This window comes from Vibrio sp. M60_M70, from assembly GCF_037162085.1.
Classification (GTDB): Bacteria; Pseudomonadota; Gammaproteobacteria; order Enterobacterales; family Vibrionaceae; genus Vibrio; species Vibrio diabolicus.
The window spans coordinates 807,401-865,071 of the sequence record NZ_JARLUL010000001.1; the positions used below are offsets into that span (position 1 = coordinate 807,401).

Consider the following 57,671-nt stretch of genomic DNA (forward strand, 5'->3'; position numbering starts at 1 on the left):
ATGGATGTTCTGTTTTGAAAATAATGAGGAGTAAGTTACGAGGAGAAGATAAGCGGAGAGACCCTTCAGAATTACCGATTCTTGCCCAACAAATCAACTGTTTTGTCGAGGCCTAGAATGAATTAGATAGTGTTGAAGTTTATAAGGTATGTAATAATCTGATTAAACCGAGTTAATAGAGAAATACGTTTTGGCAAAACCTGCTGTTTTTATCGATCGTGATGGCGTGATAAACGTTGACCACGGCTACGTTCATGACGAACATGATTTTGAGTACATTGATGGTGTATTTGAAGCGACGAAAGCGCTGAAAGATCAAGGTTACCTCTTAGTGCTAGTGACGAATCAATCGGGCATCGCACGTGGTAAATTCAGTGAAGACCGTTTCTTGTCTCTGACTCAATGGATGGACTGGAACTTTGTTGATCATGGTGTTGAGTTTGATGGTATCTACTACTGTCCACATCACCCTGAACATGGCATTGGCGATTACAAGCAGGATTGTGATTGCCGCAAGCCTAAACCTGGTATGTTTATCTCTGCTCGCGACTTCTTGAAAATCGACATGGAAAAATCTGTGATGATTGGTGATAAAGCCGAAGACATGATGGCAGCAGAAGCCGCGGGCGTTGGCACCAAGATTTTGGTGCGCACAGGTAAGCCTGTTACTGAGCAAGGTGAAGCATTAGCAACGGTTGTGCTTGATAGTGTTGCTGACGTGCCTGCATATTTAAAAAAATAATCTGCACAATTCACATATTTAAGGGAAGCGTTTGCTTCCCTTTTCTCTTATTACTGTTAAAGTTCAGTCACCTAAGCATTCATCCATTCTAGTTTGATCACTTATGAGCAAAAAACTCACCATTCTTGATATCGCGAAATTGGCAGGCGTTGGCAAATCAACAGTAAGCCGTGTGCTTACCAACGATCCAAAAGTGAAACCTCAAACGCGAGAGAAAGTAGAGCAAATCATTCGTGAATCTGGCTATGTACCGTCCAAATCTGCGCAATCAATGCGTGGCGGTAGCCAAAAAGTCATCGGTGTTATCATCTCCCGTCTGGACTCACCATCCGAAAATCGTGCTGTTGGTACAATGCTCAATGCATTGTATTCCGCTGGCTATGACGCAGTGATCATGGAGAGTCAATTTGATCGCGACAAAACCAACGAGCATCTAAACGTGCTTAAGCGTCGCAATGTGGATGGGGTGATTGTGTTTGGCTTTACTGGGTGCGATGAGCAAGCCTTAGCCGAGTGGGGCAATCGCATTGTGGTGATTGCGATGGATACCAATAACGTCTCTTCCATCAATTATGATGACCAAGGCGTGATAGACATGGCTTTGTCTCATCTTGAGCAGCAATCTCTCTCTCGCATTGCTTATATTGGTGTTGATCCTGAAGACAAAACCACAGGCTTGGCGCGTTTAAATGCTTACAAAGCTTGGTGTCAACGCAAGCAACTTACGCCTTGCTTCCAAACCGGTAAGCTTAGCCATGAAAGTGCTTATCAGCTGGTGGACCACGTTCTCAATGCAGACACGCAAGCCATTGTGTGTGCCAGCGATACCATTGCATTGGGCGTAATCAAGCGTCTTCAAGAGTTAGGTCGTGAAGACGTGGTCGTGACAGGCGTGGGTGGTAACGAGTTGCTTTCTTTCCTTTTCCCTAAAGTATTTAGTGTCGATCCTGGTTATACCCTTGCGGGTGAAAAGTCCGCTAAAATGCTGATTAATCAATTAAATGGCGATGAAGAAGTCGTTCACTTCACTCAACAACCTATTTGCCGCTAATCCACACTACAACGATTTGCTCTAAAATTATACTGTGATCATTCTCAATTAATGGGACTGTTCCCATTTTGTTTTTTGTCTTTGAGTGGCAATATTAAAATCAAGAAATGGGAATGTTCCCATTTATAAAAAATAAAATGATGAATCGAATGTATCCAATACAGGGTGGACAAAGTTATGAGTAAGATTGCGCGTAAAGACGTGGAGCGTCTTATTGAGCTGGTCGGGGGGCCGGACAATATTGCCAGTGTAAGCCACTGTTTAACTCGCTTGCGTTTTGTTCTAAACGATACGGACAAAGCAGACACAAAACAGTTAGAAGCATTACCGATGGTGAAGGGCTGCTTTACCAACGCAGGTCAATTCCAAGTCGTCATCGGCACTGAAGTTGATGAGGTTTACAAAGTACTGATCGAGCTAAGCGGTAAAAGTGAAGCGAGCAAAGACGAATCCAAGAATGCTGCTCGCCAAAACATGAATATCGTTGAGCGTGGTATTTCCCACCTTGCAGAAATCTTTGTACCACTGTTGCCTGCGATCATTACTGGTGGTTTGATTCTTGGTTTCCGTAATGTGATTGGCGACATCAAGATGTTTGATGGTCAAACCCTAACGGAAATCAGTCAGTTTTGGGCGACTGTTCATTCATTCCTATGGTTAATTGGTGAAGCAATTTTCTTCTTCCTACCCGTTGGTGTGTGTTGGTCGACCGTGAAAAAGCTCGGCGGTACACCGATTCTGGGTATCACGCTTGGTGTGACATTGGTTTCGCCGCAGTTAATGAACGCCTACCTGATTGGTAAGCAAGTACCTGAAGTGTGGGACTTTGGGTTGTTTGCGATTGAGAAAGTCGGTTACCAAGCGCAGGTGATTCCCGCGATGTTAGCAGGTATCGCACTAGCGTTTATCGAAACACGCTTAAAACGCATCATTCCGTCTTACCTTTACCTAGTAGTAGTACCGTTTGTTTCCATCATTGTGTCTGTGATTCTTGCGCACTCTATCATTGGCCCATTCGGTCGTATGTTGGGTGACGGCGTTGCTTTCGCAGCAAAAGCAGCCATGACGGGTGACTTCGCGATGATTGGTTCAACCATCTTCGGCTTCTTATACGCGCCACTTGTGATCACAGGCATCCACCACACAACCAACGCCGTTGACTTGCAGTTGATGCAAGAATTGGGTGGCACGCCGATTTGGCCTTTGATTGCACTATCGAACATTGCTCAAGCATCGGCAGTGGTTGGCATCATTATCATCAGTAAAAAGCAGGATGAGCGTGAAATCTCAGTGCCAGCAGCGATTTCTGCCTACCTTGGCGTAACAGAGCCGGCGATGTACGGCATCAATTTGAAATACAAGTTCCCAATGTTGAGTGCGATGATCGGTAGTGCATGTGCTGCTGCTATCTGTGGTAGTGCAGGCGTCATGGCGAACGGCATCGGTGTGGGCGGCTTGCCGGGTATCTTATCTATCCAGCCGCAGTTCTGGGGCATCTTTGCTCTGGCGATGTTGGTCGCGATGGTGGTACCTGCCGCATTAACATTAATTCTTTATAAGCGTGCACAAGCCAAAGGTGAGCTTGAGGCGGCAAACGCGTAATTCAATTTGAGGCAGTGACTTGGCTGCCTCCTCCTATTTTTCTTTTCAAATTTTAAGTTTCCGATTACTGGTAAGTGAGTGTTAGAAATGGCTATGACCAAGCATGATGAGAGCTGGTGGAAAACCGCAACCATCTATCAAATTTACCCAAAAAGCTTTTGTGACAGCGGCAGTAAAGGCACGGGCGATATTAAAGGGATCATTTCTAAACTGGATTATCTAAAACACCTCGGTGTGGATGCGATTTGGCTGACGCCGGTTTACCAATCGCCAATGATCGACAACGGTTATGACATCTCCGATTACTACTCGATCAACCCCGAGTTCGGCACGATGCAAGATTTCGATACCCTGTTGTCAGAGGCTCATCAGTTGGGCATTCGAATCATCATGGACATCGTGGTCAACCATACTTCGACAGAACACAAGTGGTTCCAATCTGCGTTAGGTGATAAAAACAGCCCTTACCGTGATTACTACATCTGGAAAGATCCGGTTGATGGCGTAGAGCCCAACAACTGGCAATCGAAGTTTGGAGGCAATGCTTGGGAATTGGATGAAGCGACAGGGCAGTACTACTTGCACCTTTTTGCTAAAGAGCAGGCGGATTTGAACTGGGAAAACCCAGTGGTGCGCGAAGAAGTCAAAGAAGTCATCAGCTTCTGGGCAGACAAAGGCGTGGATGGTTTCCGTCTTGATGTCATCAACCTGATTTCTAAACAACAAGATTTCCCAAGCGATGATATTGGCGATGGCCGTCGTTTCTATACTGATGGTCCTCGCGTGCACGAATATCTGCAAGAAATCAGCGAAGCCGTGTTCCAAAAGTACGGCAGCGTGACGGTGGGTGAAATGTCTTCCACCACGCTAGAGCACTGCCAGCAATACTCTTCGCTAGACGGCAAAGAGCTATCCATGGTGTTCAACTTCCACCACCTGAAAGTGGATTATCCGAATGGTGAAAAATGGACTAAAGCGCCTTTTGATTTCATTCAGTTAAAGCAGATCTTCAACCATTGGCAAACGGGCTTAAATGGCAAAGGGTGGGGCGCGCTGTTCTGGTGTAACCACGATCAACCTCGTGTGGTAAGCCGCTTAGGCGATGATAAACAATACCGCGTCGAATCAGCCAAAATGTTGGCGGCGTCTGTACACATGATGCAAGGCACACCTTATGTTTACCAAGGTGAAGAGATTGGTATGACCAACCCAGGTTACACTGAGATCAGCCAGTACCGCGACGTAGAAAGCACCAACATGTACGATATCATGGTCAACCGTGATGGCGTATTACACGAGGAGATGATGGCGATTTTGGCGCAGAAGTCGCGTGATAACTCACGTACGCCAATGCACTGGAATAGCCAAAAGCACGCTGGTTTTACCGAAGGCACACCGTGGCTTGAAGTGGCGCAGAACTACTCTGAAATCAACGCAGAAGCAGCGGTTGCTGATTTGAACTCGGTGTTCTACTTTTACAAACGTTTGATTGAGCTACGTAAACAGGTTCCGGTGATCACCGATGGCCGTTATGAAGATTTATTGCCAGAGCATCAACGCATTTTTGCTTACGCTCGCCAGAACGACAAACAAACGCTGCTGTGTATCAACAACTACTACGCTGAAGAGGTGGAATGCGTTCTGCCAGAGCGTTTTGATATGAATAAAGCGAAAAACTTGCTATCCAACTATCAAAACTCAGCGAGTGCAGTCGCGTCAAACCATCAAGTATTACGACCTTACGAAACTCGTATTTTATTGATAGAAGAATAAACTCGGGTGTCACCCCCTAAGATTGATGTTCGAGATAAAGGCTTTGGTGTGCTCCCCAAAGCCTTTTTTATTGAGATGCGAGATACTTGTGGAGTACAGGCTTATTTTGTTTCAATTGCTGTTAGCAGCACTTTCTCTTCATTGATTTGTACTTGTTGTACTTTTAGCAGCTCGATTTGCTCAATCATACCTAAGCTCGGGTTAAACCAACGTTCTGCCGAAGTGGCGAACTCCATTGAGTCCATATCATCGCAGTTTAGGTTGTAAGTATTTTCTTCCGTCAGGTACGCCGCTTCAATTTTCTTGCTTGAAATCGAGAACGTTTTACGTACGCCAGTCTCTCGGATTTGCTGCTGCCAAACCACTTGGCAAGATACTGTCATTGGCAGGTTTTGCACCCACTCATGATCTTCAAAACTGTCTAGTAGGTTGTGAACTGCGTAGCCTGTTAGAGTGGTTTGCAGAGATATGGTCTCTTCACCGATATCAATGTTCGGGCTTTTCTCTTTTACGTCGTCACCGTTGAGACGGAAAATAGGGCTGCTGTGCATCAGCATGGCAACAAACTGCTGGTTAATGGAATAAGCGTCGGTGACTTCATGAAGTGCGCCATCAGAGCCTGCAAAATAAAGCGTACTGCCCTCTTCATCGTCGTTGTACTGTTCGTCAGAATAGTAGAACTGTTCGGCGCCGTAGTTCACCAAGTCATTAACCAACTGGACCATTGCTTCGCTGTTTGGGATTTGTGCCAACGCTGCCAACAATTGCTCGTTATCCATCGCTTGGAAGCTCAGTTTCATCTCGCCTTCAGGTTGGCCATCCAGGCTAAACGCGTAGTTTAGTTGTGTGCTTGGCGTGGGAGCGAAGATTGAGTTTTGAATCGCGATGTCGAAACTTTCTTGAGGCACTTTGTTTGGATTAGCACTGCCAGAAGATGAACCGCCGCCACAGCCGTAAAGAGCCAGAGTTGCTGCTGCGATAAGCGTCATTTTGTTTAGCATGGTTTACATTCCTGATTGATTAGGCCGCTTCATGTTGGGCCGTTGCTTGAATGCGAGCATGCTAAGTTTAGTGAGCTAAAAAGGGCAAAAAACAAAAGCTAATAGGGCTTAACGAAAGCTTAATTTTATATTTAGGTATTTGTTTTATTTGGGCTTATTTCGTTAGCTACGTTGGTGCAATACTCGTTGATGAGCGCTTTCCATCGGCTGATAATTTCTTGATCGGTCAAACTGACATGCAACGTTTTCCATGGTTGAAGGCAAGTCTCTTTCGATTCAGATTGAGAAAGACGTTCAAACAATGTCTCGGACGGTAAAACGCGCAGCAGTGCCACCAGTGATTCCATGTAGTTGAGACGGAACTGTTCGAGTTTGTTTTGTTTATAAGCGATGTGAGACACAAACGTATAAATCAGCGCGTTTTGAATACGTGAGTCGCCATCTGGAGTGGTCAGCAGAACTTTTGCTCGGTCTAGGTTACCTAGTTTGAAATGCAATACGCCCAACCAGAGGCTTAGCTCATCTGGCAAAACATCGAACGACGACTGCACTTGCGTCAAATACGCTTCCAGCTTTTGAGGTTCTTGCTCGTACAAAGCGAGATGCCTTGCGGTTGTGATCGCTGCAAACTCATCAGCTTGTTGGAGAGGTTGGTTAGAAAAGACATTCTCAAACAGCATTTTTTGGTGAACGTCTGACAGCTGCCATGTGCTTGCCGAAGGTGCAGGCAAGTTGAAGTATTGCGCGACATCTGAGTGAATTTGGAAGATATCCGATTGTAGGTCGGATAAGCGCAGTGTGTATTCGTTGCGAAACGCCAGTTTCCCTGTCGCAGGATAAATAAGGTTCATCTGAGCTTTCAAGGTGCCTTGCTCTGCGCCGTCTTTTAACTCTATGTTGAGTTCGTAATCACTGGTCTGCATGTTTCGCGCGCCAGGGAAATACGGCGTATGACCGATAGGATCAAGAAAGTAACTGGGAGCGTCTTGGTTGGCGATGTCGGTGTATGGATATTCGACTTGTTGTTGCAGTAAGACGGCTTTGACCAGTATGCGGTATTTTCGCGCCTGAGAGCCGATTGCATCGACACGGTTGAGCAGCAACTCGACTTTGGGGATAAGTAACTGATGACGTGTTTGTTGTGTTGAAATCTCTTGGCGTTGCCATAACAAGCTTGCGAGCGTCACGCTACAAACCGTAAGTACGGCACATAAGCTATAAGCAAAAATCAGCTTGATGTTCTTACGGTTCGTAACTTGAGCTGTAATAGCACGTCGATGGTTTTTCGCTGGTGGCACTAAACGGATATTCGCAGGGTTTAGAAAGTAACCTTTGCGAGGGTAGGTGACCAAGAGCTTAGTCGCATCGTACTCGGGGAGATGCTGTTGTAGCAGCGCACGTAAGGTGCTAATGCGGTTAGTGAGTACATTCTTAGAGATGAATTTGCTCTGCCAAATGGTTTCGATAATGGTATCGGCAGAGAGCGGATGTCCCACGCTTGTTAGCAGCAGCTCTAATAACTCAATGGTACGAGGTTCGAGATCAATCGCGACAGTGTCTTGATGAAGAGTTTGTGTCTTCGGATTATAGACCAACTCGCCAATCGCAATACAACTGTGAGTTTGTTTGGCTTGTTGCAAAAAATCGCGCATACCGCACCGCGTTATTTGGAAATGGCGAAATATTATATAGCGATTGGAGCGCGAAATCTTATAAATTGCGCTCCAATTATCATCAAAAGTTTATGAACCGTAGGTCACGGAATAGCGATGAGGCTTATGGTTCATCGCTAACACGACATTCAGTGCAAATGCGCCCAAAATCGAAAGACCAATTACTTCTGGAGTGACAAAGAAGAATGACGCAAACAGGATGCACGCATCGATTGCCATTTGGCTTTTGCCAACTGAAATGCCAAATTTGTCCTGAATAAATAAACACAGCACGTTAAAGCCACCTAAGCTGGAGCGATGTCGGAACAAGATCAGCATACCGAGCCCCATTAAAAGCCCACCTGCGACGGCACAATAAACTTCATTTACCGATTCGAGCGAGATTAGCAAATAAAGATGATCGGCAAAGATAGAAACCAAAGCGCCAGAAATGGCACTATTAATGGCGAAATGACGGCCGAAGCGTTTCCATGCTAGCAAGTAAAAAGGACTGTTTGCTAAAAAGTACAGCACACCAAACGTAAAAGGTGTAAATTGGCTAATAAGCAGAGCCAATCCTGTCGTCCCCCCTGTTAGGAGGTTTGCGGATTGGAGAAAGAAAACGCCTTGAGCTACCAAAAAGGTACCCGTGAGAATCGCTATCCAGTCTTCTTTTAATGAGTGTTTTTCCATCAATATTGCAGTCATTAGTGATAAATAAGGCGTGCATAGTAGTAAAAAGATGATCTTTTCGGTAGCTAGAGGGTAAAATTTACGGTAAACCTATGTAATTGCTGTTTTACAGGGTGTAAAGCACAAAATTGACAGGCAATAGAGCGTCGTTATGCAATTGCAATGCGGGCGTGATACAGATTGCTTGCCATCATGAAAAAACTGCATGAGAAAAATTGTAAATTTCTCTTTATGACCCAGATCAAATTATGTAGAATGCGCGCCATTAGGGTGACGAAAACGTTTGCGTAGGGTCATTCAACAGTTTTTTTGCAACTTTCAGTACTAATCTGAGTCAGGAGATACAGATGCTTAAGCGTGATATGAACATCGCAGATTACGATGCGGAACTGTTCGCAGCTATCCAGGAAGAAACTCTTCGCCAGGAAGAGCACATTGAACTTATCGCTTCTGAAAACTACACAAGCCCACGTGTAATGGAAGCGCAAGGTTCTCAGCTAACGAACAAATACGCTGAAGGCTACCCAGGCAAGCGTTACTACGGCGGTTGTGAGTACGTAGATAAAGCGGAACAACTTGCTATCGACCGTGCATGCAAACTGTTCGGTTGTGAATACGCGAACGTACAGCCTCACTCAGGTTCTCAAGCAAACAGCGCGGTTTACATGGCGCTTCTTAACCCAGGCGATACAGTTCTAGGCATGAGCCTAGCGCACGGTGGTCACCTGACTCACGGTTCTCCAGTAAACTTCTCTGGTAAGCACTACAACGTTATCCCTTACGGTATCGATGAAGCGGGTCAAATCAACTACGACGAGATGGAACAGCTAGCGCTTGAGCACAAGCCTAAGATGATCATCGGTGGTTTCTCTGCTTACTCGCAAATCGTTGATTGGAAGCGCATGCGTGAAATCGCTGACAAAGTAGATGCTTACCTTTTCGTTGATATGGCGCACGTAGCGGGTCTTATCGCAGCAGGCGAATACCCAACACCTGTTCCACACGCTCACGTGGTAACAACAACGACGCACAAAACACTAGCAGGTCCTCGCGGTGGTCTTATCTTGTCAAATGCTGGCGAAGATATGTACAAGAAATTGAACTCAGCAGTGTTCCCTGGTGGTCAAGGTGGCCCTCTAATGCACGTTATCGCTGGTAAAGCAGTAGCGTTCAAAGAAGCGATGGAGCCAGAGTTCAAAGCTTACCAAGCTCGCGTAGTGAAAAACGCAAAAGCAATGGTTGGTCAATTCCAAGAGCGTGGCTACAAAATCGTATCTAACGGCACAGAAAACCACTTGTTCCTTGTGGACCTGATCGACAAAGACATCACTGGTAAAGATGCAGACGCGGCACTAGGTGCAGCAAACATCACAGTGAACAAAAACTCGGTACCAAATGACCCACGCAGCCCATTCGTAACGTCTGGTATCCGTGTAGGTACGCCAGCGATCACTCGCCGTGGCTTCACTGAAGAAGATGCAAAAGAGCTAGCAAACTGGATGTGTGACGTTCTAGATAACATCGGCAACGAAGAAGTTATCGAAGCGACTAAACAGAAAGTGCTCGAAATTTGTAAGCGTCTACCGGTTTACGCCTAACTGTTCTTCATAGAATGAGTCGATTTCGGTGTCGAACATACTCATTTGCTCGCGCAAACTCCGTGTGTTCTCCTAGAACTCGACTCGTCTATTTTGAACATTGATATACTAAAGGTCCTCAATTGAGGGCCTTTTTGTTTGTCTGGCGTTTGGAATGAGATATAGCGAAGAGTGTGTGATAAGGAGATGGCTACCAACACTTGTCCCTTTCAATATATCCAAACCGCGTCATTCCGACGAGCCTAGGCGAGATCAGGAATCTTGTTGAGGCACACTCTTTTACTCAGCGTTTCCCAAAAAATCATCAGTACGTTGGAAACTGATTCTCAATCACGCTCGTTCCTCGCTGTTCAGAATGACGGAGGTAGAATGGCTTTTTATCACCATTTGACTGATACAAAAAAGGTTGGCACTGAGCCAACCTTTTCTCTTCAAAATAAGCGAGTGCTTATTTAATCTCGATGCCTTGAGCCTGCATATCAGCATGGTAAGAAGAGCGAACAAATGGACCACACGCTGCGTGCGTGAAGCCAAGCTCTAGTGCAACTTCTTTTAGCTCGTCAAACTCTGATGGCGGAACGTAACGCTCTACTGGCAAGTGGTGACGGCTTGGCGCTAAGTACTGACCTAGAGTCAGCATCGTTACGCCGTGTGCGCGTAGATCTTTCAGTACTTCGATGATTTCTTCTTTGGTTTCACCAAGACCCATCATCAAACCAGATTTGGTCGGTACATTTGGATGCTGCTCTTTGAACTTCTTAAGAAGCTCCAGCGACCACTTGTAGTTTGCACCTGGGCGAGCTTTACGGTAAAGACGTGGCGCTGTTTCTAGGTTGTGGTTGAAGACATCTGGCGGGTTATCTTTCATTAGATCAAGCGCTACGTCCATACGACCACGGAAGTCAGGAACCAGAGTTTCAATCTTAATATGCGGGTTCAACGCACGGATCTCGCGGTTACAGTCGGCAAAGTGCTGTGCACCACCATCACGCAGATCGTCACGGTCTACAGAAGTGATTACTACGTATTTCAGCTTCATATCGGCGATGGTTTTCGCCAGTTTTTGAGGCTCTTCTGCTTCCGGTGGTAATGGGCGGCCATGAGCAACGTCACAGAAAGGACAACGACGAGTACAAATGGCACCTAGGATCATGAAGGTAGCTGTACCGTGGTTAAAACATTCCGCTAGGTTAGGGCAAGAAGCTTCTTCACATACGGAGTGAAGTTTATTCTTGCGCATCGCCGCCTTGATGTCTTGAATTCGTTGGCTGTCGGCTGGTAGCTTGATCTTCATCCAATCAGGCTTACGTAGCACTTCTTTCTGCTCTGTAGGCATGTTCTTTACGGGAATCAATGCCATTTTATCGGCGTCACGATATTTAACGCCTTTTTCCATCTGGATTGGTTTGCTCATGCTTTATTACCTTGAGAAGGTGCTTCTGTGCTGAATTCTACTTGCTCATAGTCGAGCAAAGTAACGAGTTCTTCTATTAATTGTTTTTCTACGGCTTCTACATTGTCTGGGCCGCCGAATTGGCTGACCTGAACCATTTCCATACCTTCATAACCACAAGGGTTAATACGCAGAAACGGTGTTAAATCCATATTTACGTTCAAGGCTAAGCCATGAAACGAGCATCCTTTACGAATGCGTAAACCGAGAGAGCATATTTTTTTACCGTCAACGTAAACGCCTGGTGCGTCAGGTCGCGCGGCCGAATCGATATTGTATGCTTTTAGTGTGTTGATCACGAGGTTCTCGATAGTGGTAACGAGATCTCGTACACCTAATTTTTTGCGGCGTAAGTTGATCAAGAAATAGGCGACCAACTGACCAGGGCCATGATACGTAACCTGGCCTCCGCGATCACTTTGTACAACAGGAATGTCACCAGTGTTAATAAGGTGCTCAGCTTTACCTGCCTGACCTTGCGTAAATACTGGGTTATGTTCTACCAACCAGACTTCATCAGGGGTTTCTTCTGTGCGTTGGTCGGTGAACTCATGCATCGCCTTCCATACAGGCTCATAGTCTTGGCGGCCAAGTCGTTTTACAACAAGTTGGTGTTGCATGGGAATTCCTGTTGCTAATATATAAAGTTTTTGGATTATAAACCGGATAACCCTGATGCTCTACCGCTGAGTAACAGATTTTTAACTGAAAGCGATGTAAAGTTTTGTTATCTGATTGATAAATAAAAAGAAAGCAGCCGAAGCTGCTTTCAAAAAAATTTAATCTATCAAAAAATTATAGAACCATGCGTACGATGTCAATTTCACCTAACTCTTTGTATAGCGTCTCAACTTGCTCGATAGACGTTGCAGTGATGTTGATTGATACCGAGTGGTAGTTGCCCTTAGCACTTGGTTTAACGGTCGGGCTGTAGTCACCTGGAGCATGGCGCTGAATAACTTCAAGAACAAGCTCTGGAAGTTCAGGCTTTGCATGACCCATTACCTTGTAAGTAAATGAACAAGGGAACTCAAGCAGGTCTTTTAATTTTGCATCAGAGTTGATGGTTAGCATATCGATAACTCCAGTAGATATTCGTTGCGGTGCGAAATAGTACAGTCAAATTAGGGGGAACTCAAGACGAGGATCTCAAACTTAAAAAGCCGCCCTTTCAGGCGGCTTTGCGAATAAGTTTGCTACTCTAACGTTCTTCTTAGAAGAAGCTCTTGAATAACAATACGATGTAATCCCACATGCGGCTAAATAGACTACCTTGCTCTACGGTTTCTAGTGCCATTAGTGGGTATTCGGCAATATCTTCACCATCGATCTGATAGTATAGCTTACCAACTACATCACCTTTATTAATTGGGGCTTCTAGCTCTTTTTCAAGGACGAAGCTGGCTTTTAGGTTTTTCGCTTCACCACGTGGTAGTGTTACGTAAGTATCTTGGTCAAGGCCCAACGCTACAGTGTCTTTGTTACCCATCCACACTTTTTCTTCAACGAACGTTTCACCTGCTTTGTGCGGTGCTACTGTTTCGAAGAAACGGAAGCCGTAGCTTAGTAGCTTTTTGCTTTCTGACTTACGAGCATTGGCATCTTTCGTGCCCATAACGACCGCAACCAAACGCATTTGGCCTTCAGTTGCTGAACTTACTAGGCTGTAACCCGCATTGCTTGTGTGACCCGTTTTGATGCCGTCAACGTTCATGCTCTTATCCCAAAGTAGACCGTTACGGTTGTATTGGGTGATGCCGTTGTAAGTAAATTTCTTCTCTGAGTACACGCGGTACTCATTTGGTACGTCACGGATCAGGGCTTTACCTAGCAATGCCATGTCGTATGGTGTCGAGTACAGCTCGGCGTTATCTAGACCATGAACGTTGGCAAAGTGCGAGTTCGTCATACCTAGTGTGTTGGCCCAAGCGTTCATTAGGTCAACAAACGCATCTTCTGAGCCTGCAATGTGTTCAGCCATTGCTACACAGGCATCGTTACCAGACTGGACGATGATACCGCGGTTTAGGTCACGTACTTTTACAGTTGTGCCCACTTCAATGAACATTTTTGATGATTCAGGGAAGTTTTTCGCCCATGCATTTTTACTGATGGTGACATCGTCATCTTCTGAGATATTACCACGCGCTAGTTCTTGGCCGATTACGTAGCTGGTCATCATCTTAGTCAGACTGGCTGGAGACAACTTTGTGTTCATCTCTTTCTCTGCCAGTACTTTACCTGAATGGTAATCCATCAGAACGTAGCCCTTCGCAGCGATTTGAGGGGCATCTGGAACAACGATAGGTGATGCAAGAGCAGATTGAGCGAAAGTTGCAGAAAGGGCAACCGAAGAAACGAGAATAGATTTCACAAACTTATTTTTATTCATGGTAATTCAAATTTTTGGGTTAACTGCGGACATCTTATCAGAATCCCCAGCTATGTAAGAGGGGATCGAGGAGAAATTCATGACACTAGGTCATTTGGCAGTGTTGTGTTTTTTAATAAATGCAGACGAATAGCCGAGCAACTTTACTTTATCTAGAGTGGCTTGCGTCAGGGAATAGTCAGTAAATGGCCCTAACAACAAGCGATAAGACTCTTTCGCATTTTCTAGGAAAGTTTCTGTATCCAGTTTTTGACCAAGCTCTGTCCCTAAAGTTCGTGCGCGTTCTTCATTTTTTGATGATGCCACCTGAATAACGTACTTAGGGTGCGCTTCTAAAGATTTTTTATCCGTGGGCTGATTGATACTGATTACTTCAATTTCCACGTTAGCTGTACCTGTTTTTATCACATCTAACTTATGTGCTGCGGCATAGCTTAAATCGATAATACGGCCATCGTGAAACGGACCTCGGTCATTAACTCGTACTACGGTAGTTTTGCCGTTGTCAGTGTTGGTGACTTTTACGTAACTCGGTAACGGTAGCGTTTTATGAGCCGCTGTCATTGAGTACATGTCATAGATTTCGCCATTAGAAGTCAAATGACCTTGGAACTTCTTCCCATACCAAGATGCGCGGCCTTTTTCTTTAAAGCCTTTGGCATCGCGAACTATTTTGTAGTCTTTGCCACGCAAGTGGTAATCTTTGTTCCCACCTAGGCTGTACGGTTCATATTTAGGGTGCGCATCCTCGATGTGTTCGACTGAAAGCGGTGTATCCGGTGCAACATCGGATTCGAGTTCGTAACGGCCTTCTTGTTCTTTTTGGCTAGTTGATGAACAGCCTGCCAAAATAAGAGCAGAGAAAACCAAGGAATATAAAGCGCGTTTTTGCATGTCTAGGTCGCCTTAGAGAATGCTTTTCGGTGCGTATGAATTGACATCAGAATACCAAAGCCAGCCATCAAGGTTACCATTGATGTGCCGCCATAACTAATGAGTGGCAACGGTACACCTACTACAGGTAGGATGCCACTTACCATGCCAATATTTACAAAAATATACACGAAGAAGCTGAGTACAATACTGCCTGCCATCATTCGTCCAAATGCAGTTTGCGCTTGGCTGGCGAGGTATAAACCTCGTCCAATAATAAATAGATAGATGGCTAAAAGGCAAAGGAAGCCAATCATACCCCATTCTTCAGCAATTACTGCAAAGATAAAGTCAGTGTGTCGTTCAGGAAGAAATTCCAGTTGTGATTGAGTGCCTTGCAACCAACCTTTGCCTGAAATACCACCAGAGCCAATCGCGATTTTACTCTGAATAATGTGGTAGCCCGCACCAAGCGGATCTGACTCTGGGTTAAACAGAGTACGTACGCGAACTTTTTGGTATTCGCGCATCAAGAAGAACCACAAAATCGGAATGAAACCACCGAGTGCGATGGCGGCACCAGCGATGATTTTCCAACTAATGCCCGCGAGGAAGATAACAAAAATACCGGAAGCGGCGATTAGAATAGAGGTCCCTAAGTCAGGCTGTTTTGCAATGAGGATGGTTGGCAAGCAGACCATAATCAGTGCAACGATGAGTGTTTTTAGCGTTGGCGGAAGGGGTTGTCGACCTACATAGCGTGCCACCATTAATGGCACCGCGAGCTTCAATAACTCGGAAGGTTGAAAGCGCACAAAACCGAGGTTAAGCCAACGCTGTGCGCCTTTAGATGCTTCACCGAAAAACAGCACGCCAAAGAGCAGTATGACGCCGCCGACGAACATCAAAGGTGCCAGGCTCTCGTAGGTTCGTGGAGAAAGCTGCGCAAGAACGATCATCACAACGAGTGAAAGCACCATTCGCATAGCTTGGCGATCCATCATCAGTAAACTTTGGCCACTGGCGCTGTACATGATCACTAGGCCAAACCCCATCAGGGCCAATATGCCAAGTAGGAGTGGTAAGTCGATATGGAAGCGTTCAAACAGGGCGCGATTTTTACCTGTAGAGGGATCCATCTTCATTACTGTTTTACCTCTTTCTTCGCATTGTTATCAGGCTCAATTTCTTCTGGGCCAAGTACGACTCGATCAAAGATCTTTCTCACTACTGGGGCTCCGTTGCTAGAACCACCGCCGGCGTTTTCTAGCACTACAGTGACGACCACTTTAGGATCATCAAATGGTGCAAAGCCAGTAAATAACGCATGGTCACGTAAGTGTTCGGCGATCTCATCTGCGTTGTACTCTTCGTTTTCACCCAGACCGAAGACCTGCGCAGTACCTGATTTACCCGCTGTTTGATAACTCATTTTGTAGAATGAGCGGCGAGCTGTTCCGCGCGTGCCATGGTTTACACGACGCATGCCTTCTTTCGCCATATCCCAGTACTTTTTCGGTACATTCTTGATTGGCGGGTAAGTCACGTATTCTGTTGTTTGTTGTTCTTCGAAGTCGTTGCCGTTCTCTATCGTCGCTTTTAGTAAGTGAGGTGCAATCACTTCTCCCTCATTTACTAATACGGAGGTCGCTTTGGCGATTTGCATTGGTGTTGCTGTCCAATAACCTTGGCCGATACCCACAGGGATCGTATCGCCTTTGTACCACGGGGTTTTATGGCGAGACATTTTCCAGTCACGAGTCGGCATATTCGCCTTACTTTCTTCGTAGATATCGATGCCAGTGTAATCACCAAAACCGAACATCATCATCCAATTCGAAATACGGTCAATACCCATGTCATAAGCGATTTGATAGTAGAAGGTATCAACAGACTCTTCGATCGACTTAATGATATCGACGCGTCCGTGTCCCCAACGCAACCAGTCACGGAATGGGCGAGTGTTGGAGTTTGGTATGCGCCAATAACCTGGATCATTTCGCGTAGTGTTCGGTGTGACGACACCTTCTTGTAGCGCGGCTACCGCCATAAATGGTTTGATGGTAGACGCGGGTGGATAAATGCCAAGTGTGGTTCGGTTGACCAAGGGACGGTTTTTATCGTTCAAAAGGGCGCGATAGTCTTTACCTGAGATTCCGTGCACGAACGAGTTAGGATCGTAGCTAGGACTTGAAACCATAGCCAGTACGCCGTTGTCTCTAGGATCGATCACTACAGCACTGCCTCTGCGGCCATCCAATAATTGGTGTACGTACAGCTGCAAGTTGATATCAAGGTTTAAAACGATGTCTTTTCCGGGTACAGGTGGAACGTACTTTAAGGTACGAATTACTCGGCCGCGGCTGTTTACCTCGACTTCTTGATATCCGGCTGTACCGTGTAAGAGGTCTTCGTAGTATTTTTCAATACCTAGCTTACCAATGTCGCGAGTGGCCTGATAGTTTGCGTCTTTTTCTTCTCGGATCAGGCGCTGCATGTCGCGATCATTGATTCGAGAAACGTAACCAATCACGTGGGTTAAGACTTCGCTGAAAGGGTAGTAGCGCTTTAAGGTCGCACTTATTTCTACACCAGGAAAGCGGTACTGATTGACGGAGAATACCGCTACTTGTTTTTCGTTCAGTTGGGTAAGCAGTGGGACCGACTTAAATCGACGAGTCCGTTTACGCTCTTGGTGGAAACGTTCAATCTGATCTGGGGTAATTTCCAGAATGGTTTGTAGTTCTTGGATGGTTGCATCAATGTCTTTAATTTTTTCTGGAGTCAGTTCTAAGTTAAAGACGGGACGGTTCTCTGCCAGTAAAACACCATTTCGATCATAAATCAGACCTCGGTTAGGCGCGATAGGAACCACTTTGATACGGTTATCGTTCGAGCGGGTTTGATAATCTTGAAACTGGTTCACCTGAATGTTGTACATATTGGCGACCAGAGCTCCCATCAAGAGAACAATGCCGATAAAAGCGACAATAGCGCGGCTGGCAAACAGACGCGCTTCGGCTTGATAATCTCGGATTTGACTGCGGCGCTTACGAATCATTAACGCTTGGCTCTAAAGTTAAACAACGATTATTCGCGGTGGTAAGGATGGTTCGCGGTGATGCTCCACGCTCGGTACAAGCTTTCTGCCATTACGATACGCACTAAAGGGTGGGGTAGCGTTAAGGCAGACAATGACCAGCTTTGGTCTGCTGCAGCTTTGCATGCAGGAGCGAGTCCTTCAGGACCGCCGATTAAGATTGATACATCACGGCCATCTAATTTCCAAGCTTCTAACTGCTCAGCAAGTTGAGGAGTGTCCCATTTTTTACCTGGGATATCTAACGTGACGATACGGTTGCCTTTTGGTACCGCAGCGAGCATCGCTTCCCCTTCTTTTTGCAGGATGCGAGCGATATCGGCATTTTTTCCACGTTTGCCAGCAGAGATTTCAATCAACTCCAATGGCATATCATGTGGGAAACGGCGACGATATTCTTGAAAGCCTTCCTCAACCCATTTTGGCATTTTTGTGCCAACAGCAATTAGTTGAATTTTCAAAAGATTAACCCCAGAGTTTTTCTAGCTGGTAGAGTTCGCGGTGCTCTTCTTGCATCACGTGAAGCATGGCGTCGCCCATATCTAGGACTACCCATTCACCTTCGTTTTCACCTTCCATTCCTAGTGGCTCAAGACCGGCTTTTTTCACTTCTGTTGCAACGTGGTCAGCGATGGATGAAACGTGGCGTTTGGATGTGCCAGTACAGATGATCATGTAATCTGTCACGCTTGATTTATCTTCCACGTTTAGGACGATAATGTCTTCCGCTTTCATGTCGTCGGCTTTATCAGCTAAAAAGTCTTTCAGTTCTTCGCGAAGCACTCGGTTTTCCTCGGTTTGTCTCTTATCTCTACAGTGTTTTACATTCTTGCTTGCAAAACAGGTCGCGCACTATATCACGCTTTGATTTTTAAATTGCCAGCTTAATATCAGGAGAGCAGGTTTCTAAGCTCAACTGATGAATAGTTGGCCATACAGACTCGTCATATTGAGTTTTGGCTTTTATCTCTGCTTGAGCCAACAAGGAGAGCAATGCACAAATACGACTCGCCGATAAGCGGGTCAGTGCTGCGTTATAGAGTGGACGCTTGTTTTGCCAAACTCGATATTTCTCAAATACCTGGTTCATTCCCATTTGAGTTAAGTCTTGATGCATATTTAAAAGTTGGCTCAACTCTTTTTGTACACTTCGAATCAAGATCACGGTCTCGACCCCTTCCGCCTCAAGTTGGCGAAGAATACGTTGTGCACGGTTTGCTTTACCTGCCAGTAAGGCGTCGATCCAGTTAAACGTAGTAAAGTGATTATGGCGACTTAGGGCTTCCTCTAAACGTATGATGGTCAGCTCACCATCCGGGTAGAGTAGGGCCAATTTCTCTAAGCTTTGTGTCAATGCAAAGAGGTTACCTTCATGCCATTGAGCCAACATTTGCAGTGATTGTTGATCGGGTTTTAGGCCCAACGTGCGGCAACGTGCCTGAATGAACATAGGTAAGCGTTGTAGATCTGGCGACAAACAGCTTACCCAGTCGCCTTTTGAGCTTAATGCTTTGAACCATTTCGCATTTTCTTGGGCTTTGGTCAGTTTGCTACCAACAATGACGAGCATGATGTCATCATGCAGCATATCACACAGTGTTTGCAGCTCTTTGCTGACGGCGGTTGTCACGCCACTTTCTGGAATTTCAAGCTCGATCAATTGACGGTTTGAGAACAGGCTCATCGCTTGGAAGCAATCGTAAACTTGATTCCAGTCGATGCTTGCGTCTACCGCAAAACGGTGTTTTTCCTCAAAACCTTGTTGAAACGCTGCCTTTTGGATTGCTTGGCGGCTCTCTTGAATCAGTAACGGCTCATTACCAAAGATTAGGTAAACTTGTTTAACGTGTTTAGTTAAATGATCCGTTAATTTATCGGCATAAATTCGCATAGTGATTAAGAGTTTGTGTTCGCTGGCTCAGAGATTTGTCCTGCTTCATATTCGGCACGAATACGGCCCAACTGGCGCATCATCTGTTTTGCAGCTTGCAAGCGCATCTCGTCTTCAATTACGTCACGTTCAACAGATTTTGCAAGTGCCGTCAACGGGTTGTCTAGGTAGTTGCGGTTTACTGTTGTCGTAAAGTTTTTAGAGCCATAGCCAGGAATCGTCACACGGTATTTTACTACGTATGTCAGCTCTTTTTCTGCTGCACGGCTATTTTGATACAGAGACAGTGTACGCTCATCGATAGTCGCTTCCGTCAAATGAAGGTTGGGTACAGTCGATGATGGTTGAACAAGTTCAACTTTGTTCAGTTCGAGTTGAGAGCGAACATAGCGAGTTAATTCACTGTATTCATCGTAGCTGGAGAAAGACATGGTGTGCAGCTCTTCCGGTACGGAATACTCGCCGCGAAGGTGAAAACCACAGGCAGAAAGAAGCCCCGCTAATACCAATACCACTGGTAGTTTAATCAAAGAGAAAAAGCGCATTGATTGTATTCATCCTAAATTGAAGGGGTTATTTACCTTAAACCACTCATGTGAATGGTTTGAGGTAAATAAACAGGGTAGCGAACTACCCTGTTTAATGACTCTTGGTTAACAAATAAGTTCGCTAAACAGAGACAAATTGCAAGCTGTGATTAGTTTGCAACGATGTTCAGCAGTTTACCTGGAACGTAAATGACTTTACGAATAGTCAGGCTATCAGTGAACTTAACCACGTTTTCGTCGTTTAGACCAAGCTGTTCGATATCGTCTTTAGAGATATCTGCTGGAACTGTTAGCTTCGCACGTAGCTTACCGTTAACTTGAACAACGATAGTTTTTTCGTCTTCAACTAGCGCTTTTTCGTCAAACGTCGGCCATGCCGCGTTATCAATGTCTGTTTCACCTAGTGCTGCCCATAGCTCGTATGAGATATGCGGAGTGATAGGGTAAAGCATGACAACAATAGCTTTCAGCGCTTCGTCAAGGATTGCACGATCTTGCGCAGATTCTTGAGGCGCTTTCGCTAGTTTGTTCATCAGCTCCATGATCGCTGCGATCGCGGTGTTGAATGTTTGACGACGAGCGATATCGTCCGTCACTTTCGCGATGGTTTTGTGAACGTCACGGCGAAGTGCTTTTTGATCACCAGAAAGCGCGGCTGTATCTACTGCTTCTGCTGCGCCTTTCGCTGTGTGCTCTTTCACTAGTTTCCAAACACGTTTCAGGAAGCGGTTCGCACCTTCTACGCCAGACTCTTGCCATTCAAGCGTCATGTCTGCTGGAGACGCGAACATCATGAATAGACGTACTGTGTCAGCGCCGTACTTATCTACCATTTCTTGAGGGTCGATACCGTTGTTCTTAGACTTAGACATCTTGATCATGCCTGAGTGCGTTACATCGCGACCTTCAGTGTCTTTAGCAGAAGTAATGCGGCCTTTACCATCACGTTCAACGGCTACGTCTGTTGGAGCTACCCACTCTTTGCCGCCTTTCTCGTTCTCGAAGTAGAACGCATCAGCTAGTACCATGCCTTGACACAGTAGTTGCTTGAACGGTTCGTCAGACGTTACGTAGCCCGCGTCACGTAGCAACTTGTGGAAGAAGCGTGAGTACAGTAGGTGCATACAAGCGTGCTCGATACCGCCGATGTACTGGTCTACTGGTAGCCAGTAGTTTGCTTTTTCTGGATCTAGGATGTCGTCTGCTTGCGGTGAACAGTAACGCGCGTAGTACCAAGAAGATTCCATGAACGTATCGAACGTATCTGTCTCACGTAGAGCAGGTTCGCCGTTGAATGTGGTCTTCGCCCATTCTTTATCTGCTTTGATTGGGCTGGTTACGCCGTCCATTACCACGTCTTCTGGAAGAATCACTGGTAGTTGGTCAGCAGGTACTGGGTGAACTTCACCGTCTTCAGTCGTTACCATTGGGATTGGTGCGCCCCAGTAACGTTGACGAGATACACCCCAGTCGCGTAGACGGAAGTTTACAGTCTTAGTGCCTTTGCCTTCTGCTTCTAGCTTCGCTGCAATTGCATCGAACGCCGCTTGGAATTCTAGGCCGTCGAATTCACCTGAATCGAACAGTACGCCTTTCTCTGTGTATGCTGCTTCAGAAATGTCTAGCTCGCTGCCATCAGCAGGCTTGATAACTGGCACGATGTCTAGACCGTACTTCGTTGCGAACTCGTAGTCACGTTGGTCGTGTGCAGGTACTGCCATTACCGCGCCTGTACCGTAGTCCATCAGTACGAAGTTTGCTACGTAAACAGGAACTTCACGGCCGTTCAATGGATGAATAGCAGTAAGGCCAGTAGCCATACCTTTCTTCTCCATTGTCGCTAGCTCAGCTTCTGCAACCTTGTTGTTCTTACATTCGTCGATAAACGCTGCAAGCTCTGGATTGTTCTCTGCAGCAAGAGCTGCAAGAGGGTGGCCGGCTGCGATGCCCACGTAAGTCACACCCATTAGCGTATCTGGACGTGTCGTGTAAACTTCTAGGTCTTGTTGACCCTTAACTTCAAACTTCAGCTCAACGCCTTCAGAGCGGCCAATCCAGTTGCGCTGCATGGTTTTCACCATTTCAGGCCAACCTTCAAGCTTGTCTAGGTCGTCTAGTAGCTCTTGAGCGTACTCAGTGATTTTGATGAACCATTGAGGGATTTCTTTTTGCTCTACAGGCGTATCACAACGCCAGCAACAACCGTCTTCAACCTGCTCGTTTGCAAGAACAGTTTGGTCGTTAGGACACCAGTTAACAGAAGACGTCTTTTTGTAAACTAAACCTTTCTCGTAAAGTTTAGTGAAGAACTCTTGTTCCCAGCGGTAGTACTCCGGTGTACATGTTGCGAATTCACGGTTCCAATCGTAACCAAAGCCTAGAAGCTTAAGTTGGTTCTTCATGTATTCGATGTTTTCGTAAGTCCAAGGTGCTGGCGCAGTTTTGTTTTTTACTGCTGCGTTTTCTGCAGGTAGACCGAATGCGTCCCAACCGATTGGTTGCATCACGTTTTTGCCTTGTAGGCGTTGGAAACGAGATACTACATCACCGATAGTGTAGTTGCGCACGTGACCCATGTGCAGTCGACCACTTGGGTATGGGAACATGGATAGACAGTAGAATTTTTCTTTATTTGGGTCTTCACTTACAACAAAGGTTTTGTTGTCATCCCAGTGCTTTTGAACTTTTTGTTCAATATCTTGTGGGTTGTATTGTTCTTGCATCGATGGTATCCGTTATCTTGGAATTTGTGAGTTCGGTTAGAACAGACTTAAATAGATCGTCATAGAATACCTAAAGCTAGGGATCACAACAATAGCCAATCTGTACCCATGCGCCCTTAAGTGACGCAGGTAGGAGAAAGATGGAGGTCAGTTATGCCTAAACGTAAAACAGGTTATGAGGAAATGCTCGAGGATGTGATTGAAACCTTGAAGCACAGTCCGGAAGAAGTTAACAAAGCGATTGAGACGTCGGGCAAAGTGGTGGATGCTGCTAATGACTTGACCAAAGATGAATTGGCTTTAATCAAAGCGTACCTTAAAGCAGACTTAAAAGAGTTTTCAGAGAGTTACGAGGATAGCAAAAGCGGACCGTTTTACTTAACGATTGCGGATTCGATATGGCAAGGGCTGTTAGAGATAACAGACCGAACTAAAGTTGAGTGGGTTGAGTTGTTCGATGACTTAGAGCATCAAGGGCTATATGAAGCAGGAGAGGTGATAGGCTTAGGTACTTTGGTCTGTGATGAGTGTGGTCACAAGACAACGTATAACCACCCAACTGTAATCATTCCGTGTATTAAATGTGGTCACAAAGGCTTTACTCGCCAGTCATTAAAGCCATAAATGGCGCGTAACGACTGTATAATGTAATGAATAAAAAAGAGGCTTGGTCGCCTCTTTTTTGTCTTTTCTACTTTCAAGCTGTTATCAGCTCTGTTTTCTTCTTAAACCGAAAGCCAGCGCTAAACTTAACCCAACCCAAATATACAATGGCCAAGTACCAACGATTCGATATGGCGTTTTCCCATCGGTTGGGGTGAGCTCTGCGCGCAGTACTGCAGTTTCAAACTGCGGTACTTGCTCAACGATTTTACCCTTGTGATCGGTTACCGCTGTTAATCCGTTGTTAGTCGAGCGGATGAGCGGTTTACCTAATTCTAAGGCACGCATACGGGCGATCTCCATATGCTGAAGAGGGCCGATAGAGTGACCAAACCATGCGTCGTTCGATAGCGTTAGAATGAAGTCTGTTTCGTCAGTCACATTTTGACGCACTTGCTCATTAAAGATGATCTCATAGCAAAGCGCTGGTGCCATGTGCATGCCATTCGCAACGATGTTGGGCTGCACAAAAGCCCCACGGCTAAACGACGACATCGGTAAGTTAAAGAATGGCGCTAATGGGCGCAAAATATCTTCAAATGGTACAAACTCACCAAACGGTAATAGGTGATGCTTATGGTAGCGTTCGCTCAAGTCGAAACTGTAGTCACCGTATGGTGTGATGCCAAGGGACAGGATACTGTTGTAGAACTGTCGATCTTCAGCTTGGTTGACGACACCAGTGATGATTGCGCTGTTATTCATTTTTGCTGCACTGTCGATATTGCTCAAAAATGAAGGCACTTCAATTTCAAAAGCAGGAATTGCAGCTTCTGGCCAGACGATAATATCAGCGTCCCAGTTTTCACGAGTGAGATCGGCGTATTTCATGATGGTTGGCCAACGTTGGCTTGGCAGCCACTTAAGGTTTTGGTCAACGTTACCTTGAATCAGCGCGAGCTTAGTCGTGTCTTCTGGCCGAGGTGTTACCCAATCGTAGTTACGAATCCCAAAGCCTGTGCTGAGTAGTACCGCAGGAATAATCACCATCAGCCACTGTTTATGAACCCAAGCATAGGCTAATGCCCCCGCACTAATAAGGATAAACAGAGTGAGCAGTTCCACGCCACCGATAGGCGCAAAGCTTGCTAGTGGAGCATCAATCTGGCTGTAGCCTAGCCATAGCCACGGGAAGCCGGTCATCACCCAACCACGCAACCAATCACTGATTAGCCATAAAGCGGGCGCAGCGAGAAGCGCTTTTGTGAGTGTGAATTGAGGAAATAGCTTGTTGTTAAGCCAAGCAAATAAGCCTGAATAAACAGCCAAGTAGGCGACAAGCAAGCCCATTAAAAATAAATTGGCAATCAGTGGCATGCCACCAAAGCCGGAGATACTGACGTACACCCAGCTAACGCCAGTTGCAAATTGACCCAACCCCCAAGCATAGCCAATCCACAGTGCACGTTTCGGAGTTTGGTTAGCAAGAAGAATCAGTAGAATAGCTGGGCTAAGAATGGCAACAGGCCACAACTGGTAAGGTGCAAAAGCGAGCGTAGTAGAGGCGCCAACAAAAGCGGCCACTAAGGGCCGCTTGAGGCGATGAAAGAGTTCATTCATCATTATAATTTTCTGAGATTCCCAATGGGTATCGCGTTACTCTTGAGTGGCTTCAACCAGGGTTTCTTCGTCTGGGATCGTCACTTGGAGTTGAATGACACGACGGTTATCGGCAGCGGTGACTTTGAAGTTGTAACCTTCAATTTCAACCAGTTCACCACGAGAAGGTAAGTGACCAAAGGCAGTCATGACCATGCCACCAACGGTATCTACTTCCTCATCGCTGAAGTTAGTTCCAAATGTCTCATTAAACTCTTCGATGGTTGTCAGCGCTCTGACAGCAAACGTATGCTTGCTAAGCTTACGAATGTCTGTCTCTTCGCTTTCATCGAATTCATCTTCGATATCCCCGACGATTTCTTCAAGGATATCTTCAATGGTCACAAGACCAGAAACACCACCGAATTCATCGACAACAATGGCCATATGATAACGTTCTTCACGGAACTCTTTCAGCAGTCGATCAACGCGTTTACTTTCCGGTACCACAACGGCTGGTCGAATAACTTCTTCGATATCAAATGGATTACTGCCTGAGCCTAAGTATTTAAGTAAGTCCTTCGCGAGAAGAATGCCTTCCACATGGTCTTTATCTTCGCTGATCACAGGGTAGCGAGAGTGTTGAGCATCGGTAATCAAGGCAACCAAGGTATCAAGGTCGTGAGTACGCTCAACCGTAACCATTTGCGAACGCGGGATCATAATGTCACGCACGCGCATTTCGGAGATTTCCATAACACCTTCAAGCATATCGCGGGTGTCATGGTCAATCAGGTCATTGACTTCAGAGTCACGGATAACATCCACAAGCTCTTGGCGATCTTTTGGCTCGCCCTGAAATAATTGACCTAGACGTTCAAAGAAGGACTTTCTACTCGGACCTTCTGCCTTTTCTTTCTTATCTTCGTTAGAAGAGGGAGAATTATCTTCGTTCATTGTTTCTCAATTAAGTAACGCTATCAGAAGTGTGATAGCACACATAGAGAGGCGAACACGAGAATCATTTAGGTGGTTCGCCTTTCCCTGCTGAATAGCCAATGGCTACTCTTTTTCAGCAAGGTAAGGGTCTTCATAGCCCATACCTTGCATGATTTCGGTTTCGAGGGACTCCATCTCTTCGGCTTCGTCATCCTCGATATGATCATAACCTAGCAGATGCAAGCTGCCATGTACAACCATATGCGCCCAATGTGCTAACAAAGGCTTGTTCTGTTCAATTGCCTCTTTTTCAACGACTTGACGGCAAATAATTAAGTCGCCAAGTAAATCTATTTCCATACCCGGAGGGGCTTCAAATGGAAAAGACAACACATTGGTCGGTTTATCTTTACCACGATACTCATGGTTAAGCGTGTGACTTTCTTGTTCATCAACAATGCGAATGGTGACTTCGGCTTGTGGTTGGAAGAGAGGAATCGTCTTATTTAGCCACAATTGGAAATCTTGCTGCGAAGGCAGCCCTTCTTCATTTTCGACTGCCAGTTGCAGATCAAGTTCAATCGCCATGATTATTCCTTAGTGGAAGCAACTTGTGCATTCAGTTCAGCTTTTGCTGCTTCTAGTAACTTCGCATCGCGTTCTTCACGACGACGCTTCTCGAACTCTTTACGCTCTTTCTGGTCTTGTGCTTCCCACTTCTCATACGCGTTAACGATACGAGCAACCACTGGGTGACGTACAACGTCGTCTGCTAAGAAGAAGTTAAAGCTGATGTCGTCGACTTCGCTTAATACTTCAATAGCATGACGAAGACCTGATTTTGCACCACGAGGTAAGTCGATTTGCGTGACGTCACCAGTGATAACTGCGCGAGAGTTAAAACCAATACGCGTTAGGAACATCTTCATCTGCTCAACCGTGGTGTTCTGACTCTCATCAAGAATGATGAAAGCGTCGTTTAGAGTACGACCACGCATGTAAGCAAGAGGGGCTACCTCAATCACGTTACGTTCAATCAGCTTCTCTACACGCTCAAAGCCCAACATTTCAAATAGGGCATCGTATAGCGGACGTAGGTATGGGTCGACTTTCTGGCTTAAGTCACCAGGTAGGAAGCCCAGTTTCTCACCGGCTTCAACCGCAGGGCGCGTCAATAGAATACGACGGATCTCTTGGCGCTCTAGTGCATCAACTGCTGCTGCAACAGCAAGATAAGTTTTACCTGTACCAGCTGGGCCAATACCAAAAGAAATATCATGCGTGACCATATTAACCAAGTACTGTGCTTGGTTTGGCGTACGTGGTTTGATCACACCTTTCTTGGTTTTGACGAAGACTTCTTTACCATGCTCGATATTAGACTCAGTATTCTGCTCAAGAACACCAGACTCTTTAATTGCTAGATGGATCTGTTCAGGCTCAATGTCTGGGATCTCACCTCGTACAGGCGCGGTATCAACATACAGAGTTTTCAGGATATCCAGCGCAGCTGATGCGGTATGAGGTTTACCGACAATTGTAAAATGGTCACTACGGTGGTTAATTTCAACGCCTAGACGACGTTCTAAATGCTTGATGTTGTCATCGAATGGACCGCACAGGCTAGCAAGTCGGCGGTTGTCGGAAGGTTCTAGGTTAATTTCTAGAGTTACGATTTTATTACTCAATGTTGCCTCTCATTTTTTGCCACTTAGTGAGAGCCTGATAACGACCAGGCTCTCCATGGCTATTTATACGAGCTTATGGCGTAAAAGTAGCTACACCCAGCTCATCTTCGCGACGTGTTTTCGCCATCATCTGCGTTGGGGAAATCACACTACGAAGATCCATGTCTTTTTCAGTACGTACTAGCTCACCACGCAGTGAGTTCGCAAATACGTCTACGATCTTCACATCAACGAACTGACCAATTAGGTCTGCACTACCTTCAAAGTTTACTACACGGTTGTTTTCTGTACGAGCGCGCAGTTCCATTAGGTTTTTCTTCGAAGGACCTTCAACTAGAACACGTTGTTCTGTGCCAAGCATTAAGCGAGAGTAACGCATCGCTTGAGCATTGATAGTTTGCTGTAGTTCGTAAAGGCGCTCTTTCTTCACTTGTTCTGATACATCACAAGGGTAATCCGCTGCTGGCGTACCTGGACGTGGAGAGAAGATGAAGCTGAAGCTCATGTCAAAGTCTACATCTTTGATTAGCTTCATGGTGTCTTGGAAGTCTTTGTCTGTCTCACCAGGGAAACCAACAATAAAGTCTGAACTGATTTGAATATCAGGACGAGCTTTACGCAGTTTACGGATGATCGACTTGTACTCGATAGCGGTGTGAGGGCGTTTCATCATAGTTAGGATACGGTCACTACCACTTTGCACAGGTAAGTGCAGGAAGCTCACAAGCTCTGGCGTATCTTCGTAAACCGCGATGATGTCGTCAGTGAATTCTAGCGGGTGGCTCGTTGTGAAACGAATACGGTCGATACCATCGATAGACGCAACCAAACGAAGCAGTTCTGCAAATGAACAGATTTCACCGTCGTGTGTTGGACCGCGGTACGCGTTTACGTTTTGACCCAGTAGGTTTACTTCACGTACGCCTTGTTCAGCAAGCTGTGCGATTTCGAACAGCACATCATCCATTGGACGGCTTACTTCTTCACCACGAGTGTACGGTACGACACAGTAAGTACAGTACTTCGAGCAGCCTTCCATAATAGAAACGAATGCTGTCGCGCCTTCCGCACGAGGCTCTGGTAGGCGGTCGAACTTTTCGATCTCTGGGAACGAAATGTCCATAACTGGTGCGTCATCCGACTGAGATTGTTTGATCATCTCAGGTAGGCGGTGCAGAGTTTGTGGGCCAAAAATAACGTCGACGTATGGTGCACGTTCACGAATATGGTCACCTTCTTGCGTTGCTACACAACCACCTACACCGATAACTACGCCAGGTTTTTTATCTTTTAGTGTTTTCCAGCGACCAAGCTGGTGGAAAACTTTCTCTTGCGCTTTTTCACGGATCGAACAGGTGTTAAGTAGAAGTACGTCTGCTTCCTCTGGCTCTTCCGTCAGCTCGTAGCCGTTTGCAGCATTAAGCAGGTCGGCCATTTTTGATGAATCGTATTCGTTCATCTGGCAGCCCCAGGTTTTAATTAGCAGTTTCTTACTCATCTCACTTTCGCTCGTTCAGTTGTACTTAAATTGGAGAGCTATTGCTCAAATTATAGCCGCCATCACGGCGGTAAGCGGCGTATTGTACTGCTTTAAAAAGCACCTGACTAGTGATCTGGCTAATTCTCTGCAAAGCCTGATGAAATCTAGTTTTTCGCCCTATGCAGAACAAGGTTTTTTGTTAAACAATTTTGTAAAAATAGCCATGGAAAGTACAATAAAAAACGCCAATTAATCAGCACGATGAAGAGTAAAAAATGAACAAGTATGACATCGCCGTGATCGGTGGCGGTATGGTTGGGGCAGCCGTCGCTGTTGGATTTGCCAAGCAGGGCAGAAGCGTTGTCTTGGTTGAAGGTGCAAAACCCAAAGCTTTTGATGCCGCTCAGGCGATGGATATTCGCGTATCTGCGATTTCGCACCAGTCGGTGGAGTTACTTGATTCACTCGGCGCATGGTCAGAAATTAAAAGTATGCGAGTTTGCCCTTATCGGCGTTTAGAAACTTGGGAGCACCCGGAGTGCCGTACTCGTTTTCACTCTGATGAACTGTCATTGGAGCAGCTAGGTTATATCGTTGAAAACCGCCTAATCCAATTAGGTCTTTGGCAAGTCTTCTCTCAGTATGACAATCTAACCGTGATGTGTCCCGAGCGATTAAAAGACATTGAGTTTGCAGATGTAAACCTTGTGACACTAGAAAGTGGGGCGCAGTTTGAAGCTAACTGGGTAATTGGTGCTGATGGTGCAAACTCTAAAGTTCGTCAATTGGCTGGAATTGGTGTGACTGCGTGGGATTACCGACAACACTGCATGTTGATTAACGTGAAAACAGAATTGCTACAGCAAGATATCACTTGGCAACAATTTACTCCTTCGGGCCCGCGTTCATTTTTACCTTTGTGCTCTTTGACTAATGAAGACGGTCAAGAAGTAGGCCAAGGTTCGTTGGTTTGGTATGACTCGCCAAAACGCATTAAACAACTGTGTGCGATGGGTAAACCTCAACTAAGGGAAGAAATCTTACGTCATTTCCCTGCTGAATTGGGCGATATTGAAGTTTTACAGTTTGGCTCATTCCCACTCACTCGTCGTCATGCGCAAAGCTACTCAAGCAAAAATTGCGTGTTAGTGGGTGACTCTGCCCATACGATTAACCCGCTTGCAGGGCAAGGGGTAAACTTAGGCTTCAAAGATGTAGACGTTCTCCTTTCGGTAACAGAACACCAAGAAAAGCTGGAAGATACCTTACTCGCGAAATACGAACGCGCACGTCGACCTGACAACTTACTCATGCAGACGGGCATGGACTTTTTCTATAAAGGTTTTAGCAACGATCTTGGGCCATTGAAGTTCGTACGTAATGCTGCATTGAAGCTTGCTGAAAACTCAGGGCCAATTAAGGCTCAAGTACTGAAATACGCGTTAGGTATGTAGTAAGCTACTCAAATCACAGATAGAAAAAAAGCGAGCCATAAGCTCGCTTTTTTAATTCGGCAAATCTAATGATTTCCCGAGTCCAGAACCAAAAAAAGAAAAAACCCAGCAAAGTCATGCTGGGTTTTCCGATAATGGTGCGGAAGGAGAGACTTGAACTCTCACACCTTGCGGCGCCAGAACCTAAATCTGGTGCGTCTACCAATTCCGCCACTTCCGCAACTTAATCTATAGATATCAAGATAATTGGTAAAATCTCAATATCGTTGTATATGGCAGGGCTACCTGGATTCGAACCAGGGAATGGCGGCATCAAAAGCCGCTGCCTTACCGCTTGGCGATAGCCCTACAGTGTAAATAGCCAAAGACTACTTAAGCTCTCTTATCGAGAGAAAGAATGGTGCGGAAGGAGAGACTTGAACTCTCACACCTTACGGCGCCAGAACCTAAATCTGGTGCGTCTACCAATTCCGCCACTTCCGCGTATTCTGATAGTGTAGATTAATTTAAGATGGTGCGGAAGGAGAGACTTGAACTCTCACACCTTGCGGCGCCAGAACCTAAATCTGGTGCGTCTACCAATTCCGCCACTTCCGCATCTTAAATCTACGTGACCGATAGCTTATGCTAGCAATCCAATCAATGGTGGCTACGACGGGATTCGAACCTGTGACCCCATCATTATGAGTGATGTGCTCTAACCAGCTGAGCTACGTAGCCATTTTAAAACTTCGACCAAGAATGGTGCGGAAGGAGAGACTTGAACTCTCACACCTTGCGGCGCCAGAACCTAAATCTGGTGCGTCTACCAATTCCGCCACTTCCGCAACTTGATCTGTAGATATCAAGATAATTGGTAAAATCTCAATATCGTTGTATATGGCAGGGCTACCTGGATTCGAACCAGGGAATGGCGGCATCAAAAGCCGCTGCCTTACCGCTTGGCGATAGCCCTACATTGCTCTAATAAAAGAGGCTTTAATAATGGTGCGGAAGGAGAGACTTGAACTCTCACACCTTGCGGCGCCAGAACCTAAATCTGGTGCGTCTACCAATTCCGCCACTTCCGCAACTTATTCTGTAGTTATCAAGGTAATTGGTAAAAACCTAAATAACGTTGTTTATGGTGGCTACGACGGGATTCGAACCTGTGACCCCATCATTATGAGTGATGTGCTCTAACCAGCTGAGCTACGTAGCCATTTTAAACTTTTGATCAAGAATGGTGCGGAAGGAGAGACTTGAACTCTCACACCTTGCGGCGCCAGAACCTAAATCTGGTGCGTCTACCAATTCCGCCACTTCCGCAACTTGATCTGTAGATATCAAGATAATTGGTAAAATCTCAATATCGTTGTATATGGCAGGGCTACCTGGATTCGAACCAGGGAATGGCGGCATCAAAAGCCGCTGCCTTACCGCTTGGCGATAGCCCTACAATGCTCTAATAAAAGAGGCTTTAATAATGGTGCGGAAGGAGAGACTTGAACTCTCACACCTTGCGGCGCCAGAACCTAAATCTGGTGCGTCTACCAATTCCGCCACTTCCGCAACTTATTCTGTAGATATCAAGATAATTGGTAAAATCTCAATATCGTTCCTGTATTTCAAGGAAAATAATGGCAGGGCTACCTGGATTCGAACCAGGGAATGGCGGCATCAAAAGCCGCTGCCTTACCGCTTGGCGATAGCCCTACATTGCTCTAATACAAGAGACTTCAATAATGGTGCGGAAGGAGAGACTTGAACTCTCACACCTTGCGGCGCCAGAACCTAAATCTGGTGCGTCTACCAATTCCGCCACTTCCGCAACTTATTCTATAGATATCAAGATGATTGGTAAAATCTTAATATCATTGTATGTGGCAGGGCTACCTGGATTCGAACCAGGGAATGGCGGCATCAAAAGCCGCTGCCTTACCGCTTGGCGATAGCCCTACTTTGCTCTAATAAAAGAGACTTCAATAATGGTGCGGAAGGAGAGACTTGAACTCTCACACCTTGCGGCGCCAGAACCTAAATCTGGTGCGTCTACCAATTCCGCCACTTCCGCAACTTATTCTGTAGTTATCAAGGTAATTGGTAAAAACCTAAATAACGTTATTCATGGTGGCTACGACGGGATTCGAACCTGTGACCCCATCATTATGAGTGATGTGCTCTAACCAGCTGAGCTACGTAGCCATCTTTTGGAGCGGGACAATATAAACCTTCGCGCTCTCGGTGACAACCCCTTTTATAAAGGAATCTCACTTGAATAATGGCAGGTCTACCTGGATTCGAACCAGGGAATGGCGGCATCAAAAGCCGCTGCCTTACCGCTTGGCGATAGACCTGCAGGCAATAGTCACAATGACTATTCAAAATATGGTGCGGAAGGAGAGACTTGAACTCTCACACCTTGCGGCGCCAGAACCTAAATCTGGTGCGTCTACCAATTCCGCCACTTCCGCATCTATTCCTAATTGCTCTGATAAAAAGAACACTTAGGAATGGTGGCTACGACGGGATTCGAACCTGTGACCCCATCATTATGAGTGATGTGCTCTAACCAGCTGAGCTACGTAGCCAAAACCATATTTTTTGCTCTCAACGCTTTGTTGCCTTGTCGTTGGGAACGGCGCGCATTATGCGAAGTTGAGTGAGATCCGTCAACAGTTTTTTTTAATAAATTTCGGAAAAAACCTCGTTCGCTTCCTTTTTAAACAAAGAGGCGTGTTTATGATCTAAAACTGGAAATAAATTAGCTCGCAGTTAGGTAATTTATTTTTGCTCATTTACTTAAGGTATTAAAAAAGCCAGCTGAGCAGCTGGCTTTTAGTGTAAATGAAGTGTTTAAAATTCATTCATTTAATTAAACATTGAAGCGGAAGTGTACAACATCACCATCTTTTACGATGTAGTCTTTACCTTCTAGACGCCATTTACCTGCGTCTTTTGCGCCATTTTCACCATTGAATTGGATGAAATCGTCGTAACCGACTACTTCTGCACGAATAAAGCCTTTCTCGAAGTCAGTGTGGATCTTACCTGCAGCCTGAGGCGCAGTTGCACCAACAGGGATTGTCCACGCACGTACTTCTTTAACACCTGCCGTGAAGTAGGTGTGAAGAGTCAGTAGCTCGTAACCAGAGCGAATTACACGGTTCAGCCCCGGTTCTTCGATCCCCATATCCGCTAGGAATTCTTCGCGATCTTCATCTTCTAGTTCAGATAGTTCAGATTCGATAGCTGCACATACAGGTACAACGACGTTGTTTTCTTTTTCTGCGAACTCGCGAACCGCATCTAGATATGGGTTATTTTCGAAACCATCTTCGTTTACGTTTGCAATGTACATAGTTGGCTTCAGTGTAAGGAAGTTTAGGTAGCCGATTGCTGCTAACTCTTCTTTAGATAGCTCAACTGTGCGTGCCATGCCGCCTTCAGTTAGTACTGGTAACAGTTTTTCTAGTACTGTTAGTTCAAATTTTGCGTCTTTATCGCCGCCTTTTGCCTTCTTCGCGTTACGTTGAATCGCGCGCTCACAAGAATCAAGGTCAGCCATTGCAAGTTCAAGGTTGATCACTTCGATATCTTCGATAGGTGAAACTTTACCTGAAACATGAACAATGTTTTCGTTTTCAAAACAACGTACAACGTGGCCAATCGCGTCTGTTTCACGGATGTTAGCTAGGAATTTGTTACCTAAACCTTCACCACGTGATGCACCAGCAACAAGACCAGCGATGTCCACGAACTCCATCGTCGTTGGAAGAACTCTCTGTGGGTTAACGATCTTAGCTAGTGCGTCTAGACGTAGATCTGGCACAGGAACCACACCAGTGTTTGGTTCAATGGTACAGAACGGGAAGTTTGCTGCTTCGATACCCGCTTTAGTTAGTGCGTTGAACAGAGTTGATTTACCTACGTTAGGTAGACCAACGATGCCACATTTAAAACCCATGATAGTAACCTTATTCAGCTTTGAACGTGTGGAGGCGATTTTGTGCTTTAGATAGGCCATCCTTAATCAGGATATCTAGACAACGAACAGCCTCATCAGCTGCTGCATCTAAAAGCTCTTGCTCTTTAGCTGGCGCTTTACCTAATACAAAACCCGCCACTTTATCTTTGTGTCCCGGATGACCAATGCCAATGCGAAGACGATAAAAATCTTTGTTATTGCCCAGTTTGCTAATGGTGTCACGCAGACCGTTGTGTCCACCGTGACCCCCACCTTTTTTAAACTTAGCGACACCTGGCGGTAAGTCTAGCTCGTCATGAGCAACCATGATCTCTTCAGGTTTAATTTGATAAAATTTCGCAAGCGCTGCGATCGATTTACCTGATAGATTCATGAAGGTGGTTGGGATAAGCAAACGGAGATCCTGGCCATTGACCATAATGCGTCCTGTTAGACCAAAAAACTTTGGTTCGTTCTTCAGTGTAACGTTGTGAACGCGTGCTAATTCTTCTACAACCCAAGCGCCCGCATTGTGACGAGTTCTGGCGTATTCTGGTCCTGGATTAGCAAGACCAACAAGAAGTTTGATTTGTTGACTCAAGGTTAGGATCTCTCTGGAATCTCAAAAAGCGCAGTATGATAGCACAGAATTCTCACAGTGGGCGACCAAGGGATTTTCTGGTTATCAGTACAAATAAAAAAACACCCCAAAGAGGGGTGCTTTTGAAATCAGTGTAACTGAAATGTTCGGATTAGTTGAACATTGCAGAGATTGACTCTTCGTTGCTGATACGACGAATCGCTTCAGCCAACATGCGAGATAGGCTTAGTGTTGTCACTTTGCCTGTTGCAGCCATCTCTTTAGATAGAGAGATAGAGTCAGTTACGATAACTTGGTCAAGAACTGAGTTCTTGATGTTGTCCGCAGCGTTGCCTGAGAATACAGCGTGAGTAGCGTAAGCGAATACACGCTTAGCACCGCGCTCTTTTAGTGCTTCAGCTGCTTTACATAGTGTGCCACCTGTGTCGATCATGTCATCAACGATCACACAGTCACGACCTTCAACATCACCGATTAGGTTCATTACTTCAGAAACGTTTGCACGTGGACGACGCTTATCTACGATTGCGATGTCGATGTCGCCTAGTGCTTTTGCTGTTGCGCGAGCACGAACAACGCCACCTAGGTCAGGAGATACCACAACAGGGTTATCTAGACCGCGAGCCTGCATATCTTCAAGTAGCACTGGCGTGCCGAAGATGTTGTCTACAGGTACATCGAAGAAGCCTTGAATTTGCTCTGCGTGTAGGTCGATAGTTAGAACGCGGTCAACACCAACGTTGGATAGGAAATCAGCAACAACTTTTGCAGTAATTGGCACACGCGCAGAACGTACACGACGGTCTTGGCGAGCGTAGCCGAAGTAAGGGATAACTGCAGTGATACGGCCTGCTGAAGCACGGCGCATTGCATCAATCATAACAACCAATTCCATTAGGTTGTCGTTAGTCGGTGCACAAGTGGATTGAATGATGAAAACATCGCTACCACGAACATTCTCATTGATTTGAACTGCAACTTCGCCATCAGAAAAGCGAGAAACAGATGCATCACCAAGAGAGATGTAAAGACGATCAGCAATACGTTGGGCTAGTTCAGGTGTTGCGTTACCAGCAAATAGCTTCATATCAGGCACGGTGGAAACCTCGGGTTTGCGTCCAGTTTAAATAGGTCGGTGTGAGGCTGATTGGTATTCAGCCAAAGTCTCTTTTAATGGCGAAATATTGCGCCCTTGAGCGACAAATGCCGAGACTTTATCAGAGAGTTGTGCAAGGATAGTTTCTGCTTCAGATTTGCTCGAAAATTCAGCAAAAACGCAAGATCCTGTCCCCGTCAATCTTGACGGCGCGTATTGTAGCAGCCAAGAAAGTTGCTTATCAACCTCTGGGTAGAGCATTCGTACAATTTTTTCGCAATCGTTTACGCTTGGTGTATTTAAAAGTGTTTCTAGATCTCTTTTTGGGGTGTTTCGCGTTAGATCTGGATGACAAAAAACGTCGACGGTTGCGATAGAAACATTCGGTCTGACGACTAAATACCACTTTTCTTCGGGATAAGCGGGGGAGAGTTTCTCGCCAACACCTTCAGCAAAAGCTGCAAATCCGCGCACAAACACGGGCACGTCTGCGCCCAGTTTTAAACCAATTTCAGCCAGTTCGTCGTCAGTTAGATTCAGTTGCCATAAGTAGTTCAGTGCCACTAATGCTGTAGCCGCGTTCGATGAGCCCCCACCAATGCCCCCACCCATAGGTAGCACTTTCTGTAGCTCAATATGTGCGCCAAAAGGGCACTCTGAGTATGCTTGAAGTGCGGTTGCTGCTTTCCAAATTAAATTGTCTTGAAGAGGCACACCTTCTATATCTGGAGAAATCGTAATATCACCAGAATGGTTTGCTTGAATGGTGAGCTCATCGCCGTGATCGACGAATTGGAATAAGGTTTGTAACTCGTGGTAACCATTTTCTGTGCGACCGTTGATGTATAGAAAGAGATTCAATTTCGCTGGTGATGGCCAGCGGGTTGAAAGTTCGATCATTGGGTGATGTTCCATTTTGTGATCACTAGATTTATTTTGACGTCAGCAGTGGTGAGTTTCAGCTTATTTGGCAGTGGTAGAGACTGCTCATGCCATTGAACATCGCCATACCGTTGATAAGCAATACGCCAATCATTTAAACCAATTTGTTTGTTTAACGCTTGCAGTGTATTGGTTGGGGACAATTGGAATTTGTCGGCATCGGTCGGTAGGCCTAATAGCCAGTCAGGCATGTGTTCAACGGGCATCATTAACCCCGTAAGACGGTAAATTAGCTGGTTTGCACTGCGAGAGGAAAGGACCTGATCGTCGTAAGTTTCTACTGTGGCACCTTGTGGGGTGATGGTGAGCTTTAATGCCGTTTGTCCGAGAATCGTAGTTAAACGCAACTGGCTTAGTGCTGAAGAATGTTTCCAGTAGAAATTTAAATTTTGTCTTTGGTCTGGGCCAATATAACCAAGTTTTCCCGTTGCTTGAAAATCTTGGATGGTCTCGAGTCGTTGCTCATGAGCTTGCCATTCAACGCTGGTAACACTTTCAGGAACGGAGGAACAACCAGCGAGCAGTAAGCTCGACAAGAAAAAAAGAATAAAGGAGCGTAACGTCATGTTTGATGGCTTATTAATCAGTTTCGTCGGGAATCGCTCACAACTATAGCATTGAAAAGTCGCAGTTAGGAAAACAAATCCGGCTTACCCTTTCAATAAATGCGTGCTTACAGTAAAATTCTGGACCTATTTTATAACCTATCCCAGAGATACCACGTTAGATGTCCTTGCTTGCTATTGGAATCAATCACAATACAGCGTCTGTCGACTTGCGAGAGAAGGTGGCGTTTGGTCCGGATAAACTCGGCCCTGCACTCGAGCAACTTAGAGAGCACGAAGCGGTTAACGGCAGTGTGATTGTTTCAACCTGTAACCGAACTGAGTTGTACTGCGATGTTAAGCAAGGAGCGCGAAACAAGTTGATCGATTGGCTTGCTCAATTTCATCAAGTGAGCCGCGAAGATTTAATGCCGAGTTTGTATGTGCATGAAGAACAAGCTGCAATAAAGCATTTGATGCGCGTATCGTGCGGCCTTGACTCTCTGGTGTTGGGTGAGCCTCAAATTTTGGGGCAGGTAAAGCAAGCATTTTCTGACTCGCGAGATCATCAAGCCGTCGATGCTTCAATTGATAAACTGTTTCAAAAGACGTTCTCAGTCGCCAAGCGTGTGAGAACAGAAACAGATATCGGCGGTAATGCTGTGTCCGTGGCTTATGCCGCATGTACATTGGCAAAACATATTTTTGAGTCGTTATCTGATTCAACCGTGCTTTTGGTTGGTGCGGGAGAGACGATTGAACTGGTCGCAAAGCATTTAGCATCCAACGGCTGCACAAAAATGATTGTCGCGAACCGCACTAAAGAGCGTGCGCAAGGCTTAGCGGATCAATTTGGCGCAGAAGTGATCAGTTTGAACGAAATTCCTGAACATTTGGCGAAAGCGGATATCGTGATTAGCTCAACGGCGAGCCCATTGCCTATTATTGGCAAAGGTATGGTCGAAACGGCTCTGAAGCAGCGCCGACATCAACCTATCTTGTTAGTCGATATTGCGGTGCCGCGAGATGTAGAGTCGGAAGTCGGTGAACTGAACGACGCATATTTGTATTCGGTTGATGACTTGCAATCTATCATCGACAGCAACATTGAGCAGCGTAAAGTCGAAGCGATTCAAGCTGAAGCGATTGTTAGTGAAGAAAGCGCTGCGTTTATGACATGGTTGCGTTCACTGCAAGCCGTCGATAGTATTCGCGACTATCGCAAATCAGCCAACGAAATTCGTGAAGAGTTACTGAGCAAAAGTTTGCAATCTTTAGCGGCAGGCGCAGATCCGGAGAAAGTGCTGCGCGAGCTGAGTAATAAACTCACCAACAAACTGATTCACGCTCCAACTCGCGCATTGCAAAGTGCAGCAGAGCAAGGCGAACCAGCAAAATTAACGATTATCCGCCAAACACTTGGCTTGGATGATCTATAACTCACGCTTTTTATTAAGAAAACGACACTATGAAAGCCTCTATTCTGACTAAGCTAGAAACGCTAGTAGAACGTTACGAAGAAGTTCAACATCTTCTTGGTGATCCTGATGTTATTGGAGATCAGGACAAATTCCGTGCTCTATCAAGAGAGTACTCTCAGCTAGAAGAAGTAACCAAGTGCTTCCAAGCTTATCAACAAGCGCAAGAAGATCTTGTCGCCGCTGAAGAGATGGCAAACGAAGACGACGAAGAAATGCGTGAAATGGCGCAAGAAGAAATCAAAGAAGCGAAAGCGACTATTGAGCGTCTTACTGATGAGCTACAGATTCTTCTTCTGCCAAAAGATCCGAACGATGATCGTAACTGTTTTCTAGAAATTCGCGCAGGTGCGGGTGGCGACGAAGCGGGTATTTTCGCGGGTGACTTATTCCGTATGTACAGCAAGTACGCAGAAAAGCGTGGCTGGCGCATCGAAGTGATGTCTTCAAACGAAGCTGAACACGGTGGTTACAAAGAGATGATCGCAAAAGTGAGCGGCGATGGTGCGTACGGCGTACTGAAGTTTGAGTCTGGCGGTCACCGTGTGCAACGTGTTCCTGCAACTGAATCCCAAGGCCGTGTGCATACTTCTGCATGTACCGTAGCGGTGATGGCGGAAATCCCAGAAGCGGATCTGCCAGAAATCAAAGCAGCAGACCTGAAAATCGATACGTTCCGTGCATCTGGCGCGGGTGGTCAGCACGTTAACACCACGGATTCTGCAATCCGTATTACCCACTTACCAACGGGTACGGTAGTAGAGTGTCAGGACGAGCGTTCACAGCACAAGAACAAAGCGAAAGCGATGGCGGTTCTTGCTGCTCGTATCGTTCAAGCGGAAGAAGAGCGTCGTGCTGCAGAAGTGTCTGATACACGTCGTAACCTTCTAGGTTCTGGTGACCGTAGTGACCGTATTCGTACCTACAACTACCCACAAGGTCGTGTGTCTGATCACCGCATCAACCTGACCATCTACCGTTTGAACGAAGTGATGGAAGGTGACCTGCAGAGCTTGATTGATCCTGTGATTCAAGAGCACCAAGCAGACCAACTTGCGGCGCTCGCAGAGAACGGCTAATCGATGAGCCAAGTTCAATCAATTGAGCAAGCACTGAAAAGTGCGACGGCGAAACTGGCAGAAGGCGGCAAAGAGTCGCCTTCTCTCGATGCAGCTGTACTCCTCTGCCATGTCCTTGGCAAACCACGAACTTATCTACTGACCTGGCCAGAAAAAACATTAGAAGCAGAGCAACAAGCAAAATTCGACGCTCTACTTGAACGACGTTTAGCTGGTGAACCCGTCGCTTATATTATTGGTGAGCGAGAGTTTTGGTCTCTACCGTTCAAAGTTTCTCCCTCCACCTTGATCCCAAGACCGGATACAGAACGTTTGGTCGAAGTTGCACTCGATAAGACCTATGAGCAAACAGGACCTATTTTAGATCTTGGAACGGGGACGGGGGCAATTGCTATCGCACTCGCATCTGAAATGCCAAAACGTCAAGTGATGGGCGTAGATCTCAAGCAAGAAGCGAAAGCACTTGCAGAGTATAATGCTGAGCAGCTAAACATCAAAAATGTGACCTTTGCTCAAGGCAGTTGGTTCGAGCCTATTACAGAAGGTACGAAGTTTGCTTTAATTGTCTCCAATCCGCCGTATATTGATGAAAAAGATCCACATTTATCCCAAGGTGATGTGCGCTTTGAGCCAAAATCAGCATTAGTTGCTAAAGAGAATGGCTTAGCTGATATTCGTCATATCTCGGATCTTGCTCGTCAGTATCTTGAAGTAGGCGGTTGGCTGGCATTTGAACATGGTTATGATCAGGGTGATGCCGTACGTGAGATAATGCGTGGTTTTGGTTACCAACAAGTTGCCACGGAAAAAGATTATGGCGGTAACGACCGAGTAACACTTGGTTGCCTGGCCAGTTAATCATGGAAGTCAGCAAACACTAACTAAAAAGAGAAGAAAAATGTACGTAGCTCTAAAACACATACACTTAGTGACGATTGCGCTCAGCGCGACACTATTATCGATCCGATTCGTGTTAATGATGATGAACTCACCGAAGCGAAATAATCGCTTTTTGAAAGTGTTTCCCCACATCGTTGATACTGCATTGCTAGTGTCAGGTATCGCGCTTATTTTCATTACTGGTTTCATCCCGTTTACTGATGCCGCACCGTGGTTAACAAACAAAATCACCTGCGTATTGGCGTACATTGCACTCGGTTTCTTCTCGTTGAAGCTTGCGAAAAACAACCTACTGAAGATATTTGGCTTTTTCGGCGCATTAGGTTGGTTGGTCATGGCTGCAAACATTGCTGTGTCTAAGAGCCCTACGTTATTTGGATAAGACGTCATGTTAGAGTTTTTTGACGAAGATTTTGACAATATACCGTTGGTGGAAGGTGCGCTTGAGCTAAACAAAGCGATTAACCCAGAAACCAAAGTACATTGGGCGAAACAAGAGTTAGAGCGTCTTTACAAAGATGCAGAAGCCACGCTTGTTCATGAAACCGATGAAGAGCAACGATTTGATGCATTCCTACGACTGTTTTTCCACGAGTGGGGATTCAAAGGCGACGAGCAGGAATACTTTATTTCGGACAACAGCTTTATCGATAAAGTGTTGGAGCGCAGAAAAGGTATTCCCGTGAGCTTAGGTTCGATTTTGTTATACCTAGGCAAAAAGCTGGGGTTCCCGTTGAAGGGAGTTACTTTCCCTACTCAGTTCCTGTTAAAAGTAGACTGGATGCATAAAAAGCCAGACTACATCAACCCATTTAATGGTGAGTATGTAGGTGAAAGGATTCTTCAAGCTTGGCTTATTGGCCAAGAAGGACCGCTAGCTCAGCTAAAGCCTGAACACTTTGAGGAAGCTGACAACCCAACAATTATTGGCCGCTGGTTGGCGTTGATTAAAAGTGCGATGTTGCGTGAAGAGCATTATACGCTGGCGTTGCGTTGTACGAACCTTGCGTTAACCTTTGTGCCAGATGACCCATACGAAATTCGTGACCGTGGTTTTATTTTCCAACAGCTAGAGTGCCCTCAAGTGGCGGTATCAGATTTTCAGTACTTTATTGACCAATGCCCTGACGATCCGGCTTCTGAGCTACTAAAATCACAAGTTAATGTGATGAGTGAAACGCACGTCACACTTCACTAATTTTATCGATGTGCCGAACAGTGGCGTATCGTGGACAGAAAAAGAGAATCAAAATGGAACAGAAAATCGTTAATATCGGCGACATTCAGGTTGCTAACGACAAGCCATTCACCCTATTTGCAGGTATGAACGTTCTTGAGTCTCGTGATCTTGCGATGCAGATCTGTGAGCACTACGTAAAAGTAACGGAAAAACTTGGCATTCCTTACGTATTTAAGGCGTCGTTTGACAAAGCAAACCGTAGTTCTGTTCATTCATACCGTGGCCCAGGCCTTGAAGAAGGTATGAAAATCTTCCAAGAGCTAAAAGACACATTTGGTGTTAAGATCATCACTGACGTTCACACTGAAGCGCAAGCTCAACCTGTCGCTGACGTGGTAGACGTTATTCAGCTTCCTGCATTCCTAGCTCGTCAAACTGACCTTGTTGAAGCTATGGCCAAAACAGGTGCGGTTATCAACGTGAAGAAACCTCAATTTATGAGCCCAGGTCAAGTGGGTAACATCGTTGAGAAGTTCGCGGAATGCGGTAACGACAAGATCATCCTATGTGAGCGCGGCTCTTGCCACGGTTACGATAACCTAGTCGTAGACATGCTTGGCTTTGGTGTGATGAAAAATGCATCGAAAGGCAGCCCAATCATCTTTGACGTAACGCACTCACTACAGATGCGTGATCCGTCAGGTGCGGCATCTGGCGGTCGTCGTGAGCAGACAGTTGAACTTGCGAAAGCGGGTCTAGCAACAGGCATCGCAGGTCTATTTATCGAGGCGCATCCAAACCCAGACCAAGCACGCTGTGATGGCCCATCTGCACTGCCGCTTGACAAGTTAGAACCGTTCCTAGCGCAAATGAAATCTCTTGATGATCTGATCAAGAGCTTTGCAGATATCGATATCAAGTAAACGCCAGATGACTGGTGATCAAATGCAATAGCCAACCTCGTGTTGGCTATTTTTTTATCAGATGGCACATCATTCTCAGCTTCTTGCTGTAAAGGCTCTAGGCCGCTGGGAATGTGCATCAGTGACTCCCAATAAGAAAAAAGGTAAATAAATGAAGCAGCGTCTGATTATTAAAACTGCGTTGAGTGCCGCTATTTTGGCCTCGTTAGCTGGGTGTGCTACGCAACCTGCACCAGAATGGAATGCCGATACAACCTATAAATTGACCGTGCTACACACTAACGATCATCACGGTCGTTTTTGGCAAAATCGATACGGCGAGTACGGTATGGCGGCACGTAAAACGTTAATAGATGATTTGCGTGAAGAAATACAAGCAGAGGGGGCAGTGTGTTACTGCTTTCTGGTGGTGATATCAACACTGGAGTGCCTGAGTCTGATTTACAAGATGCGGAGCCAGATTTTAAAGGCATGAGCAAAATTGGTTACGATGCGATGGCTCTGGGTAATCATGAGTTTGATAATCCATTGGACGTGCTATTCAAGCAGCAAGAGTGGGCAAACTTTCCGATGTTGTCTGCCAATATTTACGATAAAAGTACTGGCAAGCGTTTATTCCAACCATACGCGATGTTTAAAAAGCAGGGCATTAAAATTGCGGTCATTGGTCTTACAACCGAAGACACAGCGAAACTTGGCAACCCTGAATTCATTGAACAAATTGACTTCCGTGACCCAAAAGAAGAAGCCAAGAAGCTGATTGCAGAACTGAAAGAGACAGAGTATCCAGATCTGATTTTTGCTGTCACGCATATGGGACACTATGAAAATGGTAATAGAGGCATCAATGCTCCTGGCGATGTGGCGTTAGCTCGTTATTTGAATGACGGCGATCTCGACATGATTGTCGGTGGTCACTCACAAGAGCCGGTTTGCATGGAAGGTCCAAACGTCATCAAAAAGAGCTTTCAACCGGGTGATGAATGTCAGCCTGATCAACAAAATGGTGCTTATATTGTTCAGGCACATGAGTGGGGGAAATATGTGGGACGCGCCGATTACGAGTTTCGTAATGGCGAACTCTCGATGGTGAGCTACGATCTGATCCCTGTAAACTTGAAAAAGAAAGTTAAAGTTGATGGTCAGTCGCAACGAGTCTCTATCCAAGAAGAGATTAAACAAGACGAAATGATGCTTGAGTTTCTTCGTCCTTATCAAGAAAAAGGTCAGGGCAAGCTAAACGTGAAGATTGCAGAATCTAACGGTAAGCTTGAGGGTGACCGCAGTGTGGTTCGTTACCAGCAAACAAACTTAGGTCGATTAATTGCAACGGCTCATATGGAACGGGCAAAAGCAGATTTTGCCGTAATGAATTCTGGCGGCGTTCGCGATTCGATTGCAGCAGGTGACATTACCTACAAAGATGTGCTGACTGTTCAGCCATTCGGCAATATGGTCTCTTACGTTGATATGACGGGCAAAGAAGTATTGGATTACCTAAATGTTGTTGCAACTAAGCCTGTCGACTCTGGAGCTTACGCGCAGTTTGCGGGTATTGCGATGAGTATCAATAATGGTGAGGTAACCAATGTGTTCATTGGTAATAAGCAACTTCGCTTAGATGATAATTACCGCTTTACCGTACCAAGCTATAATGCTGCTGGTGGTGATGGTTACCCTAAAATCGACGATCATCCTGGGTATGTAAATACAGGTTTTACCGATGCTGAGGTTTTGAAGGATTATTTAGAAACACACAGCCCTATTGATGTTAATGAGTATGCCCCTTCAGGTGAAATCACGTATTTAGTTGATACGGCGATTGATCAGTAACCCAACAGAGAAAAAGCGATTGACTCAAACTCGCTGATATCATTAACTAAAAGCGCAGATCCAATTCAATCTGCGCTTTTTGTTTTTATGAGGAGAATCTTGATGACTCCGGCCATTAATCTTGCGAAAAAGAAAAAATTCCACACACGATTCATCAGTATGAGCACGACCCTAGAGCCGATAGTTATGGCTTGGAGGCTGCTGAAGTACTGGGGCAGGATCCGAAAACAGTATTTAAAACCTTGCTGTTCTGCTTGAACGGCGAGCCAAAGAACCTTGCGGTTGCGATTATCCCTGTTGATCAAAAGCTGAACCTAAAACTGGCAGCGAAAGCAGCGAAGGGCAAAAAGGCCGATATGGCTGATCCGGAAATCGCGCAAAAGACCACAGGTTATGTTGTTGGTGGGATTAGCCCACTGGGGCAGAAGAAAGCCTTACCTACTTTTTTGCACGAAAGCGCAGCAGAGCAAGACACAGTCTGTGTGAGTGCAGGTAAACGTGGTTTAGAAATAGAGTTAGCCCCGAGAGATTTGCTGAGCTTAACTCGCGGTCAGTTTGCACCTCTTTGTTTGTAAACTCATGACAAATAAAAAGGACGCTCATGAGCGTCCTTTTTTGATCTTGCCTGTTAGTGAAGCGTTACTTCTTCAGACTCAATGTACCACCGGTGCGTTTAGCTGGTTTGCTTGGCTTCGCGGCATTTGGGTTCATGTAATGCTGCTTAGGCTTACTCGGTGATTGAGGCTTGTTTGCTGAGTGCGTATTGCTCGATGCATCTGGTTTACGGTGCGATTTTCCATGCTCGCCTTGCGGTCTGCTACGTTCACCTTGTGGTTTCATTTTGTAATGTTCTTTAGCTGGACGTCCGCCTTCATCGTCACGCTGACGACGCTTTTGTTGACCTTTTTTCGAGTTTGGTGCATGACGGAATTCATCAGCATTGTTACCACGGAAAGTTCTTGTCTTCTGGTTACGACGAGCAGTAGAGTCTTGATTTTCTTCACGGCTATCAAACAGCTTCGCATCAGTCGCTTTACGAATATTACGACCTCTAGAGTCTGTTTTTGATGCCTCTTCTGTACCCACCGAACCATCGCACATAGCAAGAATCTCAGCGACTTCATCGTCAGTTAAGTAACGCCATTTTCCGTTCGGAATACCGTCAAGAGAGATATTCATGATTCGAACACGACGAAGCTTAAAGACTTCGTAACCTAGTGCTTCACACATACGACGGATTTGGCGGTTAAGTCCTTGAGTGAGCACAATACGGAAAGAGAACTTAGTCTCTTTCGTTACCTTACAAGGTAGAGTGACGGTATCGAGAATCTTAACGCCGCTCGACATCTGTTTGAGAAACTCACCTGTAATCGGTTTGTCCACGCGCACAACGTACTCTTTTTCGTGGCTGTTGCCAGCACGGAGGATTTTGTTGACGATATCGCCATCGTTGGTCAAAAAAATCAGACCATCAGAGGGTTTATCCAAGCGGCCGATCGGAAAGATACGTTTTTTGTGACCGATAAAATCAACGATGTTTCCAGGTACATCTCGTTCTGTTGTACAGGTGATGCCTGTTGGTTTATTGAGAGCGATATAAATCGGCTTCTCTTTCGCTGCAACTGGCTTACCATCCACACAAACATCATCACCAGGTAGCACTTTTGTTCCCATTTCAGGCTTGTTTCCATTAATGGTGACACGACCTTGTTCAATCAGTCTGTCTGCCTCACGGCGTGAACAAAAGCCAGTTTCACTGATGAATTTATTTAATCGTTTAGCGTTGTCTTGTGACATTTTTGTCTCCTAACGTTTCACAACGGCGAATGAAGTTTCCTTCCCGTGAAAGGGAAGGAAGAATAAGGGCGGGCATTCTAGCATTAGGGTGAAATTTAGCCCAACCGTTTTTGGTGACGTTCGCGAGTTTCTAATTTCTTTTCCGCACTTTTTCTAAGTAGAACGTAAACGGCTCCGGTTCCACCGTGAAAGCGTTGCGCACTGTGCACGCACTGAACTTCCCTGATTTGTTGTAGCCAGCTGCTAACAAAGCTTTTCATTAGTGCTGGTGGATTTGAGCGTTCTCCTCGGCCGTGGACAATAACGACCGTTCGTATGTCCATTGATAGGCACTGTTTTAAAAACTTTACGACTTCATCACGAGCTTCTTTCAATGTTTTACGATGCAGATCTAGGCGTGCTTGGATTGGATATTTGCCAAGACGAAGTTTGCGGTAAACCCCGTCTTGTACGCCATCACGTTTAAACTCAACAAAGTCCTCTGGTTTCAGCATTTCTGCGTGATCAAGTGACAGGTATTCTGGGTCATCTTCTGTTAGCCAGATTGCCGCTTCTCTCTTGGCGAGCTGCGCTTCGGTTACTTGGTGTACTTTTTTGTGTTCGGCGGTGTCTTGAGTGATCGGCTTTACATCGCCCATCATCTGTTGGAACAGATCAAAATCGTCATCGTGAGACATAGTAGTAATCTCATTAAGAACAGGGAGGAATAATAGGATTATATCAATGAGTGGTGCATTGAGATCAAATAAAAAACCGGAGTAGGCAAGTAACCGACTCCGGTGCAAAGCGTTTCTAGAGCTAAGCGAGATCTAGTGAGGAGATTTGTCGTTCATGATCTTGTATATGAAGAAACCGCCGTAAAATAACATCAGACCAATTGCCCCAAAGATTACTATCATTGACGATAGACCCACCGCATTACCAAATAGGAGATCAAGCCAAAAGTCCATACGTTTCCTCCAAGATGTTCCCGACAGGCATAAAACTAAATGGCAGTGCCTTGTTGCACACTGATCTGGATCAATTATGTTGCTAAGGTTAATAAACTGTATTTTGTTGTGAGTTATCAGTCACATTTTACGTGCTAGTGTTCAGTTATTCATCAAACGAATTAAGACCTAAGGTTTTTTTGTAAAAAGCACTTGCGTCACAGTTCAGAATCCGTAATATACGCATTCGTTGACGGGGACAAGTCCTCAGTTAAACATCTCGGTGAATAGCGCAGTTTGGTAGCGCATCTGGTTTGGGACCAGAGGGTCGGGGGTTCGAATCCCTCTTCACCGACCATATTGAGAAAAAGGCTCTACAGAAATGTAGAGCCTTTTTCGTATTTGGTGATATTTATTTGGAGCCAGAGGGTCGGGGTCTGGAATGCCAGTCCAATCGAATCCCTACTTCACCGACCACTTTTAGAAAGCCTGCTCAATGAGCAGGCTTTCGTCGTTTTTAGCGCTAGTAATTTTAGACTTCAATAGTATCGAGCCAAATGGGTTCGCTTGAAGTTGGAATATGGCGCTTCATCGGCATCTTTAAGAAAAGGCTCTACAGCAAATGTAGAGCCTTTTTCGTTTTTTAGAGCGAGTAAATATATTACTTGATGTCACACGAGATAGTGCTGATAGGAGTTTCAGAAGTTGTGAAGCAAACATAAGCGGTCTTTGGATGGTTTGGACCAATCTTGACGTAACCTGCTTTTAGTTCGTCTTCATCAAACGTGACGGAGTGAGATTTGCTCGAGCTTCCATCAAAGTAAACAGCTTCAAAGCCTTGATTCATCATATGTGCGACGCGATTTCGGGTATGGTTAGTGGAAAAAGTGATGTTCGCACAACGCATCATTGGTTTTTCGGTAATAAGAAACTGGCCACTCTCTTTATCTAATAGCCCGCCTTTTGCTTCCGGGGTTATATCAATAGCTTGAAAATTTTCTACGTTACATGACGGTTTAGCATAAGCAAGCGATGAAGTGAGCATCATACTGCTCACGCATAGGAATAAAGCTTTAAATTTCATATGAGTTATTATGTATCCACATAGGTTAAAGTCGTTTTAGCAGAGAGAGTAAACCATTGTCAGTGATCGTGTTAGCGTGATGCCTTGCTATTCATCATTGATGAGGCCGGCTGCCTTCAAATAAATTTCTAAATATGGCACCTAGCTTGGCGGGTTTTACCGAGTGGTTTTATGTCAAAGCCCCTTTTTTTAAGCAGCTCAATCAGGTTATCTTTACCAACTAAATGCAAACTGCCGACAACAACGGTATAGCGACCCGAACGTTGAGGTAGGACACTGCCAGTATCAAGCTTTTTTGCCCAATCTCGATTGCGCTCATATAAGAAAGCCTGATTAAAATCTTCTGTTGCTTGATCGGTTAATGATGCCTCAACCAACATGCTACCATCACCGCTCTTCCAACTTTCTATCAAACACTGAACCAATTCTTCCCCACCGTCATATTCTTCAATTGACGAGAGGAGCATCTCTTTACCACCTTCTGATTGACCTGCTATTAAATCAATTTGGAATTGCACGGACTCCAGTGGAATGACCGGGATTTGTTTTTTATCAGCGAGTCCTATTAAGTGCATGTCGACCCCTTTATCAGAGACATACCCCAGTTTGTTGACTAAAGCGAGTTGGATGGTTAATGCAGCCGTCCATGGTGGAGAATTCAAAAGTTGAGTTTCTGGCAACCCTAAATCTTGTGCTATCTCGACTAAGTGGCGACGTTGAGCCTTGTCTAAAACATCTTTAGAAAGAATGGTTGTTTGTGGGTAAACCAAGCCTTCAGAGTTTCTGACATCTGCTTCGATAATCAACCCAGCGCTTTGGCTTAAGTGCTGAGTAATAGTTTTAGGGAGTGGGTACATCGTTTTATCGCCCACATGGACAGAGCCAATGATCATCAGCTCGGTTTCCCCTTTTTTTGCTAACCAATGTTGCGGTTCTGCATAAGAGGAAAAGGGAGCAAAGGCAACAAGTAGGGATGATATGAGTGTCAAGAGACGAAACATAGAATGGTCCTCAGGTAAGATACCTTTAAACTTTATACGCAAAAATGCTTGAGGTTAAGTGCAATTTCTCTAGTGGGGATATTCGACAAAATCGTCATTTCTAAAAATATTGACGAGTTTTGACGACGAATAAATGAGAGTCACTTCACGAAAGATAAATAGGTCATTCGCTTACTAATGGTTCACAAAATAATTAGGCGTGATCCAAATCTTACAAAATCAGTCGTAACTCATGAATATGAGTGACCTAGATCGCAGCAAACTCGTCAAAACAAGTTGTTCGATTTTGACGTAGCTTGTAACTTCATGAAAGTTAAGTTTTTATGGTTTTTGCTGAGTATCATTTTTTGAACTAGATCACTTCCTATTTCTATTTATTTTACGCTTAGAAATAACTGGTTGTATGTTGAATGCAACTGTTAGGCCCCTCGCATTTGAGGAGCCGCGATTTTTATCATTGTCGTTTTGAACCACTGACTTTTTTGGGGAAGTAAGATGTTTAAACCTAGTCTGATTGCTGTTTCTGTTATCACCACATTAGCAGGTTGCTCTGCTCTGCAAAGCTCTGAGCAACAAGCTGTAAATTCACTGGCTAATAACCTTGATATTCAATACCAAGTGTTGACTAACCACGGTGCAAACGAAGGTCTTGCTTGTCAGGATTTAGGGGCTGAGTGGGCTTCTTGTAACAAGGTGAACATGACGCTAGTTAACCAAGGTGAAGCGGTTAACTCTAAAGATTGGGCTATCTACTTCCACAGCATTCGTCTGATTTTGGATGTAGATAATGATCAGTTCAAAATTTCTCGTGTAACGGGTGACCTACACAAACTGGAACCAACAGATAAGTTTGATGGCTTTGCGGCGGGCGAAGAAGTGGTACTTCCACTAATTGGCGAATATTGGCAGTTATTTGAAACCGACTTTATGCCGGGCGCTTTCGTTGCAGCACCAAACGCAGAACCTAAGATGATCGCTTCTCTTAACACAGAAGACGTTGCGTCTTTCGTGACTGGCCTTGAGGGTAACAACCTAAAACGTACGCCAGATGACAACAACGTATTTGCAAACGCTGTGTCTCGCTTCGAGAAGAACGAAGACCTAGCAAAACAAGATGTATCAACCACGTTACTACCAACGCCAATGTCTGTTGAAGCAGGCAAAGGTACAGTAGATATCGCGGCGGGTATTGCGCTACCTAAAGACGCATTCGATGTGACTCAATACGCAGCAATTCAAGATCGTGCAGAAGTGGTAGGTGTGGATGTTCGTGGTGATCTTCCTGTAAGCATCACTGTTGTTCCTGCAGACTTCACCGGTGAACTGGCAAAATCTGGTGCTTACGAGATGAGCATCAAGGGCGATGGTATTGCGATTAAAGCGTTTGACCAAGCAGGTGCTTTCTACGCAGTACAATCTATCTTTGGCCTGGTAGATAGCCAAAATGCTGATTCTCTACCACAACTGTCTATCCAAGATGCACCTCGCTTTGATTACCGTGGTGTGATGGTGGATGTGGCTCGTAACTTCCACTCTAAAGACGCAATTCTTGCAACGCTAGACCAAATGGCAGCGTACAAGATGAACAAACTTCACCTTCACCTAACCGATGATGAAGGCTGGCGTTTGGAAATCCCAGGCCTACCTGAGTTGACAGAGGTTGGCGCTAATCGTTGTTTCGATACACAAGAGAAAAGCTGCGTACTGCCTCAGCTTGGTTCCGGTCCAACGACAGACAACTTTGGCTCTGGCTACTTCAGTAAAACAGACTACGTGGAAATCTTGAAATACGCGAAAGCGCGTAACATTGAAGTCATTCCCGAAATCGATATGCCAGCTCACGCGCGTGCAGCAGTAGTATCAATGGAAGCTCGTTACGACCGCCTAATGGAAGAAGGTAAAGAAGCTGAAGCGAACGAATACCGTCTGATGGATCCTCAAGATACATCAAACGTAACGACGGTTCAGTTCTACAATAAGCAAAGCTTCATCAACCCATGTATGGAATCTTCAACTCGCTTTGTTGATAAGGTGATTTCAGAAGTGGCAGCAATGCACCAAGAAGCTGGCGCACCGCTAACGACATGGCACTTTGGTGGCGATGAAGCGAAGAACATCAAGCTAGGTGCTGGTTTCCAAGACGTTAACGCAGAAGACAAAGTAAGCTGGAAAGGCACGATTGACCTGTCGAAACAAGACAAGCCATTCGCGCAATCTCCACAGTGTCAGGCGTTAATCGCAGAAGGCACAGTGAGCGATTTTGCTCACCTACCGAGTCATTTTGCACAAGAAGTATCAAAATTAGTTGCTGAGAAAGGCATTCCAAACTTCCAAGCATGGCAAGATGGTTTGAAATACAGCGAAGGTGAGAAAGCATTCGCAACAGAAAATACGCGTGTTAACTTCTGGGACGTTCTTTACTGGGGTGGTACATCATCAGTGTACGAATGGTCTAAAAAAGGTTACGACGTGATCGTTTCTAACCCTGACTATGTGTACATGGACATGCCATACGAAGTTGATCCGAAAGAGCGTGGTTACTACTGGGCAACACGTGCAACCGATACGCGTAAGATGTTTGGCTTTGCACCAGAGAACATGCCTCAGAACGCAGAAACCTCTATAGACCGCGATGGCAACGGCTTTACTGGTAAAGGTGAAATCGAAGCGAAACCTTTCTACGGTCTATCAGCACAGCTTTGGTCTGAGACAGTACGTAACGACGAGCAATACGAGTACATGGTATTTCCTCGCGTACTCGCAACCGCAGAGCGTGCATGGCACCGTGCAGATTGGGAGAATGACTACAAAGTCGGTGTTGAGTACTCGCAAAACTCTAACCTAGTTGATAAAGCATCGCTAAACCAAGACTACAACCGCTTTGCGAACGTACTTGGCCAACGTGAACTGGCTAAGCTAGAAAAATCTGGTATCGACTACCGCCTTCCAATTCCTGGTGCGAAAGTAGAAAACGGCAAGCTAGCTATGAACGTTCAGTTCCCTGGCGTTGAACTGCAATACTCGTTAGACGGTCAAAACTGGCTGACTTACGCAGACAATGCTCGTCCAAGTGTGAAAGGAGAAGTGTTTATCCGCTCTGTATCGGCGACAGGGGAAAGAGCAAGCCGCGTAACTAGCGTGAAATAACCTTAATCTTCTCAGCTAAATTTAAGCAAACCCTCAATGTCATGTTGAGGGTTTCTTTATTTTTATGGGAAATTAAGTGTGACCAATGTCTGATTATTTTTCATTGATAAATAAGTTTTAGCTTGTAATGGTCAGGGTTATTGTGAACTGGATCGACTTAATTTGCTAAATGTCAATAAATTACCTGTTTATGATCACACTTCTATTTTTTGAATCATTATAGAAAAATACGGTAAGTGCCTGTATTTACCATACTTTTATCAGGGTTGTTGAGCGTCGGTTTGAACAAGATCACTTTTTAAAATGTTTTATTTTCCATCGCGAATTAATTGGAACAATATTGCGATCGCCAAGGAGGCACATTCCAAAGTTTGCGATAAAAGGGAAGAGAAGCCCTTTAAAACCGTCGCATAACGTGAATAAATAAAGGCAGTAATTATGAAAAACATTTTTGCACTGAGTGCTCTTTCTCTCGCTTTCGCTTCTAGCGCTTTTGCTGGTTCTTCTTACGTAACGGGTAACGTTCAATTCCACGATGATGGTCGAATCCATGGTTCGGACGTTACGTCTACACTGGAAGCTGGTCATACTTTTGATAACCAATTCGGCGGCTTTACGGTTTACACCGAATTTGATGGTATTCAGTTGGGTAAACTGGAAACAGAAAACGGTGGCGCGGGTAACACAACACCAGCAATCACTGTGGGTGGTGAGCAGTCATTTAACATTACCGATCATTTATGGGTTGCAGCGGGTTACCAACACTTGTTCTCTGCTGGCGAGAACGTACAGTACCGTCCATTGGTTAAGATCGGTTACAACTTCGATAACGGTATCTCGCTAAGTAACCGTACTCGTGCGCATATTGATGCGACAGACGCAGATGCGGATACAGACTACCGCATGGATAACCGTATTGGTTACGTGATGAATGAAGATGTGACGCTAAGCTACAACAACGTCTACATGATTGAAGCGGAAACGATGGACCACGAGCTTCGCGCAACGTGGACACGTAAAGGTGTTCAGCCTTACTTTGAGTTCCGTAGCCAAGCACACGGTGCAGAAAACGCAAGTGGTGATAGCCTAGTTAACAATGCGTTTGTATTTGGTGCCTCTTACGGCTTCTAATCTTATATTTGTCCATTAAGAAAAAGCCCAGCAATTGATTTGCTGGGCTTTCTTGTTATTTGTCGTTGCCTTCGTGGTGGCTATATTCGAACACTTGGCCTTTTTCGTTAAAGGCGTAAACAGTGTAGCTGTCTTTTTTATCGCCATACTCCATACCAGGGGAACCCATTGGCATGCCCGGTACCGAGAGCCCTTTTGCGTTACGTGGTGGATTTTCTAAGAATGCTTTAATGTCTTCGGCTGGAATGTGACCTTCGAACACATAGCCGTTGATTTCTGCTGTGTGGCAAGAGTAAAGCTGTTCGTTCTTGATGCCTAGATCGCGTTTTATGGCGTTCATGTCATCGTGCAATTTCTCTTCGACCGTAAATCCGTTCTCTTCCATGTGTTTTGTCCATTCACCACAGCAGCCGCAGTATGGCGATTTGTGGTTAATGACATCAGCTGCCAATACGTTGGCGGATGCGGTCGCAAGCATTGCAAAGGTCAATAATTTCAACTTCATAATAGCCTCAAATATAAGTGGTTATTTTACTGAAAAAAGTCGTAGTCGATTTGCATTACTAACGACAGTAATAGATGACAGCGCCATTGCCGCACCTGCGACAACTGGGCTGAGCAAAAATCCAAATGCAGGATAAAGTACGCCTGCGGCAACAGGGATCCCCAGTGAGTTATAAACGAAGGCTCCAAATAGGTTTTGCTTCATGTTTTTAAGTGTAGCGCGCGACAGTTCAATCGCATGTACCACCGCCATTGGTGACGTGTTAAGGATGGTCATTTGCGAACTTTCAATGGCGACATCACTGCCGCTACCCATTGCAATACCAAGGTTGGCTAACGCGAGAGCAGGGGCGTCGTTAATGCCATCCCCCACCATTGCCACAACATGGCCTTGGGATTGAAGTTGCTCAATGTGCTGAGCTTTCTCATCTGGCATTACTTGAGCGATTACTTCATCAATACCAAGTTCTTGACCGATAGCGTTGGCTACGTGTTGGTTGTCACCCGTCAGCATTACCGTTTTGATGCCTTGCGATTTTAATGCAGAGAGCGCGTGTTTTGCATCCGATTTGATTGGGTCAGCAATGGCGATCAGGCCGACTAACTCACCATCGAGCGCAACGGCAACCGGAGTCCATGCATTCTGAGCGCATTCGTCAATTGCATCCTGAAGTGCCTCTGTTGCAACGTTTTCCGCTTGCATAAATTGAAGCGAGCCAATAAGCAGCGGTTTACCTTGATACGTTGCCAAAATGCCGCGCCCACGAACGTTTTCAAATTTATCGAGAGTCACTTCTTGCGTGTCGTGCTGATTAGCAAAGTCGCATACCGCTTTTGCTAGTGGGTGCTCTGACTGACGCTCGGCGGCGTACGCTAACCCCAACAGCTCTTCTTGGCTGGTGGTGTGAGTAAACACTTGCTGCACACTCGGTTTACCTTGGGTAAGCGTGCCTGTTTTATCGAACACAACCGTATCTATTTTACTCGCTAGCTGCAGGGCATCAGCATCTTTGATCAAAATGCCGAGTTCTGCGGCTTTACCCACTCCCACCGTGACAGAAAGTGGGGTTGCTAAGCCTAGAGCACAAGGGCAGGCGATGATAAGTACGGTTGTGGTGACCACCAGCATATAGCTCGCTTTTGGCTCTGGGCCAACGGCAAACCAAACAAGCGCTGCCAGTATTGCTATGCCTACAACGACAGGGACAAACACTGATGAAATCTGGTCTGCCAATTTCGCGATGGCAGGCTTACTGCTCTGAGCGCTGCGCACCATACGAATAATACGTGCGAGCATCGTATTTGCGCCGATTCCGGTAGCCTCTATAGTGAGAGAGCCGTCGGTATTCAATGTCCCTGCGGATACATGTGCCTCTTGTGCTTTTAATACAGGAACGGGTTCACCAGTTAGCATGGACTCATCAATGTATGATTCACCTTGAATCACAACGCCATCAACAGGCACTTTCTCGCCTGGTTTGATACGCAGTTTCATGCCTAACGTGATTTGCTCAACCGCGATTTTTTGGTCGCCTTGTTCCGTAATTACCGTAGCTTGCTGAGGTTGCAGGTTAATCAACGCTTGTAAGGAACGTGTTGTGTTTGCTTTGGCTTTTGCTTCTATATAGTGACCAAGAGAAATTAAGCCGATGATCATTGCACTCGCTTCAAAGTACACGTGGCGTGAAGCAAGAGGGAACCAGTCTGGGAAAATCACCACAAGCATCGAATAGAACCACGCTGCGCCAGTACCGAGAGCGACTAACGTGTCCATGGTGGCTCGCTTGTGAGTAGCCGCTAACCAAGCGTTACTGAAGAAGTGTTTCCCTGCTGTGGCAAGAAGGAGTAAACATACGATACCGATCGCGCCCCAAGCTAATTGGTCGTTGGTGTTGCGAATCATCATATTGCCGCCAGCAACGCCCCAAATCATTAAGGGAGCACCGACGACAAGGCCAGCAATAGCATCCAGTTTAAAGTGTTTTTGTTGCTGACGTTGTTGCTGCGCTTGCTTTTCTTGCTGGGTTGCGGCGTCTTGTAGGATCTCTGCTTGGTAACCGGCTTGTTTTACCGATTCAACAATTGCGTTAAGGAGGTCATCAGAGTCTTGGCTTGCGAATACTAGTGCGCTTTGTTCTGCAAGGTTGACCTGTGCTTTCTCAACGCCTTCTACGTTAGTAAGTGCTTTCTCTACTGAAGATACGCAACTCGCACACGTCATGCCTTGAATCAGCATTTGCAATTGAATACTCGCTGGTGGCACCTGCGTATCTTTAATATTGCTTTGCTTTTCTACCTGTCCGGTCTCTGGTGAGCTTTCGTTCTCTACTTCAACAGAATCAAGGTTGGCGGTATAGCCGAGTGTTGCTATTAAGTCGATCACTTGTTGCTCGGAGAGGAGGGTACGAATCTCTAAGTGCGTTGTTGAAGCCTCGAAAGAAATAACGTCTTGATGAGAGTCTAATAAAGACGAGAGTTTTTTCACGCAGCCGCCACAGCTTAAGCCTGAAAGGTTTAACTCGTACTGATTTCCTGCGTGGTAACCAAGAGATTCAATTGATGAAACAAGCTCTTTAAGCGAGGACTCGGTTTTGACCTCGACTTGCGTTGGGGACAAAGTGAGGATCTCTACATCGTGATTCGCATGTAAAGCCTTCTCAACTTTTCTCGCACAGCCCATGCAGTTGAGCCCTGATAAAG

Annotated in this window: 47 protein-coding genes, 21 tRNA genes and 2 pseudogenes (1 of these 70 cut by a window edge); 18 read left to right on the forward strand and 52 right to left on the reverse strand. The window is 45.6% G+C overall.

All coding sequences use genetic code 11. The annotated features are described in order from the left end of the window. The first annotated feature begins 190 nt into the window (after positions 1 to 190). From gmhB to treC, 4 genes are all read left to right on the forward strand, one after another. Positions 191 to 742 (forward strand): D-glycero-beta-D-manno-heptose 1,7-bisphosphate 7-phosphatase, encoded by a 552-nt coding sequence (gene gmhB / locus P4S59_RS03765; RefSeq protein ID WP_048626100.1) that lies wholly within the window; start codon positions 191 to 193, stop codon positions 740 to 742. 103 nt (positions 743 to 845) lie between these two features. Further along, complete coding sequence (treR, locus tag P4S59_RS03770; RefSeq protein ID WP_337167993.1) at positions 846 to 1,793, forward strand: trehalose operon repressor TreR; 948 nt, start codon at positions 846 to 848, stop codon at positions 1,791 to 1,793. Between the two features lie 177 nt (positions 1,794 to 1,970). Next, on the forward strand, positions 1,971 to 3,395 hold the full coding sequence (gene treB, locus P4S59_RS03775; protein WP_046874302.1) for a PTS trehalose transporter subunit IIBC: 1,425 nt from the start codon (positions 1,971 to 1,973) through the stop codon (positions 3,393 to 3,395). 87 nt (positions 3,396 to 3,482) lie between these two features. Next, the gene (gene treC / locus P4S59_RS03780; RefSeq protein ID WP_182036860.1) at positions 3,483 to 5,168 is read left to right on the forward strand and encodes an alpha,alpha-phosphotrehalase; all 1,686 of its coding nucleotides are present in this window, start codon (positions 3,483 to 3,485) and stop codon (positions 5,166 to 5,168) included. 101 nt (positions 5,169 to 5,269) lie between these two features. On the opposite strand, the gene P4S59_RS03785 is transcribed toward treC, so the two are convergent. From P4S59_RS03785 to P4S59_RS03795, 3 genes are all read right to left on the reverse strand, one after another. Next, positions 5,270 to 6,169, reverse strand: coding sequence for a hypothetical protein (locus P4S59_RS03785; RefSeq protein ID WP_337167994.1), 900 nt, complete (start codon positions 6,167 to 6,169; stop codon positions 5,270 to 5,272). A gap of 131 nt (positions 6,170 to 6,300) precedes the next feature. After that, positions 6,301 to 7,821 carry a winged helix-turn-helix domain-containing protein gene (locus P4S59_RS03790; protein ID WP_337167995.1) on the reverse strand — a complete coding sequence of 507 codons (1,521 nt, stop codon included), beginning with the start codon at positions 7,819 to 7,821 and terminating at the stop codon, positions 6,301 to 6,303. Between the two features lie 90 nt (positions 7,822 to 7,911). After that, complete coding sequence (locus tag P4S59_RS03795; RefSeq protein ID WP_031780204.1) at positions 7,912 to 8,514, reverse strand: YitT family protein; 603 nt, start codon at positions 8,512 to 8,514, stop codon at positions 7,912 to 7,914. Positions 8,515 to 8,861: 347 nt separating this feature from the next. On the opposite strand from P4S59_RS03795, the gene glyA reads away from it, so the two are divergent. Then, positions 8,862 to 10,112 (forward strand): serine hydroxymethyltransferase, encoded by a 1,251-nt coding sequence (glyA, locus tag P4S59_RS03800; protein WP_005391333.1) that lies wholly within the window; start codon positions 8,862 to 8,864, stop codon positions 10,110 to 10,112. Between the two features lie 448 nt (positions 10,113 to 10,560). Here glyA and lipA read toward each other — a convergent pair whose 3' ends face one another. The 12 genes from lipA to leuS form a co-directional block, all read right to left on the reverse strand. After that, entirely contained in the window at positions 10,561 to 11,526 is a 966-nt protein-coding gene (lipA, locus tag P4S59_RS03805; protein WP_005384139.1) for a lipoyl synthase, read from the reverse strand. Beyond that, positions 11,523 to 12,185: a lipoyl(octanoyl) transferase LipB gene (gene lipB / locus P4S59_RS03810; RefSeq protein ID WP_005391320.1), complete on the reverse strand. Its 663-nt coding sequence runs from the start codon at positions 12,183 to 12,185 to the stop codon at positions 11,523 to 11,525. The genes lipA and lipB overlap by 4 nt, the downstream gene beginning before the upstream one ends. Positions 12,186 to 12,360: 175 nt before the next feature. Continuing rightward, positions 12,361 to 12,639 carry a DUF493 family protein YbeD gene (ybeD, locus tag P4S59_RS03815; protein WP_005384135.1) on the reverse strand — a complete coding sequence of 93 codons (279 nt, stop codon included), beginning with the start codon at positions 12,637 to 12,639 and terminating at the stop codon, positions 12,361 to 12,363. Positions 12,640 to 12,778: 139 nt separating this feature from the next. Then, entirely contained in the window at positions 12,779 to 13,957 is a 1,179-nt protein-coding gene (locus P4S59_RS03820; protein ID WP_012842069.1) for a serine hydrolase, read from the reverse strand. Between the two features lie 90 nt (positions 13,958 to 14,047). Next, complete coding sequence (locus P4S59_RS03825; RefSeq protein WP_046874297.1) at positions 14,048 to 14,851, reverse strand: septal ring lytic transglycosylase RlpA family protein; 804 nt, start codon at positions 14,849 to 14,851, stop codon at positions 14,048 to 14,050. 2 nt (positions 14,852 to 14,853) lie between these two features. Further along, the gene (gene rodA, locus P4S59_RS03830; protein ID WP_005391317.1) at positions 14,854 to 15,975 is read right to left on the reverse strand and encodes a rod shape-determining protein RodA; all 1,122 of its coding nucleotides are present in this window, start codon (positions 15,973 to 15,975) and stop codon (positions 14,854 to 14,856) included. After that, complete coding sequence (gene mrdA, locus P4S59_RS03835) at positions 15,975 to 17,891, reverse strand: penicillin-binding protein 2 (RefSeq protein ID WP_012842067.1); 1,917 nt, start codon at positions 17,889 to 17,891, stop codon at positions 15,975 to 15,977. Before mrdA ends, rodA begins: the two co-directional genes overlap by 1 nt. A gap of 29 nt (positions 17,892 to 17,920) precedes the next feature. After that, positions 17,921 to 18,391 (reverse strand): 23S rRNA (pseudouridine(1915)-N(3))-methyltransferase RlmH, encoded by a 471-nt coding sequence (gene rlmH / locus P4S59_RS03840; RefSeq protein WP_017821762.1) that lies wholly within the window; start codon positions 18,389 to 18,391, stop codon positions 17,921 to 17,923. A gap of 4 nt (positions 18,392 to 18,395) precedes the next feature. Next, positions 18,396 to 18,713, reverse strand: coding sequence for a ribosome silencing factor (rsfS, locus tag P4S59_RS03845; RefSeq protein ID WP_005373015.1), 318 nt, complete (start codon positions 18,711 to 18,713; stop codon positions 18,396 to 18,398). 88 nt (positions 18,714 to 18,801) lie between these two features. Next, positions 18,802 to 19,821 carry a DNA polymerase III subunit delta gene (gene holA, locus P4S59_RS03850; protein WP_104971365.1) on the reverse strand — a complete coding sequence of 340 codons (1,020 nt, stop codon included), beginning with the start codon at positions 19,819 to 19,821 and terminating at the stop codon, positions 18,802 to 18,804. 5 nt (positions 19,822 to 19,826) lie between these two features. Beyond that, positions 19,827 to 20,366, reverse strand: a complete 540-nt coding sequence (locus P4S59_RS03855; RefSeq protein ID WP_005373019.1) for an LPS-assembly lipoprotein LptE — start codon at positions 20,364 to 20,366, stop codon at positions 19,827 to 19,829. Positions 20,367 to 20,518: 152 nt separating this feature from the next. Then, entirely contained in the window at positions 20,519 to 23,092 is a 2,574-nt protein-coding gene (gene leuS, locus P4S59_RS03860; RefSeq protein WP_337167996.1) for a leucine--tRNA ligase, read from the reverse strand. Positions 23,093 to 23,245: 153 nt separating this feature from the next. On the opposite strand from leuS, the gene P4S59_RS03865 reads away from it, so the two are divergent. After that, entirely contained in the window at positions 23,246 to 23,716 is a 471-nt protein-coding gene (locus P4S59_RS03865) for a zinc ribbon-containing protein (RefSeq protein ID WP_005373024.1), read from the forward strand. An 84-nt stretch (positions 23,717 to 23,800) separates the two neighbouring features. On the opposite strand, the gene lnt is transcribed toward P4S59_RS03865, so the two are convergent. The 5 genes from lnt to miaB all read right to left on the reverse strand — a co-directional run bounded on the left by lnt (position 23,801) and on the right by miaB (position 29,419). Further along, the gene (gene lnt / locus P4S59_RS03870) at positions 23,801 to 25,318 is read right to left on the reverse strand and encodes an apolipoprotein N-acyltransferase (RefSeq protein WP_109169985.1); all 1,518 of its coding nucleotides are present in this window, start codon (positions 25,316 to 25,318) and stop codon (positions 23,801 to 23,803) included. 33 nt (positions 25,319 to 25,351) lie between these two features. Further along, entirely contained in the window at positions 25,352 to 26,251 is a 900-nt protein-coding gene (corC, locus tag P4S59_RS03875; protein WP_005384118.1) for a CNNM family magnesium/cobalt transport protein CorC, read from the reverse strand. Positions 26,252 to 26,356: 105 nt separating this feature from the next. After that, complete coding sequence (gene ybeY, locus P4S59_RS03880; protein ID WP_337167997.1) at positions 26,357 to 26,821, reverse strand: rRNA maturation RNase YbeY; 465 nt, start codon at positions 26,819 to 26,821, stop codon at positions 26,357 to 26,359. Between the two features lie 2 nt (positions 26,822 to 26,823). Beyond that, entirely contained in the window at positions 26,824 to 27,921 is a 1,098-nt protein-coding gene (locus P4S59_RS03885; RefSeq protein WP_005373033.1) for a PhoH family protein, read from the reverse strand. Between the two features lie 73 nt (positions 27,922 to 27,994). Next, positions 27,995 to 29,419, reverse strand: coding sequence for a tRNA (N6-isopentenyl adenosine(37)-C2)-methylthiotransferase MiaB (miaB, locus tag P4S59_RS03890; protein ID WP_005391310.1), 1,425 nt, complete (start codon positions 29,417 to 29,419; stop codon positions 27,995 to 27,997). 257 nt (positions 29,420 to 29,676) lie between these two features. On the opposite strand from miaB, the gene P4S59_RS03895 reads away from it, so the two are divergent. Then, a complete protein-coding gene (locus P4S59_RS03895; RefSeq protein WP_337167998.1) occupies positions 29,677 to 30,855 on the forward strand; it encodes a 2-octaprenyl-3-methyl-6-methoxy-1,4-benzoquinol hydroxylase in 1,179 nt (392 codons plus the stop codon). 135 nt (positions 30,856 to 30,990) lie between these two features. Here the strand turns inward: P4S59_RS03895 and P4S59_RS03900 are convergent. The 25 genes from P4S59_RS03900 to lolB form a co-directional block, all read right to left on the reverse strand. Beyond that, positions 30,991 to 31,075: transfer RNA gene (locus P4S59_RS03900), tRNA-Leu, on the reverse strand. 53 nt (positions 31,076 to 31,128) lie between these two features. Then, positions 31,129 to 31,203: transfer RNA gene (locus P4S59_RS03905), tRNA-Gln, on the reverse strand. A 50-nt stretch (positions 31,204 to 31,253) separates the two neighbouring features. Further along, a tRNA-Leu gene (locus tag P4S59_RS03910) sits at positions 31,254 to 31,338 on the reverse strand. A 29-nt stretch (positions 31,339 to 31,367) separates the two neighbouring features. After that, positions 31,368 to 31,452: transfer RNA gene (locus tag P4S59_RS03915), tRNA-Leu, on the reverse strand. Between the two features lie 46 nt (positions 31,453 to 31,498). Beyond that, positions 31,499 to 31,575: transfer RNA gene (locus P4S59_RS03920), tRNA-Met, on the reverse strand. 22 nt (positions 31,576 to 31,597) lie between these two features. Next, positions 31,598 to 31,682: transfer RNA gene (locus tag P4S59_RS03925), tRNA-Leu, on the reverse strand. A 53-nt stretch (positions 31,683 to 31,735) separates the two neighbouring features. Further along, positions 31,736 to 31,810, reverse strand: a tRNA-Gln gene (locus P4S59_RS03930). Between the two features lie 30 nt (positions 31,811 to 31,840). After that, positions 31,841 to 31,925 (reverse strand) — tRNA-Leu (locus P4S59_RS03935). A gap of 54 nt (positions 31,926 to 31,979) precedes the next feature. Next, positions 31,980 to 32,056, reverse strand: a tRNA-Met gene (locus tag P4S59_RS03940). Between the two features lie 22 nt (positions 32,057 to 32,078). Next, a tRNA-Leu gene (locus P4S59_RS03945) sits at positions 32,079 to 32,163 on the reverse strand. Between the two features lie 53 nt (positions 32,164 to 32,216). After that, positions 32,217 to 32,291, reverse strand: a tRNA-Gln gene (locus P4S59_RS03950). Between the two features lie 30 nt (positions 32,292 to 32,321). Further along, positions 32,322 to 32,406: transfer RNA gene (locus tag P4S59_RS03955), tRNA-Leu, on the reverse strand. A gap of 69 nt (positions 32,407 to 32,475) precedes the next feature. After that, positions 32,476 to 32,550: transfer RNA gene (locus P4S59_RS03960), tRNA-Gln, on the reverse strand. A 30-nt stretch (positions 32,551 to 32,580) separates the two neighbouring features. Further along, positions 32,581 to 32,665, reverse strand: a tRNA-Leu gene (locus P4S59_RS03965). Positions 32,666 to 32,718: 53 nt separating this feature from the next. Continuing rightward, positions 32,719 to 32,793 (reverse strand) — tRNA-Gln (locus tag P4S59_RS03970). 30 nt (positions 32,794 to 32,823) lie between these two features. Then, positions 32,824 to 32,908: transfer RNA gene (locus P4S59_RS03975), tRNA-Leu, on the reverse strand. 54 nt (positions 32,909 to 32,962) lie between these two features. After that, a tRNA-Met gene (locus P4S59_RS03980) sits at positions 32,963 to 33,039 on the reverse strand. Between the two features lie 77 nt (positions 33,040 to 33,116). Next, positions 33,117 to 33,191 (reverse strand) — tRNA-Gln (locus P4S59_RS03985). 32 nt (positions 33,192 to 33,223) lie between these two features. Continuing rightward, positions 33,224 to 33,308, reverse strand: a tRNA-Leu gene (locus P4S59_RS03990). Positions 33,309 to 33,348: 40 nt separating this feature from the next. Further along, positions 33,349 to 33,425: transfer RNA gene (locus P4S59_RS03995), tRNA-Met, on the reverse strand. A 284-nt stretch (positions 33,426 to 33,709) separates the two neighbouring features. Then, the gene (gene ychF / locus P4S59_RS04000; RefSeq protein ID WP_005393178.1) at positions 33,710 to 34,801 is read right to left on the reverse strand and encodes a redox-regulated ATPase YchF; all 1,092 of its coding nucleotides are present in this window, start codon (positions 34,799 to 34,801) and stop codon (positions 33,710 to 33,712) included. A gap of 10 nt (positions 34,802 to 34,811) precedes the next feature. After that, a complete protein-coding gene (pth, locus tag P4S59_RS04005) occupies positions 34,812 to 35,402 on the reverse strand; it encodes an aminoacyl-tRNA hydrolase (RefSeq protein ID WP_005384112.1) in 591 nt (196 codons plus the stop codon). Between the two features lie 151 nt (positions 35,403 to 35,553). Next, positions 35,554 to 36,498, reverse strand: coding sequence for a ribose-phosphate pyrophosphokinase (locus tag P4S59_RS04010; protein WP_005393176.1), 945 nt, complete (start codon positions 36,496 to 36,498; stop codon positions 35,554 to 35,556). Between the two features lie 27 nt (positions 36,499 to 36,525). After that, positions 36,526 to 37,398 (reverse strand): 4-(cytidine 5'-diphospho)-2-C-methyl-D-erythritol kinase, encoded by an 873-nt coding sequence (ispE, locus tag P4S59_RS04015; RefSeq protein ID WP_046874292.1) that lies wholly within the window; start codon positions 37,396 to 37,398, stop codon positions 36,526 to 36,528. After that, positions 37,395 to 38,006 (reverse strand): lipoprotein insertase outer membrane protein LolB, encoded by a 612-nt coding sequence (lolB, locus tag P4S59_RS04020; protein WP_005393172.1) that lies wholly within the window; start codon positions 38,004 to 38,006, stop codon positions 37,395 to 37,397. The genes ispE and lolB overlap by 4 nt, the downstream gene beginning before the upstream one ends. A gap of 161 nt (positions 38,007 to 38,167) precedes the next feature. Here lolB and hemA point away from each other — a divergent pair, with 161 nt between their 5' ends. The 8 genes and pseudogenes from hemA (at position 38,168) to ybaK (ending at position 45,953) form a co-directional block, all read left to right on the forward strand. Next, positions 38,168 to 39,424 carry a glutamyl-tRNA reductase gene (gene hemA / locus P4S59_RS04025; RefSeq protein WP_005384104.1) on the forward strand — a complete coding sequence of 419 codons (1,257 nt, stop codon included), beginning with the start codon at positions 38,168 to 38,170 and terminating at the stop codon, positions 39,422 to 39,424. A 29-nt stretch (positions 39,425 to 39,453) separates the two neighbouring features. Next, positions 39,454 to 40,542 carry a peptide chain release factor 1 gene (prfA, locus tag P4S59_RS04030; protein WP_006743330.1) on the forward strand — a complete coding sequence of 363 codons (1,089 nt, stop codon included), beginning with the start codon at positions 39,454 to 39,456 and terminating at the stop codon, positions 40,540 to 40,542. A gap of 3 nt (positions 40,543 to 40,545) precedes the next feature. Next, the gene (gene prmC / locus P4S59_RS04035; protein WP_337167999.1) at positions 40,546 to 41,400 is read left to right on the forward strand and encodes a peptide chain release factor N(5)-glutamine methyltransferase; all 855 of its coding nucleotides are present in this window, start codon (positions 40,546 to 40,548) and stop codon (positions 41,398 to 41,400) included. A gap of 40 nt (positions 41,401 to 41,440) precedes the next feature. Beyond that, on the forward strand, positions 41,441 to 41,824 hold the full coding sequence (locus P4S59_RS04040) for a SirB2 family protein (protein ID WP_005382225.1): 384 nt from the start codon (positions 41,441 to 41,443) through the stop codon (positions 41,822 to 41,824). A 6-nt stretch (positions 41,825 to 41,830) separates the two neighbouring features. Next, positions 41,831 to 42,640 (forward strand): SirB1 family protein, encoded by an 810-nt coding sequence (locus tag P4S59_RS04045; protein WP_005384098.1) that lies wholly within the window; start codon positions 41,831 to 41,833, stop codon positions 42,638 to 42,640. A gap of 53 nt (positions 42,641 to 42,693) precedes the next feature. Then, a complete protein-coding gene (kdsA, locus tag P4S59_RS04050; RefSeq protein ID WP_005384095.1) occupies positions 42,694 to 43,545 on the forward strand; it encodes a 3-deoxy-8-phosphooctulonate synthase in 852 nt (283 codons plus the stop codon). Between the two features lie 151 nt (positions 43,546 to 43,696). Continuing rightward, positions 43,697 to 45,378, forward strand: a pseudogene (gene ushA, locus P4S59_RS04055) (bifunctional UDP-sugar hydrolase/5'-nucleotidase UshA). Between the two features lie 102 nt (positions 45,379 to 45,480). After that, positions 45,481 to 45,953 (forward strand): annotated as a pseudogene (gene ybaK, locus P4S59_RS04060) (Cys-tRNA(Pro) deacylase). A 64-nt stretch (positions 45,954 to 46,017) separates the two neighbouring features. Here the strand turns inward: ybaK and rluF are convergent. The 3 genes from rluF to P4S59_RS04075 all read right to left on the reverse strand — a co-directional run bounded on the left by rluF (position 46,018) and on the right by P4S59_RS04075 (position 48,125). Continuing rightward, positions 46,018 to 47,175, reverse strand: a complete 1,158-nt coding sequence (gene rluF, locus P4S59_RS04065; RefSeq protein WP_337168000.1) for a 23S rRNA pseudouridine(2604) synthase RluF — start codon at positions 47,173 to 47,175, stop codon at positions 46,018 to 46,020. 95 nt (positions 47,176 to 47,270) lie between these two features. Further along, positions 47,271 to 47,852: a DNA endonuclease SmrA gene (gene smrA / locus P4S59_RS04070; protein WP_005393162.1), complete on the reverse strand. Its 582-nt coding sequence runs from the start codon at positions 47,850 to 47,852 to the stop codon at positions 47,271 to 47,273. Between the two features lie 132 nt (positions 47,853 to 47,984). Next, the gene (locus P4S59_RS04075; protein WP_005382236.1) at positions 47,985 to 48,125 is read right to left on the reverse strand and encodes a DUF3149 domain-containing protein; all 141 of its coding nucleotides are present in this window, start codon (positions 48,123 to 48,125) and stop codon (positions 47,985 to 47,987) included. Between the two features lie 260 nt (positions 48,126 to 48,385). On the opposite strand from P4S59_RS04075, the gene P4S59_RS04080 reads away from it, so the two are divergent. Continuing rightward, positions 48,386 to 48,462 (forward strand) — tRNA-Pro (locus P4S59_RS04080). Positions 48,463 to 48,765: 303 nt separating this feature from the next. Here P4S59_RS04080 and P4S59_RS04085 read toward each other — a convergent pair. Both P4S59_RS04085 and P4S59_RS04090 read right to left on the reverse strand, forming a co-directional pair. Then, complete coding sequence (locus P4S59_RS04085; protein WP_041852980.1) at positions 48,766 to 49,188, reverse strand: hypothetical protein; 423 nt, start codon at positions 49,186 to 49,188, stop codon at positions 48,766 to 48,768. Positions 49,189 to 49,316: 128 nt separating this feature from the next. Continuing rightward, on the reverse strand, positions 49,317 to 50,189 hold the full coding sequence (locus P4S59_RS04090) for a TraB/GumN family protein (RefSeq protein WP_006743037.1): 873 nt from the start codon (positions 50,187 to 50,189) through the stop codon (positions 49,317 to 49,319). A 495-nt stretch (positions 50,190 to 50,684) separates the two neighbouring features. Between P4S59_RS04090 and P4S59_RS04095 the strand changes: the two genes are divergently transcribed. Then, the gene (locus P4S59_RS04095) at positions 50,685 to 53,336 is read left to right on the forward strand and encodes a beta-N-acetylhexosaminidase (RefSeq protein ID WP_337168001.1); all 2,652 of its coding nucleotides are present in this window, start codon (positions 50,685 to 50,687) and stop codon (positions 53,334 to 53,336) included. Positions 53,337 to 53,774: 438 nt separating this feature from the next. Beyond that, complete coding sequence (locus P4S59_RS04100) at positions 53,775 to 54,467, forward strand: oligogalacturonate-specific porin KdgM family protein (RefSeq protein WP_005382004.1); 693 nt, start codon at positions 53,775 to 53,777, stop codon at positions 54,465 to 54,467. Positions 54,468 to 54,522: 55 nt separating this feature from the next. Here P4S59_RS04100 and P4S59_RS04105 read toward each other — a convergent pair whose 3' ends face one another. Further along, positions 54,523 to 54,972: a DUF411 domain-containing protein gene (locus P4S59_RS04105; protein WP_012842060.1), complete on the reverse strand. Its 450-nt coding sequence runs from the start codon at positions 54,970 to 54,972 to the stop codon at positions 54,523 to 54,525. Positions 54,973 to 54,993: 21 nt separating this feature from the next. Continuing rightward, positions 54,994 to 57,671, reverse strand: the 3' portion of a protein-coding gene (locus tag P4S59_RS04110) for a heavy metal translocating P-type ATPase (protein WP_337168002.1). 19 nt of this gene lie beyond the right edge of the window; the window shows 2,678 of its 2,697 coding nt (coding positions 20-2,697); the start codon falls outside the window, past its right edge; it ends in the stop codon at positions 54,994 to 54,996.

Excerpts from the sequence above, each read along its gene's own strand:
- treR (WP_337167993.1), top strand. The coding sequence starts at position 846 with ATGAGCAAAAAACTCACCATTCTTGATATCGCGAAATTGGCAGGCGTT.
- treB (WP_046874302.1), top strand. The coding sequence starts at position 1,971 with ATGAGTAAGATTGCGCGTAAAGACGTGGAGCGTCTTATTGAGCTGGTC.
- treC (WP_182036860.1), top strand. The coding sequence starts at position 3,483 with ATGGCTATGACCAAGCATGATGAGAGCTGGTGGAAAACCGCAACCATC.
- P4S59_RS03785 (WP_337167994.1), bottom strand. The coding sequence starts at position 6,169 with ATGCTAAACAAAATGACGCTTATCGCAGCAGCAACTCTGGCTCTTTAC.
- P4S59_RS03790 (WP_337167995.1), bottom strand. The coding sequence starts at position 7,821 with ATGCGCGATTTTTTGCAACAAGCCAAACAAACTCACAGTTGTATTGCG.
- P4S59_RS03795 (WP_031780204.1), bottom strand. The coding sequence starts at position 8,514 with ATGGAAAAACACTCATTAAAAGAAGACTGGATAGCGATTCTCACGGGT.
- glyA (WP_005391333.1), top strand. The coding sequence starts at position 8,862 with ATGCTTAAGCGTGATATGAACATCGCAGATTACGATGCGGAACTGTTC.
- lipA (WP_005384139.1), bottom strand. The coding sequence starts at position 11,526 with ATGAGCAAACCAATCCAGATGGAAAAAGGCGTTAAATATCGTGACGCC.
- lipB (WP_005391320.1), bottom strand. The coding sequence starts at position 12,185 with ATGCAACACCAACTTGTTGTAAAACGACTTGGCCGCCAAGACTATGAG.
- ybeD (WP_005384135.1), bottom strand. The coding sequence starts at position 12,639 with ATGCTAACCATCAACTCTGATGCAAAATTAAAAGACCTGCTTGAGTTC.
- P4S59_RS03820 (WP_012842069.1), bottom strand. The coding sequence starts at position 13,957 with ATGAATAAAAATAAGTTTGTGAAATCTATTCTCGTTTCTTCGGTTGCC.
- P4S59_RS03825 (WP_046874297.1), bottom strand. The coding sequence starts at position 14,851 with ATGCAAAAACGCGCTTTATATTCCTTGGTTTTCTCTGCTCTTATTTTG.
- rodA (WP_005391317.1), bottom strand. The coding sequence starts at position 15,975 with ATGAAGATGGATCCCTCTACAGGTAAAAATCGCGCCCTGTTTGAACGC.
- mrdA (WP_012842067.1), bottom strand. The coding sequence starts at position 17,891 with ATGATTCGTAAGCGCCGCAGTCAAATCCGAGATTATCAAGCCGAAGCG.
- holA (WP_104971365.1), bottom strand. The coding sequence starts at position 19,821 with ATGCGAATTTATGCCGATAAATTAACGGATCATTTAACTAAACACGTT.
- P4S59_RS03855 (WP_005373019.1), bottom strand. The coding sequence starts at position 20,366 with ATGCGCTTTTTCTCTTTGATTAAACTACCAGTGGTATTGGTATTAGCG.
- leuS (WP_337167996.1), bottom strand. The coding sequence starts at position 23,092 with ATGCAAGAACAATACAACCCACAAGATATTGAACAAAAAGTTCAAAAG.
- P4S59_RS03865 (WP_005373024.1), top strand. The coding sequence starts at position 23,246 with ATGCCTAAACGTAAAACAGGTTATGAGGAAATGCTCGAGGATGTGATT.
- lnt (WP_109169985.1), bottom strand. The coding sequence starts at position 25,318 with ATGATGAATGAACTCTTTCATCGCCTCAAGCGGCCCTTAGTGGCCGCT.
- corC (WP_005384118.1), bottom strand. The coding sequence starts at position 26,251 with ATGAACGAAGATAATTCTCCCTCTTCTAACGAAGATAAGAAAGAAAAG.
- ybeY (WP_337167997.1), bottom strand. The coding sequence starts at position 26,821 with ATGGCGATTGAACTTGATCTGCAACTGGCAGTCGAAAATGAAGAAGGG.
- miaB (WP_005391310.1), bottom strand. The coding sequence starts at position 29,419 with ATGAGTAAGAAACTGCTAATTAAAACCTGGGGCTGCCAGATGAACGAA.
- P4S59_RS03895 (WP_337167998.1), top strand. The coding sequence starts at position 29,677 with ATGAACAAGTATGACATCGCCGTGATCGGTGGCGGTATGGTTGGGGCA.
- ychF (WP_005393178.1), bottom strand. The coding sequence starts at position 34,801 with ATGGGTTTTAAATGTGGCATCGTTGGTCTACCTAACGTAGGTAAATCA.
- ispE (WP_046874292.1), bottom strand. The coding sequence starts at position 37,398 with ATGATCGAACTTTCAACCCGCTGGCCATCACCAGCGAAATTGAATCTC.
- lolB (WP_005393172.1), bottom strand. The coding sequence starts at position 38,006 with ATGACGTTACGCTCCTTTATTCTTTTTTTCTTGTCGAGCTTACTGCTC.
- hemA (WP_005384104.1), top strand. The coding sequence starts at position 38,168 with ATGTCCTTGCTTGCTATTGGAATCAATCACAATACAGCGTCTGTCGAC.
- prfA (WP_006743330.1), top strand. The coding sequence starts at position 39,454 with ATGAAAGCCTCTATTCTGACTAAGCTAGAAACGCTAGTAGAACGTTAC.
- prmC (WP_337167999.1), top strand. The coding sequence starts at position 40,546 with ATGAGCCAAGTTCAATCAATTGAGCAAGCACTGAAAAGTGCGACGGCG.
- P4S59_RS04040 (WP_005382225.1), top strand. The coding sequence starts at position 41,441 with ATGTACGTAGCTCTAAAACACATACACTTAGTGACGATTGCGCTCAGC.
- P4S59_RS04045 (WP_005384098.1), top strand. The coding sequence starts at position 41,831 with ATGTTAGAGTTTTTTGACGAAGATTTTGACAATATACCGTTGGTGGAA.
- kdsA (WP_005384095.1), top strand. The coding sequence starts at position 42,694 with ATGGAACAGAAAATCGTTAATATCGGCGACATTCAGGTTGCTAACGAC.
- rluF (WP_337168000.1), bottom strand. The coding sequence starts at position 47,175 with ATGTCACAAGACAACGCTAAACGATTAAATAAATTCATCAGTGAAACT.
- smrA (WP_005393162.1), bottom strand. The coding sequence starts at position 47,852 with ATGTCTCACGATGACGATTTTGATCTGTTCCAACAGATGATGGGCGAT.
- P4S59_RS04075 (WP_005382236.1), bottom strand. The coding sequence starts at position 48,125 with ATGGACTTTTGGCTTGATCTCCTATTTGGTAATGCGGTGGGTCTATCG.
- P4S59_RS04085 (WP_041852980.1), bottom strand. The coding sequence starts at position 49,188 with ATGAAATTTAAAGCTTTATTCCTATGCGTGAGCAGTATGATGCTCACT.
- P4S59_RS04090 (WP_006743037.1), bottom strand. The coding sequence starts at position 50,189 with ATGTTTCGTCTCTTGACACTCATATCATCCCTACTTGTTGCCTTTGCT.
- P4S59_RS04095 (WP_337168001.1), top strand. The coding sequence starts at position 50,685 with ATGTTTAAACCTAGTCTGATTGCTGTTTCTGTTATCACCACATTAGCA.
- P4S59_RS04100 (WP_005382004.1), top strand. The coding sequence starts at position 53,775 with ATGAAAAACATTTTTGCACTGAGTGCTCTTTCTCTCGCTTTCGCTTCT.
- P4S59_RS04105 (WP_012842060.1), bottom strand. The coding sequence starts at position 54,972 with ATGAAGTTGAAATTATTGACCTTTGCAATGCTTGCGACCGCATCCGCC.